General features: G+C 72.0%; 59 protein-coding genes (2 of these 59 cut by a window edge). 36 read left to right on the top strand and 23 right to left on the bottom strand.

The genetic code is table 11. The features are described from left to right. The 5 genes from FYC51_RS04210 to rpmJ all read left to right on the top strand — a co-directional run. Positions 1–1,108, top strand: the 3' portion of a protein-coding gene (locus FYC51_RS04210) for an ABC transporter substrate-binding protein (protein WP_238476205.1). It extends 245 nt beyond the left edge of the window; the window shows 1,108 of its 1,353 coding nt (coding positions 246–1,353); its start codon lies beyond the left edge, outside the window; its stop codon occupies positions 1,106–1,108. Between the two features lie 81 nt (positions 1,109–1,189). Further along, a complete protein-coding gene (locus FYC51_RS04205) occupies positions 1,190–2,149 on the top strand; it encodes a carbohydrate ABC transporter permease (protein ID WP_238476204.1) in 960 nt (319 codons plus the stop codon). Then, entirely contained in the window at positions 2,146–3,075 is a 930-nt protein-coding gene (locus tag FYC51_RS04200; protein ID WP_148732404.1) for a carbohydrate ABC transporter permease, read from the top strand. The genes FYC51_RS04205 and FYC51_RS04200 overlap by 4 nt, the downstream gene beginning before the upstream one ends. Further along, positions 3,072–5,096, top strand: a complete 2,025-nt coding sequence (locus FYC51_RS04195; RefSeq protein ID WP_148732403.1) for a beta-galactosidase — start codon at positions 3,072–3,074, stop codon at positions 5,094–5,096. Before FYC51_RS04200 ends, FYC51_RS04195 begins: the two co-directional genes overlap by 4 nt. A gap of 74 nt (positions 5,097–5,170) precedes the next feature. Further along, positions 5,171–5,293, top strand: coding sequence for a 50S ribosomal protein L36 (gene rpmJ, locus FYC51_RS04190; protein WP_148732402.1), 123 nt, complete (start codon positions 5,171–5,173; stop codon positions 5,291–5,293). 109 nt (positions 5,294–5,402) lie between these two features. Here rpmJ and FYC51_RS04185 read toward each other — a convergent pair whose 3' ends face one another. Beyond that, positions 5,403–6,203 carry an alpha/beta fold hydrolase gene (locus FYC51_RS04185; protein WP_148732401.1) on the bottom strand — a complete coding sequence of 267 codons (801 nt, stop codon included), beginning with the start codon at positions 6,201–6,203 and terminating at the stop codon, positions 5,403–5,405. Between the two features lie 106 nt (positions 6,204–6,309). On the opposite strand from FYC51_RS04185, the gene FYC51_RS04180 reads away from it, so the two are divergent. Continuing rightward, entirely contained in the window at positions 6,310–6,981 is a 672-nt protein-coding gene (locus FYC51_RS04180) for a TetR/AcrR family transcriptional regulator (protein WP_148732400.1), read from the top strand. A 106-nt stretch (positions 6,982–7,087) separates the two neighbouring features. After that, positions 7,088–7,456, top strand: a complete 369-nt coding sequence (locus FYC51_RS04175) for a nuclear transport factor 2 family protein (protein ID WP_148732399.1) — start codon at positions 7,088–7,090, stop codon at positions 7,454–7,456. 57 nt (positions 7,457–7,513) lie between these two features. Here the strand turns inward: FYC51_RS04175 and FYC51_RS04170 are convergent, their stop codons facing one another. Further along, entirely contained in the window at positions 7,514–8,392 is an 879-nt protein-coding gene (locus FYC51_RS04170; RefSeq protein ID WP_148732398.1) for a CPBP family intramembrane glutamic endopeptidase, read from the bottom strand. A 130-nt stretch (positions 8,393–8,522) separates the two neighbouring features. Between FYC51_RS04170 and FYC51_RS04165 the strand changes: the two genes are divergently transcribed. From FYC51_RS04165 to FYC51_RS04155, 3 genes are all read left to right on the top strand, one after another. Beyond that, positions 8,523–8,918 (top strand): nitroreductase family deazaflavin-dependent oxidoreductase, encoded by a 396-nt coding sequence (locus tag FYC51_RS04165; protein WP_148732397.1) that lies wholly within the window; start codon positions 8,523–8,525, stop codon positions 8,916–8,918. 134 nt (positions 8,919–9,052) lie between these two features. After that, positions 9,053–9,649 (top strand): carboxymuconolactone decarboxylase family protein, encoded by a 597-nt coding sequence (locus tag FYC51_RS04160; protein ID WP_148732396.1) that lies wholly within the window; start codon positions 9,053–9,055, stop codon positions 9,647–9,649. Continuing rightward, on the top strand, positions 9,646–10,521 hold the full coding sequence (locus FYC51_RS04155) for an RNA polymerase sigma-70 factor (protein ID WP_148732395.1): 876 nt from the start codon (positions 9,646–9,648) through the stop codon (positions 10,519–10,521). The genes FYC51_RS04160 and FYC51_RS04155 overlap by 4 nt, the downstream gene beginning before the upstream one ends. A 35-nt stretch (positions 10,522–10,556) precedes the next feature. Here the strand turns inward: FYC51_RS04155 and FYC51_RS04150 are convergent, their stop codons facing one another. The 3 genes from FYC51_RS04150 to FYC51_RS04140 form a co-directional block, all read right to left on the bottom strand. After that, on the bottom strand, positions 10,557–10,928 hold the full coding sequence (locus tag FYC51_RS04150; RefSeq protein WP_148732394.1) for a hypothetical protein: 372 nt from the start codon (positions 10,926–10,928) through the stop codon (positions 10,557–10,559). Next, entirely contained in the window at positions 10,918–11,796 is an 879-nt protein-coding gene (locus FYC51_RS04145) for an RNA polymerase sigma-70 factor (protein WP_148732393.1), read from the bottom strand. The genes FYC51_RS04150 and FYC51_RS04145 overlap by 11 nt, the downstream gene beginning before the upstream one ends. 126 nt (positions 11,797–11,922) lie before the next feature. Continuing rightward, entirely contained in the window at positions 11,923–13,284 is a 1,362-nt protein-coding gene (locus FYC51_RS04140; RefSeq protein WP_187432485.1) for an FAD-binding oxidoreductase, read from the bottom strand. Between the two features lie 113 nt (positions 13,285–13,397). Between FYC51_RS04140 and FYC51_RS04135 the strand changes: the two genes are divergently transcribed. Next, positions 13,398–14,012 (top strand): sigma-70 family RNA polymerase sigma factor, encoded by a 615-nt coding sequence (locus FYC51_RS04135; RefSeq protein WP_238476203.1) that lies wholly within the window; start codon positions 13,398–13,400, stop codon positions 14,010–14,012. A gap of 42 nt (positions 14,013–14,054) precedes the next feature. On the opposite strand, the gene ectB is transcribed toward FYC51_RS04135, so the two are convergent. Then, the gene (gene ectB, locus FYC51_RS04130; RefSeq protein WP_148732390.1) at positions 14,055–15,329 is read right to left on the bottom strand and encodes a diaminobutyrate--2-oxoglutarate transaminase; all 1,275 of its coding nucleotides are present in this window, start codon (positions 15,327–15,329) and stop codon (positions 14,055–14,057) included. Positions 15,330–15,460: 131 nt separating this feature from the next. Here ectB and FYC51_RS04125 point away from each other — a divergent pair, with 131 nt between their 5' ends. After that, positions 15,461–15,922 carry a nitroreductase/quinone reductase family protein gene (locus FYC51_RS04125; protein WP_148732389.1) on the top strand — a complete coding sequence of 154 codons (462 nt, stop codon included), beginning with the start codon at positions 15,461–15,463 and terminating at the stop codon, positions 15,920–15,922. Between the two features lie 24 nt (positions 15,923–15,946). Here the strand turns inward: FYC51_RS04125 and FYC51_RS04120 are convergent, their stop codons facing one another. Beyond that, a complete protein-coding gene (locus FYC51_RS04120) occupies positions 15,947–16,444 on the bottom strand; it encodes a MarR family winged helix-turn-helix transcriptional regulator (RefSeq protein ID WP_238476202.1) in 498 nt (165 codons plus the stop codon). A gap of 80 nt (positions 16,445–16,524) precedes the next feature. Here FYC51_RS04120 and FYC51_RS04115 point away from each other — a divergent pair, with 80 nt between their 5' ends. Beyond that, complete coding sequence (locus FYC51_RS04115) at positions 16,525–18,489, top strand: FAD-binding oxidoreductase (RefSeq protein ID WP_148732388.1); 1,965 nt, start codon at positions 16,525–16,527, stop codon at positions 18,487–18,489. Then, positions 18,486–19,433: an LLM class flavin-dependent oxidoreductase gene (locus FYC51_RS04110; protein ID WP_148732387.1), complete on the top strand. Its 948-nt coding sequence runs from the start codon at positions 18,486–18,488 to the stop codon at positions 19,431–19,433. Before FYC51_RS04115 ends, FYC51_RS04110 begins: the two co-directional genes overlap by 4 nt. 30 nt (positions 19,434–19,463) lie before the next feature. Here FYC51_RS04110 and FYC51_RS04105 read toward each other — a convergent pair whose 3' ends face one another. Continuing rightward, entirely contained in the window at positions 19,464–20,126 is a 663-nt protein-coding gene (locus tag FYC51_RS04105; protein ID WP_187432484.1) for a TetR/AcrR family transcriptional regulator, read from the bottom strand. Between the two features lie 80 nt (positions 20,127–20,206). Here FYC51_RS04105 and FYC51_RS04100 point away from each other — a divergent pair, with 80 nt between their 5' ends. Further along, positions 20,207–20,674 (top strand): SRPBCC family protein, encoded by a 468-nt coding sequence (locus tag FYC51_RS04100; RefSeq protein WP_148732385.1) that lies wholly within the window; start codon positions 20,207–20,209, stop codon positions 20,672–20,674. 25 nt (positions 20,675–20,699) lie between these two features. Beyond that, on the top strand, positions 20,700–21,350 hold the full coding sequence (locus FYC51_RS04095; RefSeq protein ID WP_148732384.1) for a GyrI-like domain-containing protein: 651 nt from the start codon (positions 20,700–20,702) through the stop codon (positions 21,348–21,350). A 212-nt stretch (positions 21,351–21,562) separates the two neighbouring features. Here the strand turns inward: FYC51_RS04095 and FYC51_RS04090 are convergent, their stop codons facing one another. Both FYC51_RS04090 and FYC51_RS04085 read right to left on the bottom strand, forming a co-directional pair. Next, the gene (locus FYC51_RS04090) at positions 21,563–23,119 is read right to left on the bottom strand and encodes a multicopper oxidase family protein (protein WP_148732383.1); all 1,557 of its coding nucleotides are present in this window, start codon (positions 23,117–23,119) and stop codon (positions 21,563–21,565) included. Further along, positions 23,103–23,588, bottom strand: coding sequence for a hypothetical protein (locus FYC51_RS04085; protein ID WP_148732382.1), 486 nt, complete (start codon positions 23,586–23,588; stop codon positions 23,103–23,105). The genes FYC51_RS04090 and FYC51_RS04085 overlap by 17 nt, the downstream gene beginning before the upstream one ends. Before the next feature lie 200 nt (positions 23,589–23,788). On the opposite strand from FYC51_RS04085, the gene FYC51_RS04080 reads away from it, so the two are divergent. From FYC51_RS04080 to FYC51_RS04065, 4 genes are all read left to right on the top strand, one after another. Beyond that, entirely contained in the window at positions 23,789–25,846 is a 2,058-nt protein-coding gene (locus FYC51_RS04080; RefSeq protein WP_187432483.1) for a sensor histidine kinase, read from the top strand. Between the two features lie 104 nt (positions 25,847–25,950). Next, positions 25,951–28,020, top strand: coding sequence for a GAF domain-containing sensor histidine kinase (locus FYC51_RS04075; RefSeq protein WP_148732380.1), 2,070 nt, complete (start codon positions 25,951–25,953; stop codon positions 28,018–28,020). After that, positions 28,013–28,693 carry a response regulator transcription factor gene (locus FYC51_RS04070; protein WP_238476201.1) on the top strand — a complete coding sequence of 227 codons (681 nt, stop codon included), beginning with the start codon at positions 28,013–28,015 and terminating at the stop codon, positions 28,691–28,693. The genes FYC51_RS04075 and FYC51_RS04070 overlap by 8 nt, the downstream gene beginning before the upstream one ends. Positions 28,694–28,811: 118 nt before the next feature. Continuing rightward, positions 28,812–29,291 carry a cupin domain-containing protein gene (locus tag FYC51_RS04065; protein ID WP_148732379.1) on the top strand — a complete coding sequence of 160 codons (480 nt, stop codon included), beginning with the start codon at positions 28,812–28,814 and terminating at the stop codon, positions 29,289–29,291. Positions 29,292–29,392: 101 nt separating this feature from the next. On the opposite strand, the gene FYC51_RS04060 is transcribed toward FYC51_RS04065, so the two are convergent. Beyond that, on the bottom strand, positions 29,393–30,766 hold the full coding sequence (locus FYC51_RS04060) for an NAD(P)/FAD-dependent oxidoreductase (protein WP_148732378.1): 1,374 nt from the start codon (positions 30,764–30,766) through the stop codon (positions 29,393–29,395). A 111-nt stretch (positions 30,767–30,877) separates the two neighbouring features. Beyond that, a complete protein-coding gene (locus FYC51_RS04055) occupies positions 30,878–31,330 on the bottom strand; it encodes an Lrp/AsnC family transcriptional regulator (RefSeq protein WP_148732377.1) in 453 nt (150 codons plus the stop codon). Between the two features lie 103 nt (positions 31,331–31,433). Between FYC51_RS04055 and FYC51_RS04050 the strand changes: the two genes are divergently transcribed. Beyond that, a complete protein-coding gene (locus FYC51_RS04050; RefSeq protein WP_148732376.1) occupies positions 31,434–32,093 on the top strand; it encodes a LysE family translocator in 660 nt (219 codons plus the stop codon). A gap of 39 nt (positions 32,094–32,132) precedes the next feature. Here the strand turns inward: FYC51_RS04050 and FYC51_RS04045 are convergent, their stop codons facing one another. After that, positions 32,133–32,516: a YciI family protein gene (locus FYC51_RS04045; protein ID WP_148732375.1), complete on the bottom strand. Its 384-nt coding sequence runs from the start codon at positions 32,514–32,516 to the stop codon at positions 32,133–32,135. A gap of 16 nt (positions 32,517–32,532) precedes the next feature. Beyond that, on the bottom strand, positions 32,533–33,189 hold the full coding sequence (locus FYC51_RS04040) for a TetR family transcriptional regulator (RefSeq protein ID WP_148732374.1): 657 nt from the start codon (positions 33,187–33,189) through the stop codon (positions 32,533–32,535). A 115-nt stretch (positions 33,190–33,304) separates the two neighbouring features. Here FYC51_RS04040 and FYC51_RS04035 point away from each other — a divergent pair, with 115 nt between their 5' ends. The 5 genes from FYC51_RS04035 (at position 33,305) to FYC51_RS04015 (ending at position 38,102) form a co-directional block, all read left to right on the top strand. Further along, the gene (locus FYC51_RS04035; RefSeq protein WP_148732373.1) at positions 33,305–34,828 is read left to right on the top strand and encodes a purine-cytosine permease family protein; all 1,524 of its coding nucleotides are present in this window, start codon (positions 33,305–33,307) and stop codon (positions 34,826–34,828) included. Continuing rightward, entirely contained in the window at positions 34,825–35,952 is a 1,128-nt protein-coding gene (locus FYC51_RS04030; protein ID WP_148732372.1) for a serine hydrolase domain-containing protein, read from the top strand. Before FYC51_RS04035 ends, FYC51_RS04030 begins: the two co-directional genes overlap by 4 nt. A 96-nt stretch (positions 35,953–36,048) precedes the next feature. After that, a complete protein-coding gene (locus FYC51_RS04025; RefSeq protein ID WP_148732371.1) occupies positions 36,049–37,284 on the top strand; it encodes an MFS transporter in 1,236 nt (411 codons plus the stop codon). Between the two features lie 27 nt (positions 37,285–37,311). Beyond that, entirely contained in the window at positions 37,312–37,791 is a 480-nt protein-coding gene (locus tag FYC51_RS04020) for an SRPBCC domain-containing protein (RefSeq protein WP_148732370.1), read from the top strand. Continuing rightward, positions 37,788–38,102, top strand: a complete 315-nt coding sequence (locus tag FYC51_RS04015; protein ID WP_148732369.1) for an ArsR/SmtB family transcription factor — start codon at positions 37,788–37,790, stop codon at positions 38,100–38,102. The genes FYC51_RS04020 and FYC51_RS04015 overlap by 4 nt, the downstream gene beginning before the upstream one ends. 19 nt (positions 38,103–38,121) lie before the next feature. Here FYC51_RS04015 and FYC51_RS04010 read toward each other — a convergent pair whose 3' ends face one another. Beyond that, positions 38,122–38,517, bottom strand: a complete 396-nt coding sequence (locus tag FYC51_RS04010; RefSeq protein ID WP_148732368.1) for an amino acid-binding protein — start codon at positions 38,515–38,517, stop codon at positions 38,122–38,124. Between the two features lie 189 nt (positions 38,518–38,706). On the opposite strand from FYC51_RS04010, the gene FYC51_RS04005 reads away from it, so the two are divergent. The 3 genes from FYC51_RS04005 (at position 38,707) to FYC51_RS03995 (ending at position 40,949) form a co-directional block, all read left to right on the top strand. After that, positions 38,707–39,159 (top strand): GNAT family N-acetyltransferase, encoded by a 453-nt coding sequence (locus FYC51_RS04005; protein WP_187432482.1) that lies wholly within the window; start codon positions 38,707–38,709, stop codon positions 39,157–39,159. A 103-nt stretch (positions 39,160–39,262) separates the two neighbouring features. Beyond that, on the top strand, positions 39,263–40,345 hold the full coding sequence (locus FYC51_RS04000) for a thioredoxin family protein (protein WP_148732366.1): 1,083 nt from the start codon (positions 39,263–39,265) through the stop codon (positions 40,343–40,345). 106 nt (positions 40,346–40,451) lie between these two features. After that, complete coding sequence (locus FYC51_RS03995) at positions 40,452–40,949, top strand: hypothetical protein (protein WP_148732365.1); 498 nt, start codon at positions 40,452–40,454, stop codon at positions 40,947–40,949. 84 nt (positions 40,950–41,033) lie between these two features. Here the strand turns inward: FYC51_RS03995 and FYC51_RS03990 are convergent, their stop codons facing one another. Next, the gene (locus FYC51_RS03990) at positions 41,034–41,978 is read right to left on the bottom strand and encodes a TIGR00341 family protein (RefSeq protein WP_148732364.1); all 945 of its coding nucleotides are present in this window, start codon (positions 41,976–41,978) and stop codon (positions 41,034–41,036) included. A 127-nt stretch (positions 41,979–42,105) separates the two neighbouring features. Here FYC51_RS03990 and FYC51_RS03985 point away from each other — a divergent pair, with 127 nt between their 5' ends. Next, on the top strand, positions 42,106–43,026 hold the full coding sequence (locus FYC51_RS03985) for an alpha/beta fold hydrolase (protein ID WP_222863199.1): 921 nt from the start codon (positions 42,106–42,108) through the stop codon (positions 43,024–43,026). A 12-nt stretch (positions 43,027–43,038) separates the two neighbouring features. On the opposite strand, the gene FYC51_RS03980 is transcribed toward FYC51_RS03985, so the two are convergent. Next, positions 43,039–44,085: an NADPH:quinone reductase gene (locus FYC51_RS03980; RefSeq protein WP_148732363.1), complete on the bottom strand. Its 1,047-nt coding sequence runs from the start codon at positions 44,083–44,085 to the stop codon at positions 43,039–43,041. A gap of 247 nt (positions 44,086–44,332) precedes the next feature. Between FYC51_RS03980 and FYC51_RS03975 the strand changes: the two genes are divergently transcribed. Next, positions 44,333–44,812 (top strand): recombinase family protein, encoded by a 480-nt coding sequence (locus FYC51_RS03975; protein WP_148732362.1) that lies wholly within the window; start codon positions 44,333–44,335, stop codon positions 44,810–44,812. Next, positions 44,809–45,897: a winged helix DNA-binding domain-containing protein gene (locus FYC51_RS03970; protein ID WP_148732361.1), complete on the top strand. Its 1,089-nt coding sequence runs from the start codon at positions 44,809–44,811 to the stop codon at positions 45,895–45,897. Before FYC51_RS03975 ends, FYC51_RS03970 begins: the two co-directional genes overlap by 4 nt. Here FYC51_RS03970 and FYC51_RS03965 read toward each other — a convergent pair. From FYC51_RS03965 to FYC51_RS03955, 3 genes are all read right to left on the bottom strand, one after another. After that, positions 45,875–47,929, bottom strand: a complete 2,055-nt coding sequence (locus tag FYC51_RS03965) for an acyl-CoA dehydrogenase family protein (protein WP_148732360.1) — start codon at positions 47,927–47,929, stop codon at positions 45,875–45,877. The genes FYC51_RS03970 and FYC51_RS03965 overlap by 23 nt on opposite strands. A gap of 96 nt (positions 47,930–48,025) precedes the next feature. Further along, the gene (gene solA, locus FYC51_RS03960) at positions 48,026–49,219 is read right to left on the bottom strand and encodes an N-methyl-L-tryptophan oxidase (RefSeq protein WP_148732359.1); all 1,194 of its coding nucleotides are present in this window, start codon (positions 49,217–49,219) and stop codon (positions 48,026–48,028) included. Positions 49,220–49,264: 45 nt separating this feature from the next. Continuing rightward, complete coding sequence (locus tag FYC51_RS03955; protein WP_148732358.1) at positions 49,265–49,744, bottom strand: hypothetical protein; 480 nt, start codon at positions 49,742–49,744, stop codon at positions 49,265–49,267. Between the two features lie 75 nt (positions 49,745–49,819). Between FYC51_RS03955 and FYC51_RS03950 the strand changes: the two genes are divergently transcribed. After that, complete coding sequence (locus tag FYC51_RS03950; RefSeq protein ID WP_148732357.1) at positions 49,820–50,077, top strand: zinc-ribbon domain-containing protein; 258 nt, start codon at positions 49,820–49,822, stop codon at positions 50,075–50,077. A gap of 69 nt (positions 50,078–50,146) precedes the next feature. Here FYC51_RS03950 and FYC51_RS03945 read toward each other — a convergent pair whose 3' ends face one another. After that, positions 50,147–50,614 carry a VOC family protein gene (locus tag FYC51_RS03945; protein WP_238476200.1) on the bottom strand — a complete coding sequence of 156 codons (468 nt, stop codon included), beginning with the start codon at positions 50,612–50,614 and terminating at the stop codon, positions 50,147–50,149. Positions 50,615–50,720: 106 nt separating this feature from the next. Here FYC51_RS03945 and FYC51_RS03940 point away from each other — a divergent pair, with 106 nt between their 5' ends. Further along, a complete protein-coding gene (locus FYC51_RS03940; protein ID WP_148732356.1) occupies positions 50,721–51,482 on the top strand; it encodes an acetolactate decarboxylase in 762 nt (253 codons plus the stop codon). A gap of 18 nt (positions 51,483–51,500) precedes the next feature. On the opposite strand, the gene FYC51_RS03935 is transcribed toward FYC51_RS03940, so the two are convergent. Beyond that, positions 51,501–52,229 (bottom strand): hypothetical protein, encoded by a 729-nt coding sequence (locus tag FYC51_RS03935; protein WP_148732355.1) that lies wholly within the window; start codon positions 52,227–52,229, stop codon positions 51,501–51,503. Between the two features lie 63 nt (positions 52,230–52,292). Here FYC51_RS03935 and FYC51_RS03930 point away from each other — a divergent pair, with 63 nt between their 5' ends. Together FYC51_RS03930 and FYC51_RS03925 are read left to right on the top strand one after the other, a co-directional pair. Beyond that, positions 52,293–52,721, top strand: coding sequence for a hypothetical protein (locus FYC51_RS03930; RefSeq protein ID WP_148732354.1), 429 nt, complete (start codon positions 52,293–52,295; stop codon positions 52,719–52,721). 66 nt (positions 52,722–52,787) lie between these two features. Continuing rightward, positions 52,788–53,327, top strand: coding sequence for a dihydrofolate reductase family protein (locus tag FYC51_RS03925; RefSeq protein WP_148732353.1), 540 nt, complete (start codon positions 52,788–52,790; stop codon positions 53,325–53,327). A gap of 68 nt (positions 53,328–53,395) precedes the next feature. Here FYC51_RS03925 and FYC51_RS03920 read toward each other — a convergent pair whose 3' ends face one another. Next, positions 53,396–53,705: the 3' portion of a VOC family protein gene (locus FYC51_RS03920; RefSeq protein ID WP_148732352.1), read on the bottom strand. Its footprint extends 131 nt past the window's final position; only the last 310 of its 441 coding nucleotides appear in the window; its start codon lies beyond the right edge, outside the window; the stop codon is at positions 53,396–53,398.

Here is a 53,705-nt window from a genome sequence, read left to right as displayed (position 1 = left end):
GAACGTCGGCCAGGGCCTGCCGCACTACCAGAAGCTCCGCAGCGCCATCGAGGCGGGCGAGGGCGCACCGGATGTCGCGCAGATCGAGTACCAGTACATCCCGTCGTTCGTGCTCCCCGAGTCCCTGCTCGACCTGACGCCCTACGGCGGCGACGATCTCTCGGGCGACTTCGTCGACTGGGCCTGGAACCAGGTCTCGCCCGACGAGGAGGTGTGGGCGGTGCCGCAGGACGTCGGCCCCATGGGCAACCTCTATCGCGAGGACCTGCTCGCGGCGGCCGGCATCACCGAGCCGCCCGCCACCTGGGACGACTACGCGACGGCCGCGAAGGCGGTGAAGGATGCCACGGGGTCCTACATCTCCAACGTCGGCGCCACCCAGGCCGGCCAGATGATCGGCTTCTTCTGGCAGCGCGGGGTCAAGCCGTTCGGGTACGACGGCCAGGAGACCGTGCGGATCGCCGTCAACAGCGACGAGGCCAAGGAGGTCGCGACCTACTGGACCGACCTGATCCAGCAGGACCTCATCTCGACCGACGTCGACTTCAACGACCAGTGGTACCAGGGCCTCGCGAACGGCAAGTACGCCGGGTGGCTCACCGCGGCCTGGGGGCCGATCTTCCTCCAGGGCACGGCCGAGACCACTTCGGGCCTGTGGCGCGCGGCGCCGCTGCCGCAGTGGGATGCCGGTGAGGAGGTCTCGGGCAACTGGGGCGGCTCGTCGGACGCGGTGCTCGCCTCGAGCGAGAACCCGATCGCGGCCTACGAGCTCGCGAAGTTCATCAACACCGACCAGGCGTCCGCGATGATGCTGGCGACGGAGCAGTTCCTGTTCCCGCCGCAGGTCTCGGTGCTCGAGGACCCGACCTTCGCCGACCAGGAGTCGGAGTTCTACGGCGGCCAGCAGGTGAACAAGCTGTTCGCCGAGATCTCGACGACCGTGGACACCGACTTCCAGTGGCTGCCGTTCATGGACTACGTGTACTCCAGCTACGAGGAGACGATGGGCACGGTGATCGCCGACAAGGGCGACATCGCGGCCGCCCTCGACACGTGGCAGGACCAGCTCGTGAAGTACGCGGAGGACCAGGGCTTCACCGTCGAGTGAGCCCGCGGGGCGTCCGCCGCACGGCAACGGCGGACGCCCCGTCACCTTCCCCCGTCCACCATCAAGAGTCAGGAGCCTGCCGTGTCGTCATCCTCGGCGCTCACCGTCGAGCGCCCCACCGCCACAGCACCGCCGAGACGCCATGGGTCTACGACCAAGCGCAAGCAGAACGTCGCGGCCTACCTGTTCATCCTCCCGTTCATGGTCGTGTTCATCGCGATGCTCATCGTGCCGCTGGCCTACGCGGGCTACCTCAGCCTCTTCGAGTCGAAGCTCATCGGCGGCGAGGTCTTCACCGGGCTCGGCAACTACGTCCGAGCGCTCACCGACCCGAACTTCCTCGGGAGCCTCGGCCGGGCCGTCCTGTTCTTCATCATCCAGGTGCCGATCATGCTCGCCCTGTCGCTGTTCTTCGCGCTCGCGCTCGACAGCCGGCGGGCGCGCGGCTCGAAGGCCATCCGCCTGCTGATCTTCATGCCCTACGCGGTGCCGGCCGTGGTCGCCACCCTCATGTGGGGCTACCTCTACGGCCCCGACTTCGGCCCGATCGCCCAGGTCTCGCGCGCGATCGGACTCGGGACGCCCGAGTTCCTGACCCCGGAGACGATCCTCTACTCGATGATGAACATCGTCACGTGGGAGTTCATCGGCTACAACATGATCATCATGTACGCCGCGCTGCGGTCGATCCCGTCGGAGCTCTACGAGGCGGCCGAGATCGACGGCGCGGGGCAGTTCCGGGTGGCGTGGAGCGTGAAGATCCCGTCGATCCGACCGGCGATCCTGCTGACCGTGATCTTCTCGGTGATCGGCACGTTCCAGCTCTTCAGCGAGCCCAGCCTGCTCAACGCGATCGCGGGCAATGCGATCACGAACGACATCCTGCCGAACTACTACGCGTACAACGTGGCGTTCATCAACCAGGAGATCAACTACGCCGCGGCACTCGCATTCCTCCTCGGGATCGTGATCGCCGTGGTCTCGTACATCGTCCAGCTCAGCGCCGAGCGTCGCGAGCGTCGTGAAAGGAACTGGACATGACCGACCTCGACACCCGAGCCGCCGTGACCATCGGCGACGCGACGGGCAATCGACGCCGTGCCGGCCGGCCCTACGTGCCGGAGAAGCGCCGGAGCATACTGCTCACGGTGGTGCTCTGGCTCTGCGTGCTGTACTTCGTGCTCCCGCTGTGGTGGCTGTTCGTCTCGTCGACGAAGTCGAACGCGGCGCTGTTCTCCACCTTCGGCCTCTGGTTCGGCGGCGACTTCTCGCTGCTCGAGAACCTGCAGACGCTGTTCACGGTGCGAGACGGCATCTACCTGCGGTGGGTGCTCAACACGATCGTGTACGCGCTCGTGTCGGCGACCGGCGCGACGCTCCTCGCGGCGATGGCGGGCTACGCATTCGCGAAGTTCGACTTCCCCGGGCGCAAGGCGCTGTTCAGCGTCACGCTGGGCGCGATCATGATCCCGCTCACCGCGCTGGCGATCCCGACCTACCTGCTGTTCGCATCGGCCGGCCTCACGGACACCCCCTGGGCGATCATCATCCCGTCGTTCGTGAGTCCGTTCGGCGTCTACCTGATGCGCGTGTACTCGGCCGACGCGATCGACGACAGCCTCATCGAGGCGGCGCGCGTCGACGGGGCGGGGGAGTTCCGCATCTTCTGGCAGGTCGGCCTGCGCCTGCTGGGACCGGGACTCGTCACCGTGTTCCTGTTCTCGCTCGTCGGCACCTGGAACAACTACTTCCTGCCCCTGATCATGCTGAACAGCTCGGAGCTCTACCCGCTCACGGTCGGCCTCGCGCAGATCCAGGCGGCCGCGTCGGCGGGCGGCGGTGCACAGGCGCTGTTCTCCACGGTGATCACCGGGTCGTTCGTGGCCGTGGTGCCGCTCATCATCGCCTTCCTGTTCCTGCAGCGCTACTGGCAGAGCGGCCTGGCCACGGGGAGCGTGAAGGGATGAGCCTCACGTACGGCGGCGACTACAACCCCGAGCAATGGCCGCGAGACGTGTGGGACGAGGACGTGCGCCTCATGCAGCGCGGCGGGATCAACCTCGCCACGGTGGCCGTGTTCTCGTGGGCCCGCCTCGAGCCGCGTCCCGGCGAGTACGACTTCGCCTGGCTCGACGACGTGCTCGACACGCTGCACGCGGGCGGCATCCGCGTCGACCTCGCCACGGCCACCGCGTCGCCGCCGCCGTGGCTGGCGAAGCGGCATCCCGAGACCCTGCCCGTGACCGAGGACGGCGTGCGCTTGGCCGTCGGCAGCCGGCAGCAGTACTGCCCGAGCTCGCCGGTCTACCGCGAGCACGCGCGGCGCCTGGTCGAGCGCATGGTCGAGCGGTACGCGGGGCATCCTGCGCTCGAGCTCTGGCACGTCAACAACGAGTACGGATGCCACGTCAGCCGCTGCTACTGCGACGTGTCGGCCGCGGCGTTCCGCACCTGGCTCGAGGCGCGGTACGGCACGATCGAGGAGCTCAACCGCGCGTGGGGCACCGCGTTCTGGTCGCAGCGCTACGACGCGTTCGACGAGGTCGAGCCGCCGCGGGCCGCGCCGTCGTTCCGCAACCCGACGCAGCTGCTCGACTTCGACCGGTTCTCGAGCGACGAGCTGCTCGCCCTGCACCGGGCCGAGGTCGAGGTCATCCGCGCGGCATCCGACGTGCCGATCACGACGAACTTCATGGGCTTCTTCAAGCCCGTCGACTACTGGTCGTGGGCTCCGCACGTCGACATCGTGTCCGACGACACGTATCCCGACCCCGCCGATCCCGACTCGCCGGCGTACGCGGCGATGGTGCGCGATCTCATGCGCTCCCTCGGCGGCGGCGCGCCGTGGCTCCTCATGGAGCAGTCGCCGAGCGCCGTGAACTGGCGGCAGCGCAACGCGCCGAAGGCACCCGGCATGATGCGCGCGTGGTCGTACCAGTCGGTCGCGCGCGGGGCCGACGGCATCCTGTTCTTCCAGTGGCGGCAGTCGGCGGCCGGCTCGGAGAAGTTCCACTCGGGCATGGTGCCGCACGGCGGCACCGACACCCGGGTCTGGCACGAGATCGAGCAGCTCGGCGGCGAGCTGCGGCGGCTGTCGGAGCCCGCAGTCGGCCTCGAGGGCAGTCGCGTGCCGTCGAGCGTGGCCATCGCGCTCGACTGGGACAGCTGGTGGGCGATCGAGCAGCCCGCCTCGCCCACCTCGGTCTCGTACGTGCAGGCGCTCTTCGCGTGGCATCGCGCGTTCACGTCGCTCGGCCTCGCGGTCGACTTCGTTCGCGCCGACGGCGACCTCTCGGCCTACCGCGTCGTCGTCGCGCCCGCGCACTTCGTCGCGACCGACGCCCAGGTCGCGTCGCTCGCGGCGTTCGCCGAGGCGGGCGGCACGCTCGTCGTCGGCTTCGGCACGGCGATCACCGACGAGCACCTGCACGTGCGGCTCGGCGGCTACCTCGGCGAGCCGCTGCGTCGTGCGCTCGGCGTCTGGATCGAGGAGTTCGCACCGCCCGCCGCACCCGACCTCGGGGCGGTCGGCGGGGGAGCGGCGCCGACGGTCGCACTCGAGGGCGACGTGGTCGGCGGCGCGGCATCCGGTTCGGTGTGGGCAGAGGTCGTGCGTGTCGACGACGCCGAGACGCTCGCGACCTTCACCGAGGGCGCGCTCGCCGGGTGGCCCGCGGTGACCCGGCGCGACGTCGGTGAGGGCGATGGCGCCGCCTGGTACGTGGCGACCCTGCCCGACCGCGACGGACTCGCCCGGCTCGTGCCCCGGGTGCTCGAGGACGCCGGCGTCGCGGTGCCGCCGTCGCCGACCGCGTCGCCGTCACGCGCGGGCGACGTCGAGGTCGTGCGCCGGGGCGAGCTCACGTTCGTCATCAACCACGGGCCGGATGCCGCGGAGCTGCGCCTCGACGGCACCGACGTGCTGAGCGGGGCCGCGGCATCCGGTCTCGAACTGCCGTCGCAGGGGGTGGCGATCGTCCGCTCCTGATGCTCGGCTGGGGAATACCCGCGACCTCCCTCACGTTGTTGAGAATGGTTTTCGATAACGTAGAGGAGGTCCCCATGAAGGTACGCGCATCGATCAAGTCGCTCGCCGCCCAGCGTGGTGCGAAGGTGGTGCGTCGGCGCGGTCGCACGTTCGTGATCAACCCGTCGAACCCGCGCATGAAGGCCCGTCAGGGCTGACGCGGCGCCTCGAACGGCTCATCCGGTGCCCCGGTTCGATCGAACCGGGGCACCGCCGTGTCGGGGGTCGCGACGGCTGCAGCGGTCGATTGCGGCGTTCGGCCGCGCGTCACGCCCGCGTTCGGGCGACCGACGTCACGAACTCCGTGAGCTCCCGGGCCATGGCTCCGGGCTCCCACGAATGGTCGGCTCCCGGCACCTGGCGCCACCGGGCTCCCGGAACGGCCGCGACGATCGCCTCGGCCGCGCCGAACAGCTCGGGGAAGGTCTCCTCGCCGAGCAGCACCTCCACCGGCATCCTGAGGTCTCCGAGGAGGTCTCCGAGCGGCGCCGACTCGACCCAGGCGAGGGACGCGCCGTCGGCCCGGTAGCTCACGACCTGCGAGACATACAGCGGATAGTCGGGCGACCGCCGTGCGCCCTCGAGCCACTCGGGCGGCATGTCCTTCATGTAGTGCTCGAGCGCGCCCTCGAGGTCGCCCGAGTCGATCCGGCGCTCGACCTCGTCGGCCCACTCGCGGGCACCGCCGTCGACGGCGCCGAACGGCGGCTCCCAGAGCACGAGACCCGTGACCGGCAGGCCGCGTACCGCCGCCATCAGCGAGATGGAGCAGCCCGACGAGTGCCCGCAGAGCACGGCGCTGCCGCCGACGACCTCGATGAGCGCTTCGAGAGCGGCGAGGTCGCGGTCGAGGTCGATGCGCCCCTCGGCCGGGCTCTCGCCGCGGCCGAGGCGGTCGTAGACGACGGTCTGCACGCCCGTCTCGGCCATGAGCTCCGCCGTCTCGGTCGTCCAGGGGTCGATGGCGCGATACGGGCCCGCGCCCGCGACGAAGACCAGGGCGGGACCGGAGCCCCGGCGGTCGTAGGCGACGCGGTCGCCGGAGGTGGTGGTGACGTACTCGCTCATGCGCGGCATCCGTTCGTGTCGTGGTCGAACTCGAATCAAACTAGACCGTATAGTTCCGTTGTCGACGAGACTAGACTGATCAGTACTGGACGTCAAGGGAGGCTCGATGGCGAACGATACGGCGGCGAACGACACCGCGGGTGCGAGGCCCATCGGCCGCACCGAGCGGAAGCACCGCGCGATCCTCGAGGCGGCCGAGGAGATGTTCCTGGCGAGCGGCTACCTCGGCACCAACATGGACGAGCTCGCCGCGCGCTCCCAGGTATCGAAGCAGACGGTCTACAAGCACTTCGGCAGCAAGGAGGCGCTGTTCGTCGAGCTCGTGACCTCGATGACGGATGCCGCGGGCGATCGCGTGCACCGCGACGCCCTCGATCCCGCCGGCGTCGTCGACGTGCGCGCCTACCTCGAGGCGTACGCCGACCGGCAGCTCGAGATCGTGATGACGCCGCGGCTGCTCCAGCTCCGTCGGCTCGTGATCGGCGAGGTCGGCCGCTTCCCCGAGCTCGCCGAGGCGCTCCACGACCGCGGCCCGAAGCGGGCGATCGAGTCGCTCGCGGCGGTCTTCGCGCAGCTCGATGCGAGCGGTCGGCTGACCGTCGACGACCCGCTCGTCGCGGCGACGCACTTCAACTGGCTCGTCATGGGGGAGCCGGTCAACCGGGCGATGCTGCTCGGCGAGGGCAGCATCCCCGAGCCGGCGCAGCGACGGCGTCACGTGGCGGACGCGGTGCGCGTCTTCCTCGCCGCCTACGGTCCGCGCGCCGGCACGCGCTGAGCCGGGACGCCTTGCATCCGTGCTCGCGCCCGCGGAAGCTGCGCGCGTAGGCTGAGCGCATCATCATCCGCCGTAGCGCGGGATGCCGCGCGGGGAGGCAACAGCAATGGAGCTCACGACCGACCTCACGACCGAGAAGATCGCACGCGCATTCTCGAGCCATCGGTTCGACGTCGCGCTGCCGCATCTCGCCGACGACGTCGTCTGGACGCAGGTTGGTGAAAAGCCGTTGCTCGGCCGCAAGAAGGTGGAGAAGGCGTGCAAGGCCACGGCCCACGACCTCGCGGAGGTCACCACCGAGTTCCAGCGCTTCCGCACCGTGGTCGGCGAGGACAGCGTCGTGGTCGACAGCCTCGCCCGCTACAGCGAGGCCGACGGGAGCGTCTCGATCGTCGCCTCCTGCGACGTCTACGACTTCGTCGACGGGCGCATCAGCGAGATCGTCTCGTACACGGTCGAACTCCCCGAGTGGTGAGTTCGAGGGGCCGGATGCCGCGACGGCTCCGCCCCTCGGCTCACGCCCCACGGGTGCTCAGGCGGTCGTCGGCTGCGAATCCCGCTCCGCCTCCTCCGCCGAGGCGTGCCCGTGCGCGTTCCCGCGGATGAAGATGAGCAGCACGAACCCGGCGGCGATGAGGAGGAACGTGGCCGGACCCGCGAGCGCGAGCAGCGGGTTCTGCGACGCCGCGTTCGTCTCGTCGATGCCGCCGCTCGCGAGGAACGTCGTGGGGTCGGTCAGCGCGTGCAGGATGATCGGCCAGATGAGGTTGCCGGTCACGCGCAGCGTGAGGTACATCAGGATGCCGAACGCGAAGGTGTAGAGCAGGGTGAAGCCGACCGTCGCGATCGACTGTCCGGTGAACAGGTTCACGCTGTGCAGCACGGCGAAGATGAGCGTCGACAGCGCGGCGACGACCCACTCGTTGTAGCCGCACCGGCGCAGGAGCGTCACGGCGAGGCCGCGCGTGAGGAGCTCCTCGGAGAGGCCGATGAACGCTCCGGCGACGAACGTCATCGCGATCACGCCGGCCGAGTAGGCGCCGTAATCGATCCCGAAGAGCCGCAGCAGGATCGGGATCGCCACGACGACCGGCGCGATCCACATCCACCATCGGCCCGTCACCGGCTGGCGGGCGAACAGCGGCTTCGGCAGCCAGCCGATCGACCACGCGAACGCGAGCAGCACCACCGAGCCGAGGACGACCGGGAGGGCGAGGGCGACGAAGACGCTGCCGGGCGTCGCGAACACGTCCCGGGGGTCGACGACACCCTGCGTGAACGGCAGCGCCGTGAAGGGCAGCAGCTGGTACACCGCGAGGTAGACGACCGCCAGCCCGAACGCCTTCCACCAGCCGCCTCGGTTCCAGAACGCCTTCCAGCCCGAGGTGCGTGCGGTGGTCGTGTCGGTCATCGTTCCCCCTGATGTCGCCGTCGGCGGCCGTCTCGTGACGGATGCCCCGCTCTCACGGTAGTGGTGCGAGCACGCACGGCGTGGACCCCGACGGGTGTCGTGCTCGCGCGGCCAGGCGCATGCTGGAGGCATGGCCGCACCTCGTCGACCACGGAAGCCGCCCCGCTGGCTCCTGCGGGCGAGCGACCCGATCGCGCTCGCGCTCGCCGGGCGCCGCTGGTTTCCGCTCTGGGCCGTCGTGCACCATCGAGGGCGGCGCAGCGGCACGGAGTACGACACGCCCATCGCGATCGTGCCCACCGTGGCATCCGAGGTCGTGCTCATCGGCCTGCCCTGGGGCGCGACGACCGAATGGGCCCGGAACGTGCAGGCCGCGGGCCGTGCGGTGCTCTCATGGCATGGCCGGATCGAGGTGGTCGACGAGCCGCGCATCGTGGGGCCGGAGGTCGCTTCCGCGATGTCGAAGCCGCCCTTCCGCCCGATGGTGCGGCGGTTCCCGGCCGCCCTCGTGCTCACGCGACGCTGAGGCATCCGAGGCATCCGAGGCATCCGAGGCATCCGAGGCATCCGCCGCACCTCGCGCCCGGCACGTGTCACACGCCGCTCGCGAGCGGTGTCTCCATGACGAAGGCACACGACGCACGAGTCACTGGAGGAGACATGACCACCGGAACGAGGGTTCCCGCGACCGAGCTCACCGGCCTGTACGGCATGGCGATCAAGGTGTTCGCCAAGCGGATGCTGGGCGAGGTCCCCGACTCCATCGGCGTGCTGTGGCACCAGCCCGCCGTGCTCAAGGACCTGACATCGCTCGGACGCAAGGCCGAGAAGTGGAACGCGCTCGACCCGAACCTCGCCACCTACGCGACCATGGCGTCGGCGGCCTACGTCGGCTGCAGCTTCTGCCTCGACCTGCACTACTTCCTGGCGCACGACCACGGCCTCGACGAGGCGAAGGCCCGCGAGGTGCCGCGGTGGCGCGAGTCCACGGTGTTCACGCCCCTCGAGCGCCGGGTCATGGAGTACGCCGAGGCGATGAGCACGACCCCGGTCACGGTGACCGACGAGCTGTCGGCCGAGCTGCTCGAGGCGCTCGGGCCGGGCGCGATCGTCGAGCTCGCGGCGCGCGTGGGGCTGATGAACGCGACCGCGCGCAGCAACATCGCCCTCGGCATCCGCTCGGCCGAGTTCTCGGCCAGCTGCGGGCTTCCGCCGCTCGCGGAGCGCTCGCCGGCCGACATAGGCTCGCACGCATGAGCACCGACCCGTTCGTCGTCCACCGCGGCCTGCTCTTCACGGTCGCATACGAGCTGCTCGGCTCGGCCGCCGACGCCGAGGACGTGCTGCAGGAGTCGTGGCTGCGCTGGTCGCAGGTCGACCAGTCGCAGGTGCGGGAGCCGCGTGCCTACCTCGTGCGCATCGTCACGCGGCAGGCGCTGAACCAGCTGCGCACGGCGTCGCGTCGGCGAGAGGAGTACGTGGGGGAGTGGCTGCCCGAGCCGCTCATCACGAGCCCCGATGTCGCCGAGGACGTCGAGCTCGCCGAGAGCCTCTCGATGGCCATGCTCACGGTGCTCGAGACGCTCGGACCCACCGAGCGGGCGGTGTTCGTGCTGCGCGAGGTGTTCGACGTGCCCTACGACGAGATCGCGGAGGCCGTCGGCAAGACGCCCGCCGCGGTGCGGCAGATCGCGCACCGCGCGAAGGAGCACGTCGCGGCGCGCCGGCCGCGGGTCGAGGTCGACCCGGCCGAGCAGGAGCAGGTGGTCGAGCGGTTCCTCGCCGCGTTCAACACCGGCGACCTGCAGGGCCTCATGGACGCGCTCGCACCCGACGTGGTCGCGGTCGCCGACGGTGGTGGGAAGGTGCGCGGTGCGGCCCGGCGGCCCATCGTGGGCGCCGCGAAGCTCGTGGCCTACGTGCGCGGCGGGCTCGCGAAGTTCGGCGTCACGCCGGTGGCGACGCCGGCGTGGGTCAACGGCGGACCGGGTGCGCGGGTCGAGGTCGACGGCACGCTCGTCGCCGCGCTGAGCTTCACGATCGAGCACGGCCGCATCACGCAGATCTTCTCGGTCGCGAACCCCGAGAAGCTCGAGCGGCTCGACGCGGAGTCGGCCATCACGCGGTGAGCGAGGCGGATGCCGCGCCGCCCGGTTGCGGGGGTTCAGCCCTCGGCCGGGCGGCGCGCGTTCCAGTGCACGAGCTTGCCCGGCGCCGCCGAGAGCCAGAGCTCGCGGATCGTCCCGTCCCGTCCGAGGTCGACGACGAGGACGCCGACGACCGTGCCGTCGTGCGAGCGCAACGCGAGCCCGGGCGCGCCGTTGACGTGCACGGTCGCGAACGCGGCATCCGGATGCCGCACCCGCAGGTCGTCGAGCGCGCTCGCCACGTGCACCCGGCCGCGCAGTTCGGCGCCGCTCGGGTCGCCCGTGTCGACCACGATGCGGCAGTCGGGGTCGAGCAGGCCCGCCTCGGCGAGGTCGTCGCGTCGTTCGAGCGCGGCGAGGAGGCCGGCGACGAGGGCATCAGGCTGCACGGGACGTCACGCCACTGAGCTTGTCGGGGTTCATCATCCAGAGCACCTGGTCGATGCCCTGATCGGATGCGACGACGGCGAGCACGGCGAACGTCGTCCCGTCCTTGGCGAGCAGCACCGAGGGCTGCCCGTTCGTCTCGGTCTCGGTCACCGTCACGCCCGCCCAGAAGTGCGTATGGAACGCCCGGACGAACTTCGCGACGGTGACCCGTCCGCGCACCGGGAACTTCGAGGCCCGCACCACGCCGCCGCCGTCGGAGTACGACACGACGTCCTCGGCGAAGAGGCGCTCGAGCTGCTCGAGGTCGCCGGTCTGCGCGGCGCTCACGAACGCGGTGAGCAGGCGTCGCTGCTCGGATTCCGAGACGTCGCGTCGGCGCTCCCCGGCGAGGTGCTTGCGCGCACGGCTCACGAGCTGGCGTGCGGCGGTCTCGGAGACCCCGATGATCTCGTGGAGCTGCGCGTACGAGTAGCCGAACGCCTCGCGCAGCACGTAGGCGGCGCGCTCGGTCGGTGTCAATCGCTCGAGCATGACCAGCACCGCGTAGCCCAGGGCCTCGGTGCGCTCGGCGCCGAGCGTCGGGTCCTGGCTCGTGTCGACGGGCTCGGGAAGCCACGGACCGATGTAGGTCTCGCGACGCGCACGCGCGGACTGCAGGGCGTTGATGGCGAGGCGGGTGGTGGTCGTGGCGAGGAACGCCGGCGGATCCTGCACGACCGAGCGGTCGGTGCCCTGCCAGCGCAGCCACGCCTCCTGCACGATGTCCTCCGCCTCCGAGGCGCTGCCGAGCATCCGGTACGCGATGCCGAAGAGCCGTCGGCGCACCGATTGGAAGACGGCGAGCGCGTCGTCGAGGTTCTCGTCCATCTGCCCATCCTGTCGGTCGGCCGGCGGCGGCGCATTCGCCTCCACGTGCTGAGACCGGATGGGACGCCGAACTGTGACGGGCTCGATCGAGGTGCGTGTCGGTGATCGCCGTCGAGCGCGCGGCGCCTACGCGAGCGGGCGGTTGCTGCGGATGATCCCGTCGGGGTCGACGCGGCGCTTCACGGCCGCCAGCCGATCGACCACCTCGGCGGAGTAGGCGTCGGCGAGCGTCGTGCCGAGTCCGAGGAAGGTGGGCACGGTGGTGTCGCCCCGATGCCGTGCGACGAGGTCGCGCATCGGCTGCAGCGCGGCGACCGGGTCGAGCGACGGGTCCATGAGCAGCACGCCCGCGTTGAGGAAACCGCCCGCGTGCACCGCGCCCACGACCGAGGACTCGGCGCCCAGGTCGTCGGCGATCGCGCCGCCGAGGGTGCGCACGCTGCAGCGCATGAGGCCGTGCCCGGCGCCCGCCAGGAACGCGTCCACGAACTCCCGGGCGAACGCGGCATCGAGTGTGTCGACCGCGCCGCCGAAGTCGGCGTTCGGCATCGGGTCGACCGGCTCGGCGGCGACGGCCGCGAGCGACCCGATCGTGAACACCGTGAGCGTGTCGGCGATCGGCTCGGCCACCGAGATGAGTCGGTCGGCGTAGGAGCGCCCGGTCGCCTCGTCGCCGACGTGCACGAGCGCGACGGTCGCGACGGTCTGGCCGCGCAGCGGAGGCGGCACGAGCGGCATGTCGGGGAACTGCATCATGCCGACGTCGAGCCCGAGCTCGGGGACGTCGCGCCCGAGCTCGAAGGCGGCCGAGATGACGTCGACCGCGTTCCGCGCCGGGAAGGCGAGGCTGCCGCCGAGGAGCGCGTCGCCCGGATACAGCGCGAGCTCGATGGCCGTGATCACGCCGAACAACCCGCCGCCGCCGCGGAGCGCCCAGGCGAGTTCGGCGTCGTCGGAGTCGGTGACCCGGCGCACGTCGCCCGCGGCGTCGACGAGTTCGACCGCGACGATCGAGCGCGCGGGGATGCCGTAGCGACGGCTGAACATCGACTGCCCGCCGTTGATCGTGAGCCCGACGACGTTCACCTCGGGGTTGGAGCCGGCCAGCCCGATGAGGCCCGTGCCGTCGAGGCGCTCGAGCGCGCGCCCCCAGTTCACGCCTGCGCCGACGCGGAGCAGGCGCGCCTCGGTGTCGACGACGATCTCGTCGAACCGCGACGGTCGGATCAGGATGACGCCGGCGAGGTCGCCGCCGGCGCCGTGGCCGTTGGGCTGCGTCGTCACGCCGTAGCCGCCCTCGCGGGCGGCGGCGATGATCGCCTGCACGTCCGCGACATCCGCCGGCGTGGCGACGGCCGCGGGCCGCTGGTCGACGGCGAGGTTCCACGGCTGGCGTGCCGTGTCGTAGTCGGGATCGCCCTCGAGCACGATCGTGCCGTGCAGGTCGGAGCGCAGTCGTTCGAGTGCAGCGCGGTCGGAAACGGACATCGTCATCCCCCATTCGGTCCGGGGCCCACCGTATCGTCCGCCGCCGACGGTGGGGAAGGGATGCGCCGTCCCACCCTGTCGGTCGGCGGCTGGGCGAGCGTATGGTGAGGGGCGTGCCATCCGCATCAGACCTGGATGAGGCGGCCGCCACGTTCTCGGAGCTCCGCCCGCGCCTGTTCGGCATCGCCTACCGCATGCTCGGAAGCGTCGCCGACGCGGACGACGTCGTGCAGGACGCGTGGATCCGGTGGCAGGAGTACGACCGATCGGCCGTGCGCGAGCCGGCCGCGTTCCTGGCCACGACGACCGCCCGGCTCGCCATCAACGAGCTGCAGTCCGCCCGAGTGCGCCGCGAGGCGTACGTCGGCCCGTGGCTGCCGGAGCCGATCGACACGGGCGCCGACCCCGAGCTCGCGGCGGAGCGCGACGAGGCGGTCGAGTACGCCGTGCTGCTGCTGCTCGAGCGGCTGTCGCCGACCGAGCGCGCGGCGTACGTGCTGCGCGAGGCGTTCGCGTACCCCTACGAGCGCATCGCCGAGGTCGTGCAGACGACCGACGCGAACGCGCGGCAACTCGTCAGCCGGGCCCGCCGGCACATCGCCCGCCGACGCCACGCGTCGGTGCCGTCGGCCGACCGGCACCGGCTGCACGACGCGTTCCTCGCCGCACAGGACGGCGACCTCGATGCGCTCGAGTCGGCCGTCAGGCCGCCACGACCGTCGAGCTGAGCGAGCGTCGTCCTCCCGCTGTGCGCTCCTGACCTGGCCGGATCAGCCGGCGAGCACGGCGTCGAGGCTCTCCCGCACGATCGCAAGGCCGCGGCGGAGCTCGTCCTCCTCGATCGTCAGCGCGGGCAGGAACTTCAGCACCTCGTCGAATGCGCCCGACGTCTCGATCACGAGCCCGCGTCCGAACGCCGCCTTCGAGATGCGACCGGCGAGCGTGCGGTCGCCATCGCAGGCGAGTCCGTACATGAGGCCGCGGCCGCGCACGACGAAGCCCTGCTCGGGGTGGTCGGCGGCGATGCGCTCGAGCTCCTCGCGCAGGAGCGCCGACTTCGCGGCGATCGCGTCGGTGAACGCCGAGTCCGCCCAGTAGGTCTCGAGCGCGACCCGGGCCGACACGAACGCGAGGTTGTTGCCGCGGAAGGTGCCGGTGTGGGCGCCCGGCTTCCACACGTCCACCTCGGGCCGCAGCAGCACGAGCGACATCGGCAGGCCCGAGCCCGAGATCGACTTCGAGACCGTCACGATGTCGGGGACGATGCCCGACTCCTCGAACGCGAAGAACGCCCCCGTGCGGCCGACGCCGGCCTGGATCTCGTCGAGGATCAGCAGGATGCCGCGCGCCGCCGTCAGCTCGCGCAGGCGCTGCAGCCAGGAGGCGCGCGCGACGTTGATGCCGCCCTCGCCCTGTACCGCCTCGACGATCACGGCCGCGGGGAGGTCGAGCCCCGAGCCCGGGTCGTCGAGCATCTTCTCGAGCAGGTCGAGCGTGTCGACGTCGGCGCCGAGGTAGCCGTCGTAGGGGAGGCGCGCGACGTCGTCGAGGCCGACCCCGGCGGCCGTGCGGTAGTGGCTGTTGCCCGTCGCGGCGAGGGAGCCGAGGCTCAGTCCGTGGAAGGCGTTCGTGAACGCCACGACCGTCGAGCGGCCGGTCGCCTGGCGCGCCACCTTGAGCGCGGCCTCGACCGCGTTCGCGCCCGTCGGACCGGTGAACTGCAGCTTGTGGTCGAGGCCGCGCGGCTGCAGCACGATGCGCTCGAACGCCTCGATGAACGCCTGCTTCGCGGAGGTGGCCATGTCGAGGCCGTGGATGATGCCGTCGCGCTCGAGATACGCGATGAGCGCCCGCGTGAACGCGGGGTTGTTGTGCCCGTAGTTGAGCACGCCCGCGCCGGCGAAGAAGTCCAGGTATTCGCGGCCCTCCGCGTCGACGAGGGTCGAGCCGGTGGCCCGGTCGAACACGGTCGGGAACGCGCGGATGTACCCGCGCACCTCGGACTCTCGGCGGTCGAAGACTTCCAGGGCTGCGACGCTGCTCATGGCAGGCGGACTCCTCTCGAGGCGGGGGACGGTGAATCGACCCTACGTCCTCAAGCCGGGCGTTCCGTGCACGGGGCGGGCGAACGGCGGGATGATGGAGGCAGAGATCGCCACCCCGAGGAGGCGACGCCATGGCATTCGACACACCGAACGGCACCCGAGGCGCGCGGCAGCCCGGCCGCAGCCGCATCGAGCAGCGGGGCAACCGCTGGATGGTCGAGCGCATCCGTCGCAAGGGCGCGAAGGACGACCGCCAGGTGGTGCTCGTGACGATGGGCAAGCGCACCGGCCGGGAGCGGATGAACCCGGTGCGGTCCTTCCCCGAACCCGACGGCTCGCGGCTCATCGTGGCGTCGGCGAACGGCGCCCCCCGCAACCCGTCGTGGTACTACAACATCGCGGCGAACCCCGAGCGGGTGCGGATCGAGTACGCCGGGCAGCGCATCGACGTGACCGCGTCGCAGCTGCACGGCGACGAGCGCGCCGCGGCGTGGCGGCGCATCACGACCGAGGCGCGGGGCTTCGCCCGCTACGAGCGCATCACCGATCGGGAGATCCCCGTCATCCGGCTCACGCCGCGCGGCGACGCCTGAGCGACGGGCACGAGCCGACCTGCCTCAGGCCTCGTCGGCGACCTCGCACGGGTCGTCGACGTCGTCTCCGGTGCCGGCGGCCGCCTTGTTCAGCAGCTGCCGCAGGGCGGAGCGCTCGGAGCCGTCGAGGGTGCCGAGCAGCTCGTCCTGCGCCTCGACCACGCGACGGCACGCGGTCTCGACGAGCTCGCGCCCCTTGTCGGTCGCGACGACCATGCGCTGGCGCCGATCCGTGGGGTTCGCCCGGCGCTCGACGAGCCCCTCCTGCTCGAGGTCGTCGACGAGGTAGGTCATGACCGTGCGATCGATGCCGAGGTGGTTCGCGAGCGCCAGTTGGCTGGGCTGCGTGCCGCGCAGCACCTCGGCCATGGTCTCGTAGCCGCGGGTGCCGTGCGGGAATTCGCCGAGGGCATGCTTCACCCGATCCCGATAGCCGCGCAGCAGCACGCCGAGGGCCCAGCCGAAGTCGTCGCCGAGGTCGAACGCGGGTGCCGGGGCATCCGTTCGCATCGCATCGCTCATGCCGTCGATTCTACCGCTCCTTCTGTGGAATAAATCATCTGCAGTACCGATTATCATCGATGCAGCACGTTTGGAGGAACATGACCATCGAGATCGGAATCCGGATCGAGCCGGCCGCCGACGCGGCCGACCTGGCCGCCGTCGCCGAGGCGAGAGGGCTCGACCTCGTCGTCGTCGGCGCGCGACGCGACGTCGACCATGCGCCGCTCGACCCATGGACGACCGCCGCCTGGCTGGCCGGCCGCACGGCGCGCATCGCGGTCGGCGTCGACGAGCCCGCGCGGGCTCCGCGCGGCGCGGCGTTCGGCCTGCGCGACGAGGCGCCCGACCCGCGCGACGCCGAACGCCCGATCGCGAGCGTCATCGGCCGCGCCCACGACAGCCTCGACGTCCTCGCACCCTCGCGGCTCCTCGGGGCCGGGGCGCCCAGCACGGCGGGCGCCGGCGGCGGTGGTCGTGCGGATGCCGCGAGCCCACCGCCGTGGCGCACCGCACCGGCCGGCGCGACCCTCGACGACCTGACCGCGCTCGCCGCCGACGGCGTCCCCGTCGTCGTGCCGGCGGACACGCCCGCCGACGTGGAGCGCATCGCCGCGCTCGCCGAGGAGCTCCGCGGGCTCGCGCCGTCCCGGCCCAGTCGCTCGGCGGCGGCACGCGCCCGCCGCGCGGCCGGCATCGACTACGACGGCGTCCCCGAATCGCTCATGGACGCCGCGGTGGAGCCGGGCGATGCGGCGTACCGCAGCGTCTCATCGACCTACCTGCGGGGCGGCGCGCCCGGCCTGGTGCTCCGCCCGCGCACGGTCGACGAGGTGGCCGACGCGCTCGCGTTCGCGCGTCGTCACCCCGACCTGGCGCTCGGCATCCGCAGCGGCGGCCACGGCATCAGCGGCCGTTCGACGAGCCGCGGCGGCCTCGTCATCGACGTCGGTCGTATGAATACGATCGAGGTGCTGGACCGCGAACGGCGGCTCGTGCGCATCGGACCGGGCGCGACGTGGAAGCAGGTGGCCGCGGCGCTGCATCCGTTCGGCTGGGCGCTCGGGTCGGGCGACTACGGCGGCGTGGGCGTCGGCGGGCTCGCGACGGCGGGCGGCATCGGCCTGCTCTCGCGGCAGCACGGGCTCACGATCGACCACCTGCGCGCGGTCGAGCTCGTGCTCGCCGACGGGAGGAGCGTGCGGGCCTCCGCCGACGAGCACCCCGATCTGTTCTGGGCCGTGCGGGGCGCCGGTGCGAACTTCGGCATCGCGACGGCCTTCGAGTTCGAGGTCGACGAGGTCGACGACGTCGGCTGGGCGAAGCTCGCGCTCGTCACGCCCGACCTCGAGGGCAGCCTGCTCGACTTCGGACGCATCGCGAGCACGGCGGCTCGCGACACCACGGCGTTCCTCGTGACCGGGCGCCCGCAGGAGGGGCAGTCGGTGATCCAGCTCTTCGCGATCGTCGACGACGCCGATCCCGAGGTCGTCGTCGAGCGGCTCACGCCGTTCACGGGCGTCGGCGTGCTGGCCCAGCAGGAGGCCGCCGTCGTGCCGTACCGCGACGTGATGGCGCAGGCCGCCGACGTCGGACCCGACGGGCACCGCGGCTTCGGCGAGCCGGTGTCGCGCTCGGCGTTCCTCCCGGTGCTCACGCCCGAGTTCGCAGCGGATGCCGCGGCGCTCCTCGAGACCGGCCTCGTGCACTTCTTCGAGCTCCGCACGATGGGCGGGGCGATCGCCGACGTCGCGTCCGACGCCATGGCGTTCCCGCACCGGTCGCCCGCCTTCCAGGTGACCGCGATGGGGGCCGACGCCGCCGCGCTCACCGCCGGGTGGGACGGCCTGCGGCACCACTTCGACGGGCTCTACCTGAGCTTCGAGACCGACCGCAGCCCCGAGCGGCTGCTCGACGCGTTCCCCGAGCCCGTGCTCGGCCGGCTGCGTGCCCTGAAGCGCCGGTACGACCCGGAGAACCGCTTCCGCGACAACTTCAACATCGACCCGACGGTCGCCGCGGCATCCGTCGGATCTCACGAGACCCGCTGGGAGGCGGCATCATGACCGACTACGGACACGACCTGCGGTTCGGCACCTTCATCACCCCCTCGGCGCAGGGCGCCCGGCGCGCCGTGGAGCTCGCCGAGGCATCCGATCGCGCCGGGCTCGACCTCGTGACGTTCCAGGACCACCCGTACCAGGCGTCGTTCCTCGACACGTCGACGCTGCTCGCGTACGTGGCGGCGCGCACCGAGCGGGTGCACCTGAGCGCGAACGTCGCGAGCCTGCCGCTGCGGCCGCCGGCGGTGCTCGCCCGCGCCGCGGCATCCCTCGACGTGCTGAGCGGCGGCCGGTTCGAGCTCGGCATCGGCGCCGGCGCGTTCTGGGACGGCATCGCCGCGATGGGCGGCCGTCGGCTCACGCCGGGCCAGGGCGTCGACGCGCTGCGCGAGGGCATCGCGATCATCCGCGACCTGTGGGACGTGGATGCCCCGGGCCGGGTGTCGCACCACGGGCGGTACTACGACGTGGCCGGGGCGAAGCGCGGGCCGCGACCCGCGCACGACATCGGGGTCAGGGTCGGCGCGTACAAGCCGCGGATGCTCGCGCTCACCGGCGAGGTCGGCGACGGCTGGCTGCCGTCGCTCGAGTACCTCGACCGCGGCGTGGCGTCGCTCGACCCGTCGAACACGCGCATCGACGACGCCGCGCTCGCCGCCGGCCGCTCGCCGCGCGACGTGCGTCGACTGCTCAACTTCATGCGCGTCGAGCTCTCGCCGGTGTCGCGCGGGCTCCTCTCGGGGCCGCCCGAGCAGTGGGTCGACGACCTCGCCGCGCTGGCGCTCGACCACGGCATGAGCGCGTTCCTCGTCGCGGGCGACGATCCCGTGGTGGCGGAGCGGCTCGGCGCCGAGATCGCGCCCGCGGTCCGCGAGCTCGTGGCGCGCGAGCGCGGGGCGCGCGAGTCGGGCGCGGGCGAGTCGGGCGCGAGCACGACGGCGGCCTGAGCGGTGGCCTGAGCGGTGGCCGATCGGCAGTCAGGTCGTGGGATGCATCGTCGGCGGGAGGAGCGCGGCGACGAGCGTCTCCGCGAGCCAGGCCTCGTACTCCGCTTCGCTCCAGCCGCAGTCGCCGACCAGTGCCTCGTAGTTGGCCCGACCGCACACCGCGTAGACGATATCGCCGGCGCGTTCGGCCGTCATGCCCTCGCGCAGCACGCCGCGCCCGGCGAGCATGCGCCCGAACCCGTCGCGCAGCCCGTGTCGCCGCTCCGCGGCGAGGCGATCGCGCAGGTCGACGAGCGAGGCGTCGCCGTTCGCCGCGGCGTCGAGGACGCGGAGGAGCGGGCCGACGCGGGACCAGATCCCGGGCTGCGTCGCCGCGTAGAGCTGCAACTGACGCGCCGGGTCGGGTTCCTCGTCGATCCGCCGGATCGCCGGTCGCTCGCGCACCGGAACCTCGGCGCGCTCGGTGCCGCCCGCGACGGCGGCATGCACCGCGTCGGCCAGCAGTCCGGCCTTGCCGCTCGCCGACCGGTAGACCGTCTCGACGGCCACGCCCGCCTCCGCGGCGATCGCGGGGATCGTGGTGCCCGCGTACCCGCGCTCCACGAACAGCCGCGCGGCGGCGTCGATGATCCGACGGCGCGTGCCGGCCGCCTGCTCGCGTCGACGCGTGGCGTCGTACTGGCGTCTTGACACCTCTGACATTAAAGAGAATGATACTGGCATGAATATGGGATCGGCGCATCGACGCGCCGGTCGATCGGGAGGTGGCCGCCATGAAGGTCATCGAGGCCAGCACGCAGATCGCACGCACGCCCCGTGAGGTCTTCGATTACGTCAGTGATGCCGCTCGGCTCCCCGAGTGGCAGCCGACGGTCGAGGAGGCGGGCGCCGAACCGCCCGGCATCCGGCAGGTCGGCATGATCGGCTACGAGGTCCGACGCGTGCCCGGCGGCCCGCGGCGCATCCGGTGGCGGGTCACGGAATGCGAACCCGGCGCGCGGTGGGCGGTCGAGGGCATCGACGGTCCGGTGCGCGCGCACGTGTCGATCTCGCTGGCCCCCAGCGGCGACGCCGCGACGCAGGTCGGCTACCGGATCCGGTTCGAGGGCCACGGCATCGGCCGGCTCATCCGGGTGATGGCCGCTCGGGGGGCCCGCACGGATGCCCCGGCGAGCCTCGAACGGCTCCGGCAGCGACTCGAGGGCGCAGCCGCGCCCGCGGGGCATCCGGCCGGGAACTGACCAAGGGTCGGCGTACGCTCGCGGCATGGCCGAGTCGACGACTGCGAAGTACGACGTCAAGCGCGAGCACCGCGACCTCTACGCGCCCTCGGCGAAGGACTTCGCGATCGTCGAGGTGCCGTCGATGCGGTACCTCGCCGTCGACGGGCACGGCGATCCGAACACCGCGCGGTCGTACCGGGAGGCGGTGCAGGCCCTCTACGGCGTGGCGTACACCGTGAAGTTCGCCAGCAAGCGGGCCCTCGGGCGCGACTTCGTCGTCGCCCCGCTCGAGGGACTCTGGTGGGCCGAGGACCCGCGCGCGTTCGCGGCACGCGACAAGGGCGCCTGGAGCTGGACGATGCTCATCGCCCAGCCCGACTGGATCGACGACGCCGCGGTCGCCGAGGCCGTGGCCGCGGTGCGCGCGAAGGCGGCGAAGGCCGGCGACCCGGCGAACCCGGCGCTCGACCTCGTGCGCCTCGCGCACCTGACCGAGGGCGCATCGGCGCAGATCCTGCACGTCGGCTCGTACGAGGACGAGTCGCCGACGCTCGCGCGGCTGCACGACGAGTGGATGCCGCAGCGCGGCCTCGCCTTCAACGGACCGCACCACGAGATCTACCTCAGCGACCCGGGTCGCACCGCGCCCGAGAAGTTGAAGACCGTGCTGCGCCAGCCGGTGCGGCCGGCCTGACGGGGGTTCGCCGCGCCCGATCGGGCCGTGGCGTCGCCGGCGCGGGGGAGAGTGACGATCCGGCGGCGGGTGGGACCAGCCGTGGTCTGCTTGGCGCAACCCCGTAGGGACAGGCCGCCTGAAACCCAGTGCTCCCGCTCTTACCTCACGACTCGACCGAATCTCTCTCACTATGTGGACCGACCAGCACGCTCATCTGTGACATCCCGACCTCACTCCGGCCGGTTCCCCGCGTCGCCGTTGATCGTGAACGGCGTCGTCACGCCCTCGTACATGACGTGCGCGACGAGCCCGTCGACCGCATGGGGGAGCGTGTGGCAGTGGTCGCTCCAGATGCCGGGGTTGTCGGCGACGAACGCGATGTCGTAGGACTCGCCCGGGTGCACGTCGAGCGAGTCGACGAGCCAGGGGCTGCCGGATGCCGCGACCCCGTCACGTGACAGCACCACAACGTGATGCCCGTGCAGGTGCATGGGGTGCACGTCGCCCGAGTCGTTGCGCAGGTGCATCACGACGACGTCGCCCTCGCGCACGTCGAACATCGGCACGTCGGGGAACATGCGCCCGTTGATCGTCCAGAAGTTGCCCGGGCGCCCGTCGATGATGCCGAAGCGCCGGGCGATGACGTAGTCGTACGAGCGGTCGGGCCGGGTCGGGTCGAAGTCGAGCGCCGCCCGTGCGCCGTAGGCGAGCAGGTCGAGCGTCGTCGAGGGCTGCGGCACGGGCGGGGCGGATGCCTCCGGCGCCCGCGGGTCCCCGATGAGCACGCTGCGCGCGCCGCCCGTGTGCAGTCGCACAAGCTCGCCGCGTGCCGGCGCCCGCACCGCGACATCCGCGCGGCCGCCCGCAGGGATGAGGACGCGCTGCCCCGCGACCTCGGCGGGCGCGTTCACGTCGTGCCCGTCGGTCGCGACGACGCGGAACGGGGCATCCGACCACACCGAGGCGGTGCCCTGGTCGGTGTTGATGACGCGGAGGCGCACGGTCGATCCGGGGGCGGCGTCGACGCGCTCGTCGCCGGCCGCGCCGTTGAGCGTGTGCTGCCCGCCGTAGACGTGCAGCAGGGCGGTGACGTCGGTCACGGCGACCGGCGCGTGCGCGGCATCCGTCGACGCGGTCGTCGAGGCGGGTGCGACGGCGGCCGGCTCGATCACGATCGCGCCGAGCAGCCCGCCGACGACCTGCTCGTGCGACACCTGGTGGGAGTGGTACCAGTACGTGCCGGCGTCCGTCGCCTCGAAGCGGTAGACGTAGCTGCCGCCGACGGGCACGGCGTCCTGCGTGATGCCGGCGACGCCGTCGGCCGAGTTGGGCACGTCGATGCCGTGCCAGTGCAGCGTCGCCCCGGCGTCGACCGACTCGTTCACGAACGTCACCTCGACGAGGTCGCCCTGGTGCGCGCGGAGCTCGGGCCCCGGCGAGGTGCCGTTCACGGTGTAGCCCTCGACCGGCCGGCCGCCGGGCACGTCGATGGTGCCCTGCCGGGCGGTGAGCTCGACGCGCACGTCGGGCGCGCGGTCGGGGTCGGCCGTGAGCGCCGTGACGTCGACGGCGCCGGTTCCGACGCCGGCGGATGCGGTGGACGCGCCCGATCCCGCCGGGCTGCCGTGCCCGTCGTGGCCGCCGTCGCTCCCGCCTCCAGCACCCATGTCCATGACCGAGTACTCGCCGAGCAGCGTGGAACTCCACGCGAGCGCGCCGGCGCCGAGCGCGGTCGTGACCGCGACGCCGACGACGGCGCACCGCAGGAGATCACGCCGAGACGGCATCGCTCGTCGCCTCCTTCGAGGACGCCTCGGTCGTGTCGGCGCTCGAGCGCGCCGCCCGTCCGCGGAACGCGGCGATCACGGCCGCGACGACGATCGCGAGCGCGTTGGCGCCGTGGATGAGGCCGAGGTAGGGGACGTCGGTGATCGAGAAGCCGAGTGTCACCTGCAGCACGATGAGCGCGAGCGTGATCGCCGCCCAGAGCTTCGCGCCGCGGGCGCGGACGAAGAACGACACGACGAGCAGGGCGACCGCGAGCAGCGGCAGCACGACGCCGCCGACGATCCCGTGGATCCAGAAGCCGAGCTCGCCCGAGCCGCCTGCGCCGCCGCTCTCGAGCAGCGCCTTGTCGACGACGTCGCCGTTCGACACCCGGTTGAGCACGCCGCCGAAGGCGAACGCGATGGCAGCGGCCTGCACGACCACACCGCCGGCGATGATCCAGGCCAGAGCCGTGTAGACCTTGCGCATGAGGTGACTCCCTGTTCGGTGCGGCGCGCCGTCGTGGCATCCGCTCGCCCTCGAGGCTCGCGCAGGCGCAGCGGCGCCGGAACCCAGCAGGCCCGGAACCTCTGTGGCGGTGCGCCGCACACCGCATGGGGGCTGGCCGCCAAGGGGTGGTACGGATTGCCCCTCTCCCGCCGGCGCGCCATGAGGAGGACGATGGGGGTGTGCTCCGCAGGTGGGGATGGTTCGCAGCACTGGCGCCGCTGGGAGCGGCGTCCCTGCTGTACGTCGTGGTGGCGCGCGGATTCCTCGCCGGAGCGGCGGCGGATCCCAGCCTCGGCTGGCCCCTGCTCGGCATCCTGCCCCTGTTCGCGTTCAGCATGTGGCTGCTCACGGTGTCGACGGCACGCTCGGCCCTGTTCCTCGCGTGGGCGGCGACGGCGATGGCGATCGGCTCGGCCTTCGAGACGTTCAGGTTGACCAACCCCGACGTGATCGGGGAGCCGTGGTACCCGTTCTTCAACCTCGTCGAGCTGACCGCCTCGACGGTCGCGTCCGCCGCCTTCGTGAGCACGTTCGCGACGTTCCCGACGGGGATCCCCGAGCGGCGCTGGCAGCGGATCTCGGTCGGCCTGTTCTGGGTCCCGGTCGTCGTCGTCCCGCTCTCGCTGCTCGTCGTGCCGCACGTCCTCACGGTGCAGGTGCACGCCGAGCAGGGCGAGGGCATCCCGAACCCGTTCGCCCTGCCGGCCCTCGCCTGGGCCAGCCCGATCGTGTCGTGGATCGTCTACTCGTGGCCGGCGGTGTTCCTCGCCCTCGCGGTGCTGATCTCGCGGGCGTTCTTCGGGGATCCCGAGGTGCAGGCCCGCACCCGCCTGATGGCCTGGCTGACCTTCGCGATCTTCGTGAGCTACTCGCTCACGCTGTTCCTGCCCGACAACGTGCTGCTCAACGCCGTGGTGCTCGTGATCCTCACGGCGGTCCCGCTCGTGGCGATCCACGGCATCCTCCGCTACGGCGCGTTCGACGTCGCCGCGGCGGACCGTGCGCGCTCGGTCACGCGGTCCTCGAACGTGCTCATCACCGTGCTCTACGGCATCGCCGCCGTCGCGCCCGCCGTGCTGCTCGTCGATCGGATGACCCCGCTCGGCATCGCCTTCCTCACGGCGATCGTCGCGGTCGCCCTGCTTCCCGTGCGGGGATGGCTCCAGCGGTGGATCCATCGGGTCGTGTTCGGCGACCGCGACCGCCAGCTCGCGATGCTCAGCGAGCTCGGCGCGGAGCTGGAGCGCTCCGCCGACCCCGGCGACCTCCTGACGCACCTCGCGACCGCGGTCGCCGACGGACTGGGCGCGACCTGGGTGCGCATCCGCCTTGCGACCTCGGATGCCGCGCTCGCCGACTCGCCCGCGGGGGTCGCCGGCGACGTGGTGGGCGATGCGGTCGAGGGAGCCGACCTCGTGCATGCGGAGGAGTTCCTCGGCCGTATCGACGTCGGCCCGCGCCACCGCGGGGAGTACAGCGAGGCCGAGCGGACGCTGCTGCGCACGGTCGCCGGCCAGGCCGCGGCATCCGTCGCCAACGTGCGCCTCACGGCACGGCTCGCCCAGCAGCTCGCCGAGCTCACCGCCTCGCGGGAGCGCCTCGTGGCCGCGCAGGACGACGAGCGCCGGCGCCTCGAACGCGACCTGCACGACGGCATCCAGCAGGACATCGTGGCGCAGATCGCCGGACTCCGACTGGCACGGAACCGGCTCGAGCGCGGCCAGCTCTCAGCGGCCGAACTGACGGAGCTGCAGGATCTGGCGCGCCAGACCCTGACCGACCTGCGCGAGCTCGCGCACGGCATCCACCCGCCGGTGCTCAGCGACAACGGGCTGGTGGCCGCGATCGAGTCGGGCGCCGCGCGGTACCCGATCCCGCTCATGGTGCATGCAGACGCGCGGGTGCGTGCCGAACGGTATCCGGTCGAGGTCGAGACGACCGCCTACTACGTGGTGCGGGAGGCGCTCGCGAACACGGCGAAGCATGCGCACGCGACCCGCGCGTCGGTCGCCCTCGCACGGTCGAACGGGCACCTGCGCGTCTCCATCAGCGATGACGGGTGCGGCGTCGGCCCGAACGCGTCGTCGACGGCGTCGGCGACGAGCGGCGGACTCGCGAACATCCGCGACCGCGTCGCCGCCCTCCGGGGCACGGTCCGCATCTCGGCCGCCGAGCCCTCTGGCACGGGCACGACGGTCGACGTCGACCTGCCCGTCGGCGCCGAGGGAGCACGATGACCCTCCCCGGTCGGCGGCGTGCTCGAACGGGTGGGGGTCAGCCTCCACGCGAGGACACGGAAGGCCCTCTCCCGCGGACGCCCGCGCAGGAGGACCATGGAACCGTGAACCGCAGGTGGGTGTGCCTGGCGTTGCTCGGCCCGATCGGGGTCGCCGCCCTCGTCTACATCGTCGTCGTGCGGGGATTCATCGAGGCCGACGCCGACCACGGGCTCGCGTGGCCGATCCTCGGCGCGCTGCCGCTGTTCGTCCTCGGGATGTGGCTCCTCACCGTGACGAGGTCGCTCATCGCCGTGCTCATCGCGCTCGCCGCGACGGCGATCCTCGTCGGTTCCGCCTACGAGACCTTCCTCTTCCGCAACATCGAGATCATGGCGGAGCCGTGGTTCCCGCTCTTCAACCTGATCGGCCTGACCTCGGACGCCGTCGCGACCTCGGCGTTCCTCATCGTGTTCGCGACGTTCCCCGACGGCACCGTCGAGCACCGGTGGCAGCGGATCGCCGTCGGCTTCCTGTGGACCCCGCTGCTCATGGGGCCGCTGACGCTCCTCACCACGCCGCATGTCGTGATGTCGCCGTGGATCGGCATCAGCGGTGAGGGCATCCCCAACCCCTACGTCGTGCCCTGGCTGGAGTGGGCGGAGCCCATCGTCACCGTCATGTTCTTCCAGGCGTGGCCCGCCGTGATCCTCGGGCTCGTCGTGCTCGGCACCCGCGCACTGTTCGGGACGCCGGCGGTGCGGGCGCGGACGCGGGTCATGGCGATCACGATCGCCGCGGCCGCGGCGGCGTTCGCGATCTGGCCGATCCTCCCGTGGCCCGAGGTCGGGCAGTTCATCGTCTACGGGGCGCTCGTCGCCCTGCCGATCGCCGCCGTGCACGGCATCTTCAAGTACGGCGCGTTCGACGTCGCGCTCGGCGACGGCGGGCGCAATGCCGCGCGCTCCGCGAACCTGCTCATCACGGTCTTCTACGCCATCGCGGTCGCGACGCCGGCGATCCTCCTGTCGGGGCGGATCCGGGTCGTGCCCGCGGTCATCATCACGACCCTGGTCGCGGTCGCCCTGCTGCCCGTGCGCAGCTGGGTGCAGCGGTGGATCCACCGCCGGCTCTTCGGCGACCGCGAGCGGCAGCTCGAGCTCCTCGGCGAACTCGGCGCGAGCCTCGAGGAGGCCGGCGAGCCGCGCGACCTGCTCACCCGGCTCGCCGAGGCCGTGCGCGACGGCCTGGGAGCCGCATGGGTGCGGATCCGGTTGGCGACGCCCGAGGGCGCGCTCGCCGCGTCGCCCGTCGGGGTGGCGGGCGAGGCCGACCCGTCGACCGAGCCGGCGCTCACCGCCGACCTGGTTCGCGGCGACGAGACGCTCGGCCGCATCGAGGTGGGTCCGCGTCATCACGGCGAGTACAACGACGCCGAGCGGATGCTGCTGCGCACCGTCGCGGGCCAGGCCGCGGCATCCGTGGCCAACGTGCGCCTCACCGCGCAGCTCGCCGAGCAGCTCGTGGAGCTGACCGCGTCGCGCGAGCGGCTCGTGGCCGCGCAGGACGACGAGCGCCGTCGCCTCGAGCGCGACCTGCACGACGGGATCCAGCAGAACGTGGTCGCCCAGATCGCGGGACTGCGCCTCGCCCGCAACCGCTTGCAGCGCGGGGAGCTCACGCCCGCCGAGCTCAACGAGCTGCAGGACCAGGCCCGCGAGACGCTCACCGACCTGCGCGAGCTGGCGCAGGGCATCCACCCGCCGGTGCTGAGCGACAACGGGCTCGTCGCCGCCGTGGAGTCGGGCGTCGCCCGGTTCCCGATCCCGCTCTCGGTCGAGGCGGATGCCGCGGTGCGCGCCGAGCGCTATCCCGACGACGTCGAGACCACGGCGTACTACGTCGTGCGCGAGGCGCTCGCGAACACCGCCAAGCACGCGAACGCGACGCACGCGTCGGTCGAGCTCGCCCGGTCGAACGGGCACCTGCGCATCGCGATCACCGACGACGGCTGCGGCATCGGCGCGTCGGCGACGGAGGCCGCGACGGCCGCAGCGGCGTCGCACGGCGGGCTCGCGAACATCCGCGACCGCGTCGCCGCGCTGCGCGGGACCGTGCGGGTCGCGCCGGCCGACGGATCGGCGAGCGGAACGACCGTGCTCGTGGACCTGCCGGTGGGTGATCGCGTTGGATGACACGGGCGTGCTGCGCGTCGTGATCGCCGAGGACAACTACCTCGTGCGCGAGGGGCTGCGGCGACTGCTCGAGGACTCGGGCGAGATCGACGTGATCGCCTCGGTCGGGAACGGCGTCGAACTGCTCGACGCGGTGCGCCGGCTCGGCCCCGACGCCGTGCTCACCGACATCCGGATGCCGCCGGGCCACCACATGGAGGGCATCGAGGCCGCCCATGCGATCCGCGCGGCGTCGCCCGACACGGGCGTGGTCGTGCTGTCGCAGCACGCCGACGAGAGCTACGCCCTCGCGCTCTTCGACGACGGGTCGGCGGGGCTCGGCTACCTGCTCAAGGACCGGATCGGCGAGCTCGAGGACCTCGTGCACGCCCTGCGCGAGGTGCGCGCCGGCGGGTCGGTCATCGACCCGCAGATCGTGGACACGCTCGTGCGGCGCCGCAGCGCGGCGGGGGCCGCGAGCCCGCTCGCGGCGCTCTCCCCGCGCGAGCTCGAGGTGCTGCGCGAGATGGCGGCCGGCAAGACCAACGCCGGCATCGAGCAGGCGCTCTTCCTCTCGTCGTCGACCGTGGAGAAGCACGTCAACGCGATCTTCACGAAGCTGCGCCTGCCCGAGACGGGCGTCCACCGGCGGGTGGCCGCCGTGCTCGCGTTCCTGCAGAGCTCGAGCGCGTGAGCCACGTCGACGGGCTCCGTGTCCACCCCCTCCTTCACGGATGCGTCGCCGGTCTAGCCTGAGAGCGGGCCGGTCGGCGTCATCCGATCGCCGGGCCAGACGAGGGGGTCGCGACCACATGGACATCACCGACAACGGGCCGGAGCCGAACGCGTTCGACATCGAGCGGGCGACGAAGGAGAACGACACCTACCGGACGGTCGCCTGGAGTGGGAAGTACCTCCAGGTGACCCTCATGTCGATCCCGGTCGGCGAGTCGATCGGCCTCGAGGCGCACCCCGAGACCGACCAGTTCCTGCGCCTCGACGCCGGCCGCGGCCGGGCCAAGATGGGGCCGTCGAAGGACGAGCTCACGTTCCAGCAGGACGTCTCGGACGGGTGGAGCATCCAGGTGCCGGCCGGCACGTGGCACGACGTCGAGAACACCGGCGACGAGCCGCTGCGCCTCTACGTCGTGTACGCGCCCGTGCATCACGCGGCCGGGATCGTGCAGGCCACCGCCGACGATGCGGAGCGCGACGAGCAGTCGGGCCGCGACGAGCCGCCGTCGTGGGCCGCCGAGCCCGAGGGCGGCCAGCCCGAGGACGAGCACGCCTGACGGCGGGCCGGGCTGACAGCCCGACGAGCACCCATGACGGCGGGCAGCGCCGACGGCCCGACGAGCACGCCTGGCGGCGGGCCGGCGGCATCCGCTCGCACCTAGGCCGCGCGGGCCGACGGCTCGTGCGAATCCCGCGGAGCCTGCGCTCGCGTCACCGGGGCGACACTCGGCACGCCCGCGGCGACGAACGCCTCGCGCGGGGTCTGCACCGACAGCAGCGACACGATGTCGCGGCCGGCGAACAGGGCGCTGATCCAGACGAGGAGCACGCGGAACTTGCGCTCCCAGGTCGGGATGGCGAGCACGTGGTAGCCGCGGTGCATGACCCAGGCGAGGAGCCCGGTGATGACGAGGCCCTTGTACTGGAAGATCCCGCGGCCCAGGCCGAGCGTCGCGACGGCGCCCAGGCTCGCGTGGCGGTAGGGGCGCGGCCGCCGTCCGTCGAGCACGGCGACGATGTTCGCCGCCAGGCGCTTGCCCTGGCGCACGGCGTGCTGCGCGTTCGGCACGGTGGTCGCGCCCGCCACCGCGAGGTCGGGCACGGCGGCGTTGTCGCCGGCGGCCCAGGCGTCCTCGACCGGGGCGTCCTCGGTGCCGACCCGCAGGTCGGGGCGCACGACGATGCGTCCGCGCTCGTCGATGGGCAGGTCGGTGTGCTTCGCGATCACCGGGTGCGCGCCGTTGCCGGCGGTCCAGACGATGAGGTTCGCGTCGAACTCCTCGCCGTTCGACAGCACGACGTGGCCCCCCTCGAGCGAGACCGCCCGCGCACCGAGGTGGATGCGCCCGCCGCGCTGCTCGAGGTGGCGCACCACCCACGCGCCCGGTCGGTCGGTGACCTCGGGCAGGATCCGCTGGTTCGCCTCGACGAGGTGGAACGACAGGTCGGAGAACGAGAGCTCGGGGTACTGCCGCAGCAGGTCGGTCGCAAGCGAGAGCAGCTCCGAGAAGCCCTCGACGCCCGAGAACCCGCCGCCCACGAAGACGACGGTCAGCAGTCGGCGCCGCTCGGGCCCGTCGGGCAGCGCGGCCGCCCGGTCGAACGCCGTGAGCAGCCGGTCCCGGATCGCGACCGCCTCCTCGACGTGCTTCATGCCGATGGCCACGTCGTCGGCGCCCGGCACCGGGAGCTTGCGCGTGACGGCGCCGGCCGTGACGACGATCACGTCGTACGGGAGCGCGTAGTCCGGGGCATCCGCGGGGCGCACCGTGACGGTCTTCGTCGCGTGCTCGATGCTCGTCACGGTGCCCGCGACCACCTTCGTGCGCTCGAGGTGCTTGCGCAGCGAGACCGCCGCGTGCCGCGCCTCGATGGAGCCGGCGCTCACCTCGGGGAGGAACGGCTGGTAGGTCATGTAGGGGCGGGGGTCGATGATCACCAGCTCCGCCTCGTGCGGCGACAGCTGCTTCTCGAGCTTCCACGCCGTGTAGAAGCCGGCGTAGCCGCCTCCGACGATCACGATCCTTCGCATGAGCTGGTGCTCCTTTCGGTCCTTCTACCCGTTAAGACCGAATAGGAGCGTGAAATGTGACAGCGCTTGCAGTCCCGGGGTCGCGGGCGGTCGGATGCCGCGGATCCCGCGTCAGATCGGCAGCGGGCGATCGTCGACGATCGTCTTCATGACGAGCGTGGACTCGACGCGCTGCACGCCGGGCAGGGCCGCGAGCTTCTCGTCCCACAGCCGCTGGTAGGCGGCGAGGTCGCGCACCGCGACCCGCAGCAGGTAGTCGGGGTTGCCGAAGAGGCGCAGCGCCTGGATCACCTCGGGGATCTCGGCGACCGCCGCGTCGAACGCCGGGATGGTCGCCTTGTTCGCCTGCTCCATGGTGACGAACACGAGGGCGCCGAACCCGAGTCCGACGACCTCGGGGTCGATGACGGCGCGATAGCCCGAGATGGCACCGGATGCCTCGAGCGCGTGCAGTCGGCGATGGGTGGGCGACATGCTCAGCTGCACGCGCGCCGCGAGGTCGGTGAGGCTCAGGCGGCCGTCCTGCTGCAGCTCGGTGAGGATTCTCCGATCGATGGCGTCCATGAGTGGATTCTTCCACTGGAGGCCCCATTCTGGGACGAAGTTGGAAGCCTATTCCGGCCGTCCTTCCGTAGGTTCATCGTGAACGAACGGGAAGGACCCTCCCATGAACCTCGAGCTGCTGCTCGCGTGCTGGGGCATGATGACGCTCATGGTGGTCGTCCCCGGTCCCGACTGGGCCTACATCATCTCGGCGGGCATGCAGGAGCGCACCCTCGTCCCATCGCTCGCCGGCATCCTCGTCGGGTACCTCGCGGCGGTGGCCGCCGTCGCCGTGGGCGTCGGCGCGGCGGTGGCGGCGCTGCCGTGGGTGCTGGTCGCGCTCACGTTCTCGGCCGCGACGTACCTGGCCTACCTGGGCGTCAAGGTCCTGCGGCATCCGCCGGTGGTCTCGGGCGAGGCGTCCACCGCGTCGGTCGAGGGCGCAGGTGCTGCTGCGGCATCCGATCGGCCGTGGCTGCGGCTCGTGCAGGGTGCCGGCGTGAGCGGCCTGAACCCCAAGGGGCTGCTCGTGCTCGTCGTGCTGCTGCCGCAGTTCACCGACGCGGCGAGCGCCTGGCCGATCCCGGTGCAGCTCGCCGTGCTGGGACTGATCTTCGTCGCGAGCTGCGCGCTCGTGTACTCGGTCGTGGGCGTGAGCGCCCGGGCCGTGCTGCGCGCGCGGCCGTCGGCGATGCGCATCCTGTCGCGGGTCTCGGGCGCGGCGATGGTCGTGCTCGCCGTCTGGCTCGTCGCCGAGCAGGTCTCGCACTTCGTGACCGCGTGACGGTCGCGCACGCGGCGGCGCTGCGGGGCGCCTCGCGCGTCAGTCGTCGGGCATCGCGCGGCGGTCGCCCACGGGGCTCCCGGCCTTCGGGAACGCGAGCGAGTCGGCGGCGACCCACCACTCCATGACGTCGTACGCCAGCCGCCCGGCGATCACCGACGGGTCGGCGTCCGAGAGGCGCGCGGCCTCGTCGGGGTCGCACGCGAAGATCGACATTCCGCGATACGACTCGTCGCTCTGCCGGTCGAAGGGCCCGTTCACGACGAGGATGCCGCGGCGCCGCAGGTCGGCGCGGTAGGCGAGGTGCTCCGACTGCAGCGCGTCGAGCTCCGCCTCGGGCAGGTCGGGCGCATCGACCGGCCGCCGCAGCACCACGAGCGTGTAGACGTCGAACGCGTCGGGGATGTTCGGATCGCGTGCCATTGCACGATCCTAGGACTCACCCCTCGTCGGTCGCGCTCCCTCGCAGCGGGGCCGCGACGGCGTGCAGCTCGCGCGCGTGCAGGCCGAGCGATTGCTCGGCGACATCCGTCACGAACCGGGTGAACGACTCGTCGGTGAAGGTGCCGACGTTGTTCGCGTAGGCGCCGACGCCGTCGACCGCCACGAGGATCCGCACGCACGCGCCGAACGGGTCGTCGGTGCGGAACTCGCCCGCGGCGACACCCGCCTCGATGAGCGCCGTGAGGCGATTCCGGTCGAGCTCCTCCTGCTCGAGCAGGGCGTCGCCGAGGGCCGGGGTGAACCGGCACAGGTGGCGCGCGTTCAGCCAGAGGCGCGCGGCATCCCGGCCGGCGTCGCCCTCGGCATAGGCGACCAGGTGCGCCATGCGGGTCATCGGATCGCCGTCCTCAGGCACGAGCAGCTCGCGCTCATCGGTGACCGCGCGAACGAACGCCTCGATCACGAGGCCCTCGGTGATGGGGAAGTAGTGGGAGATCAACCCGGGGCGCACGCCGAGCCCCTCGGCGACGGCGCGCACCGTGATGCCCTCGAGCCCGTCGGCCAGTGCGATGCGCGCGGCCTCGCCCACGATCTCGGCGCGGCGCTCCTCGGGCTGCTTCCGGACGCGTGACGTCGCAGGGCTTGACACCATGTCCGGAATCTTATTGGATGAGCGACCAATAGCCAATTGGTCACTCGACCAATAGCAACGTCGCTCCGGCTGCCGGCGACCGCGCGCCCGGCCCCGTGCAGCCGAGAGGAGCATCGTGTCCGCCACCCTTCCCCCGCCGTCGGCCGAGCCGCGCACGACCGCCGACCCGACGACGACGGCCGACCCGACGACCACCGACGCGCCCGAGTTCGTCGACGTCGCCACCCGCCCCGAGACCCGCGGCATCGAGGTCGTACGCCCCTCGGAGCGTCACGGCCGCGCCCGCGACCTCTTCGCCGTCTGGGCGGCGCCGAACGTCAGCGTGCTGAACTTCACGATCGGCGCGACGATGATCCTGCTCGGCCTCGAGCTCTGGCAGGCGCTCGCCGTGATCGTCGTCGGCAGCCTCCCGTGGATCCTCACGGGGATCGTCGCGATCAGCGGCCCGGCGGCCGGTACCTCAGGGTCGGTCGTCAGCCGGGCGATGTACGGCATCGTCGGCAACAAGGTCGTCATCGCGCTGACCGGCTGGCTGCTCTCGGCGGTGTTCCTCGCGCTCAACTGGCTCGCGTCGTCGTTCCTCGGCGCCGAGCTGCTCGCCGGCGCCGGGCTCACCGACCCGGTGCTCGTGCCGGTACTCGTCACCGTCGTCGTGTCGGCGATCACCGTGCTCGTCGCCGTGTACGGGCACGCGCTCATCCTTCGCACGTACCCCGCGGTGACGATCGCGCTCGTCGTCGTGTTCCTCGCCGCGACCGCGTTCTTCCTGCCGCACGTGGACTGGGGCTACCGGGCGCCCGCGCCGCTCGAGGGCGTCGCACTCTGGTCGGCCGTGACCGTCGGCTTCACGATCCTCGCCGCGACCCCGCTGTCGTACATCAACAGCCCGGACATGGCCCGCTACCTGCCGCGATCCACGAAGCCCTCGCACATCGTCGCCGCCACGGCGCTCGGCGGCGCCCTGCCGAGCATCCTCTTCACGGGCGTCGGCGCGCTGCTCGCGACCGGGCTGGATGCCGCGGCGATGGACGCCGGCATCGAATCGGGCATGCTCGGGCTCTTCCCGGCCTGGTTCGTGCCGATCTTCGTGATCGCGGTCATCGTGAACACCGTCGCGCTCAACGGCATGACGACCTACACGTCGAGCATGGCGCTGCAGTCGATCGGCATCCCGTTGAAGCGCATCCCCGCCGCCATCGTGGTCGGCGTCATCGGCACGGCGCTCACGATCTACCTCGTGATGTCGACGAGCCTCCTCGGTGCGGTCAACCTCATGCTGCAGGTGCTCGTGGTGGTCATCGCGCCCGCCATGGCGATCTACGTCACCGACATCGCGATGCGCCGCAACCGCTACGACGGCGTCGAACTGCTCGACCAGGAGCGCGGCGGCCCCTTCTGGTACCGCGGCGGCTGGAACGTGGCGGGCATCACCGCGGCCGTCGTCGGCGGCCTCGCCTCGTCGCTGTTCCTCACGACGGATGCCTGGGCCGGCCCGATCGCCGAGGCGATGGGCTACCTCGACCTCTCGGTGCCGGTCGGCGTGGTGGTGGCCGCCGGGCTCTACCTCGGGCTGTCGCGCTCGCGTGTGAACCGTCCCGCCCTGGATGTCCCGGCGCCGGATCGGGGGCCGCGCGCATGAGCCGTCCCACGCTCGACACGTGGCAGGAGGCGCCGCACAACCGGTGGGCGTTCGCGCACCTCGGCGAGGTCGTGCCGTCGGCGACGATCGCGCGGCGGCGGCCCGCGTCATCCGCGGCCACCGTGCACCTCGGTGCGCTGGAGCCGCACGTGCCCGACCTTCGCGACCGGCTCGAGTCGACGTTCACCGACGCGTTCCTCGTGCTGCGCGGCGACGAGGTGGTCGCCGAGTACTTCCGTGCGGGCTTCGCGCCCGACGACCGGCACCTGCTCATGAGCGTCTCGAAGTCGCTCTGCGGGCTGGTCGTCGGTGCGCTGGCGGATGCCGCGGCGCTCGACCCGGCGCGACCGGTGACCGACTACGTGCGCGAGCTCGCGGGCTCCGCCTATGACGGGCCGACGGTCCAGCATGTGCTCGACATGGCGATCGGCATCGACTACCGCGAGGACTACCTCGACCCGGCCGCGGAGGTGCAGCGGCACGACCGCTCGGCCGGGTGGCGCACCCGGCTCGAGGACGACCCGGTCGACACCGCCGAGTTCCTGACGACGCTGCGCGGCAACGGCTCGACGGGCACGTTCCAGTACTGCTCGGCGAACACCGACGTGCTCGCGTGGATCGTCGAGCGCGTCACGGGCCTCCGCTACGGCGAGGCGTTGTCGGAGCTGCTCTGGTCGAAGCTCGACGCCGATCGGGATGCCACCATCACGGTCGATCGCGCCGGCTTCGGGTTCGCGAACGGCGGGGTGTCGTGCACGGCTCGCGACCTGGCCCGCGTCGGCCGGGTCGTACTCGACGGGGGCGTGGCCTCCGGCGGTCGCGTGGTCTCCGAGGACTGGGTGCGGGCGATCCTCGCGGGGGGATCACCCGACGCGATGCCGCCGTCGGGCTTCACCGAGGTGTTCCCGCGGGGCTCGTACACCCGGCAATGGTGGTGCACGGGCAACGAGCGCGGCAACGTGAGCGGCATCGGCATCCACGGGCAGAGCCTCTGGCTCGATCCGCGCACCGATGCGGTGATCGTGAAGCTGTCGTCGTGGCCCGAGCCCGACGGGCCCGACCTGAATCGGGCGCAGTCGGAGCTGCTGCTCGACGTGAGCGAGGCGCTCGACCGGCTGCGCTGAACCGTACGGCTTCCAATATGCAACTCAGGGGTTGCATGGGTCTGATCGATATGCAACTCTAGGGTTGCAGAACTTCGAGGCAGACGAGGAGCCGACATGACGATCACCGCAGCGCCGCAGCCGACCACCCGGGCCACCACCGTGCTCGCCGTCCTGTTCGCGGGCGCGTTCACCATGGGCTGCGCCGAGATGCTCGTCGTCGGCATGATCGACCTGATCGCCGCCGACCTCGCCGTCTCGGTGCCCATGGCGGGCGTGCTCGTCACGGCGAACGCACTGGGGCTCGCGATCGGCGGACCGCTGCTCACGTTCCTCGTGACGCGCTTCGACCGTCGGCACGTGCTGATCGCAGCGACCGCCGTGTTCGTGCTGGCGAACCTGCTGCCCGCGCTCATGGCCGACTACCCGGTCTTCGTCGGCGCCCGCGTCGTGATCGGCGCCGTGCAGGGACTGTTCATCGCCGCGGCGATGGTCACCGCGACCTCGATCGTGCCGCCCGAGCGCACCGGCCGGGCGATGGCGGTCATCATCTCGGGCTTCGCGATGTCGAGCGCGCTCGGGCTGCCGATCGGCACGCTGCTGGGGCAGGCGGTCGGCTGGCGCGGCTCCTTCGTCGCCGTCGTCGTGGCGGGCGCCGTCGTGCTCGTGCTCGCCGTCATCGTGCTGCCGTCGGTGCCCACGCCCCGCGGCAGCGGTGCGATGGGCCAGGCGCGGCACGCGTTCGCGCCGCGCGTCCTCGCGGTGCTCGCGGTGAGCTTCCTGACGTTCGCGGCCATGCTCGCCGCGATCACCTACCTCGTGCCGTTCCTCGACCAGGTCACGGATGTCTCGGGGCCGGCGGTCTCGATCTACCTCCTCGTCTACGGCGTCGCGACGGCCGTCGGCTCGTTCGGCGGCGGCCGGTTCGCGGATGCGAACGCATCGCGCATGCTCATCGTCGGCGCCATCGGCGTGTCGGCGTCGCTCGTCGCCCTGCTCGCCTTCGGATCGAACGCGATCGGCACGGCGCTCGCCGTGCTCGGCATCGGCCTGTTCGGCATGGCCACGGGGCCGTCGATCCAGCATCGCGTCGTGAGCCTCGCCGGACCCGGCGCGCCGCTCGCGTCGTCGCTGCCCGCCTCCGCGGTGAACGCCGGCATCGCGTTCGGCGCGTTCGCGGGCGGCCTGGCGATCGACGGCGGGGGCGTCCGGCTCGCCGTCGTCGCCGGCATCGCCATCGCCGTCGTCGCGATCGCCGCCGCGTGGGCGACGAGCGCGCTGAGGCCCACGGCCGCGGCATCCGTCACCGTACCCGCTCACGCGGCATCCGTCACCGAACCTCCGACCCGGTGACGGCACATCCCAATGAAAGGAACCATCATGGAGCACATGACCGACAACCCGGCATCCGTCATCGACGAGGGCCAGTTCACCGTGCGGCGCACGATCCACATCTCCGCCCCCGTCGAGAAGGTCTGGTCGGCGGTGACCGAGCCCGAGCACATCTCGAAGTGGTTCGGCCGAGCCGAATTCGGCGGCGCCGGCGTCGGCGCGACGGGCACGCTGACCTTCGATGGCAACGGCGCCGTGCCGGTGCGCATCGAGGCGATCGACGCGCCGCGCATGGTCTCGTACCGCTGGGGCAACGACGACGCGAGCGGCGTGGTGCCCGAGCAGCTCGACGACCATGCGACCGTGTTCACCTTCACCCTCGAGTCCGTGTCGAACGGCACCCAGCTCACCGTCGTGGAGACCGGGTTCGACATGACGTCCGACCCGGCCGCGAACATGGAAGCGCACCGCGCGGGCTGGGACGGCGAGCTCGACAAGCTGGTCGCCCTGCTCGAGGGCAGCGCATGACCCAGGCGCTGGTCCCCGTGTTCGCCGCACTCGGCGACGAGACCCGGTGGAGCATCCTGGCGGCACTCGGCGAGGGCGACGCGTCGGCGTCCGCCCTCGCCGGGCGCCTGCCCGTCACCCGCCAGGCCATCGCCAAGCACCTCGCCGTGCTGCAGGAGGTCGGCCTCGTCGAGCCCGTGCGGGTCGGTCGCGAGGTGCGCTACCGCGTGATCGGCTCGCAGCTCAGCGACACCGCGCGCCGCCTCGACGCCATCGGCGCCGAGTGGGACCGCCGGCTCGCCGCGATCAAGGAGCTCGCCGAGGGGCTCTGAGTTCGGTGCGGGCCGCGGCCTACATCATCGCCTGCAGCAGCTCCGCGGTCTTGGCGTCGTCGCTCGTCGAGAGCACGAGGCGACTGTCGCCGGCCACATAGACGAACGAGATGTTCACGTCGGCCTCGGCCAGCGCTCGCGCCATCCTGCCGAATCCACCTGGCGTGGCGACCCACTCCTCGCCGAGCGGCGGACTGATGAGCACCTCGGTCTCGCGATCGACCGTGATGCCCGCTCCCTCGAGTGCGGTCCGAGCACGTGCGGCGTCGTCGACGAGGATGTGCACCGTGCTCCGCCCTCCGTCGGCCATTGCGCACAGCCCCTCGATGTTGACGCCCGCGTTGCCGAGCGCCTCGCCGAGTCGTGCCGCTTCACCGGGCTTGTCCTCGAGGGTCAGGTAGAGATCCTTCGCCATTTCGGCACCTCCTTCCCAGTGACCTCAGGTCTACGCCCACGCCGGTGGGGCGTCAATGGACATGAGGAAACCTCAGTCTCGGAAACCAGGCCGTGGTGGCACCGGCGTGGCGCTGTCACAATGGCGGGACCTGACTGGTCCTCGTTCATGAGCGGCTCGACCGAGCCGAGAACGGAGCGGAGGGGCGCGATGAACACCGGCGATGATTCCGAGCGGTTCGAGTATCCGGATGCCGCGGGGTATCCCGACGGGAGCGGCACCCTCGACGAGGGCACCGCGGCACTCGTCGACGAGGTGACCGCCGACGCGCTGCGCGCGGTCGACACGCCGTCGGAGGACGCCGACGCCGAGATCGAGGTGCGCCGCGACGACGAACGGGGCGTCTTCGCCGCGACGCTCGAGGGCAGGGAGATCGCGACCATCCGCTACGACCTCGACGGCGACCGGATCACCCTCATCACCACGACGGTCCAACCCGAGTTCCGAGGCCGCGGCATCGCGACCGACCTCATCGCCGACGCGCTCGACGACCTCCGCGAGCAGGGCACGCGCTTCACCGTGCTCTGCCCGGTCGTGGCCGCGTTCATCGCCGGGAACCCCGAGTACGCGGGCCTGGCGGACGCGGGGGACTCCGGCGCCTGATCCCCACCGCCCCGGGCCGCGCGGGCGCACCTTGCGGAAGCCGCGTGGCGGGACGACGATCGACCATGACCCGGGCGACCGACCATCAGCACGGGAGGCTCACATGTCCGATGACGACCGCGGCGACGCATCCGCCGCCGACGCCGTGATCGCGCGGGAGGGCCGCGGCGGCCTGTTCCGCTCGCTCGCCCACCGGCTGGCGGGCGACCACGACGTGCTGCCCGACGAGGGGCGCCTGCCCTCGTTCGGCCGCGCGACGAGCTGGCTCAACTCCGAGCCGCTGACGCCAGAGGCCCTTCGCGGCCGGGTCGTGCTCGTCGACTTCTGGACCTACACCTGCGTCAACTGGCTGCGGACCCTGCCCTACCTGCGGGCCTGGGCCGAGAAGTACCAGGACGCCGGGTTGACCATCGTCGGCGTGCACACCCCCGAGTTCGGGTTCGAGGCCGACCTGCGGAACGTGATGGCGCAGACCCGGAACCTCGGGATCCGCTACCCGGTCGCGGTCGACAGCGACTACGGCGTCTGGAACGAGTTCGCGAACCGCTACTGGCCGGCGATCTACCTCGCCGACGCGAGCGGCCGGCTGCGGTTCCACCACTTCGGCGAGGGCGAGTACGCCATGACCGAGATGGCGATCCAGCAGCTCCTCGTCGAGGCGGGGGCGCGAGACCTCGACACCGACCTCGTCCTGGTGGAGCCGCAGGGTCTCGAGGTGGCGGCCGACTGGCGTTCGCTGCGGAGCCCCGAGACCTACCTCGGCTACCGGCAGAGCAGCGGGTTCCTCTCGGAGCACGGGGAGTACTACGACCGCCGGCACGTGTACTCGGGCGGGCGCCGGCTGCTCACCAACACGTGGGACCTCACGGGCGACTGGACGGTCGCGAGCCACGCCGCGGTCCTCAACGAGCCGGGCGGCCGGATCTCGTTCGCCTTCCACGCCCGAGACGTCAACCTCGTCATGGGACCGGTGGATCCCGGAGCCTCCGTGCCGTTCCGGGTCACGCTCGACGGTCAGGCCGCGGGACGGTCGGGTGGGACCGACGTCGACGACGACGGCCGGGGCGTGGTCACCGAGCAGAACACGTACCAGCTCGTCCGCCAGGCGGGCCGGGTCGCCGATCGCGTGATCGAGATCGACTTCCTCGAGGCCGACGTCGAGGCGTACTGCTTCACGTTCGGGTGAGCGCTCCGGCGGTCTCCCTGTGGGCGGGTCGGGGCAGGCCGATGGGCCGGTGTTCCGCATGGCGGGTCGCTTGACGCTCCGCTGGTCGCGGACGAGGATCGGTTCCGTGCGGCGATGGTCGATCCTGATCGCCGCGGCGGCGGCGATCGCCGGCATCACCGGGTGCGCCGGCACATCCGAGCCTCTCGAGTCCGACTCGGACAGCACCAGCGCGGCGTCGAACCCGTCGAGCGGCGATGACTACGTCCTGAGGGTGAATGAGCTGTGCCGTGCGCTCGTCGCGGATTCCATCGCCGTTCGCGGCGGCGCCGAGCTGTCGCTCGAGAGCTATCTCGACCTGAAGTCCGAGCGCGTCAGGCTGCGCACGGCCTTCGACGACGCGGTCGAGTCGATTCCGGTCGCCGAAACCGAGCAGGATGCGGCCGACCTCTTCGATGCGTACCGCGCGTGGTCCGATGATGCCGAGGCGAAAATCGCCGCCGCGGCGGAGACGGGCGATACGGCGACGTTCGAGGCCGCTGTGGACGAGTACGGCGAGGCGGTCGCGGCCACGACCTGGAAGCAGGACCTCGCCGCCGTCGGCATCAGCTGCCCGGCGCGGTGAGGAACGAGACAGGGCGTACGAACCGGCGGCGGCCCCGCGGCATCCGTTGCGGCGTCGGTGAGGACTTGCCGATCGTTGTCCGGGTCAGGACTGCATTCGAGTTCGCTGGCGCGTCCGCGACATCCGCTGCGCGGCGAGCTGCACCGTCAGGGTGAGCGAGCCGGCGACGACGATCGAGGTCAGGTTGATCAGCAGCTGCAGGGTCGCAGGCCCGGCCTCCTCCCACGCGCCGACGGACACGGCGACCGCGATCGCCGCGGCCGCGGGGATCGTGGTCACCGAGATGAGCACGCCGATCAGGGCGCCCGACTTCGCGGACGTGAGCGAGAGGATGCCGGCGATGCCCGCCAGGAAGGCCACGATCCAGCTGAGCGCGTCGGGCGACCAGATGAACTCGGTCGACGGATGCGCCTCCACGAACGGGTTCCCCCGGAACACGCCGACCGACCGCAGGATCGCCCCGAAGGCGATCGTCACCACGATGGCGAACGCGAATCCGGTGAGGAGCGTCATGACCGAGCGCCATGCGATGCGCGGCCGACGCCGCACGATGCCGACCGCGATCGCTGCGAGCGGTCCGAACTCGGGTCCGACCACCATCGCCCCGACGATGAGGATCGGCTGGTCGATCACGACGCCCACCGCGGCGATCATCGTCGCGATCGACATGAACGTGAGGAACGTCGCCGAGAGGCGCACCTCGTCGCTCGTGCGGGCCTCGACCTCCTCCCAGACGACGGCGTCGTCCTCGCCGCCGAAGTCCTCCTCCCGGCTGCTGCGGCCATCGATCCTGAGGTCGAGGTGCTCGGCCGAGATGGAGCCCGACTCGCCGAGCCCGACGGCCTCCAGCCGCTCGAGCAGGTCGCTCGCCTCGGTGCGATCGACATCGAACAGCACCACGTCGCCGGCCGGCGACACCCCGGCACCCGGATGCACGACGAGGTTCGTGACCTCATGGGCGGTGTCGGCGATCACGGCGTCGACCGCGCCGCGGAGTTCGGGCGGGACGATCAGCCGGACGTGAAGCACGTCGCAAGTCTCGTCGATCGCGGGTGGCGCGCCGGCCTGCCACGCCCGGGATGCGCGGTCGGTGAGCGAGCGGCTCGCCGGGTCCGTTCGATGCACGGGTGTGGGCGGGTCGGGGCAGACTGAGCGGATGACGCGGAGCGACGTGCAGCGCATGCGAGTCTCGCGGTCCGACGGGGCCGAGCTGGCGGCCGAGGTGATCGGCGAGGCTGGCCATCCGCTGCTGCTCCTCGTGGCCGGCGCGGACTGCTCGATGGATTGGTGGCGGCCCGAGTTCTGCGCCGAGCTCGTCGCGCTCGGGCTCCGCGTGATCCGCTACGACCAGCGCGGCACGGGGGAGACGACGCTCGGCCCTCGCGGCACGCGGCGCGAGGGGCTGCCGACGGCGCTCGGCGACGCGCTCGCCGTGCTCGACGCGGCACAGGCGATCGACGCGGCTGCCGCGGGCTCCGGGCCCGCCGCCGGCACGGCCGCCGACGCGCGCGCCGACGCGCACTGGGTCGCGTTCTCGGCCGGCGGGTGGGTCGCGCAGCTCGCGGCGCTCGACCATCCCGATCGCGTCCGGTCGCTGACGCTCATCTCGACGCGGCCGACGGGCCCGGGGTCGGCCGACCCCGACCTGCCCGCGGTCGCCGATCGACTGGCGGCGACGTGGGCGCATCCGCGGCCCGAGCCCGACTGGACCGACGAGGCGGCCGTCGTCGACCACCTCGTCGACGTCGATCGCGACTACGCGGGCGACGAGTTCGACGAGGAGCACGAGCGGGCGATCTGGACCGCGACCGTGCGTCGATCACCCGGGATGCACCGCGACGAGGGCGGTGCCGACGTGTTCGACGCGACGGTGCGCTGGCGGGAACGACTGGGCTCGCTGCGCGTGCCGACGACGGTGCTGCACGGCACCGCGGATCCGTTGTTCCCGCTCGGGAACGGCGAGGCGCTCGCTCGCGAGATCCCCGGCGCGCGATTCGCGTGGATGCCGGGCGTCGGGCACGAGCTGCCGCCGCGGGCGTGGCGTGCGGTCGTCGACGCCGTCGCGTCGCCGCGTTGAGCTTCGGCCGGCCTACGAGGCCGCCTTCGCGGCATCCGCTGCGACGTCGATGAGGACCTTGCCGACCGTGCCCGCCTCGACCGCGTCGTGGGCCTCGGCGGTGCGCTCGAGCGGGAAGCGCGTGAGCGGCAGGCCCGCGTCGTCGCCGACGGGCAGCGCGCCGTCCGCGACGGCCCGCGTGATGTCCTCGGCCGCCGCTGCGAGCGCGGCATCGCCGACGGTGTAGAGCAGCAGGAACTGGTACCGCACGTTGAGGGAGAAGTGCCGGCGGACGTCGAGCGTCATCTCGGTGCCGCCATCGGTCGCGTAGACCGAGACGGATCCGTGGTTCGCGAGGATCCGGCCGTTGAGTTCGCCGTTGCGCGCGGGGGAGACCTCGACGACCTGGTCGACCCCGTGGGGCGCGATCGCGCGGATGGCCTTCGCCGCGTCATCCGTGCGGTAGTCCACGACGTGGTGCGCGCCGGCCGCGGTGGCGAGCGCGGCCTTCTCGGGCGAGCTCACCGTGGTGATGACCTGCGCGCCCGACCAGCGCGCGAGCTGGATCGCCGCGTGCCCGACCGCGCCGGCGCCGCCCGCGACGAGCACGATGCGTCCGTCGAGGGCGCCGGGTCCGAGTCGAGTCGGGCCGTCCTCGTGCACGCTGAGTGCTCGATGCGCGGTCATCGCCGGCACGCCGAGGGATGCCCCGAGCTCGAAGCCCGCGGCATCCGGCAGGTGCACGACCCGCGCGGCCGGCAGCACCGCGAACTCCTGCGCCGTGCCGGTCGGACGCTCGTGCGCCGCGAGGAACACCCACACCCGGTCGCCGACCGCGAACCCCGTGACGCCCTCGCCGACCGCGTCGACGACGCCCGCGCCGTCCTGGTTCGGCACGACCTCGGGGAACGGCGCCGCCCGCCCTGCGCCGGCCCCGGCGCGGGCCTTCCAGTCCGTCGGGTTCACCCCCGACACGACGACGCGGACGCGCACGTCGCCGGGTCCCGGCTCGGTGAGGTCGCGCTCGACGAGCTGCAGGACGGACGACGGGCCGGTGTGCGAGTACGCGATCGCTCTCATGCTGGTGGCAACGCCTCGGCGGCGGTCCTTCTTCCGCGCTCGTGTCGATCCGGCCTCCCGACGGACGCGAGGCCGCCGCGTGGCCGGATGCAGGAAGAATCGTCGGCCGCTCGGCGTGTCGGGATCAGAATCGCCGTCGGCGCACCCGAACTTCCTGCATCCGGCGACAGGGGCGGCGGACGTCGGCCACGTGGCTGCAGGCTGGACGACTGCGCGAGAATGGAACCCGAGGACGAGGGGTGTGGACATGGCTGAGCACGTGACCGATTCGACGACGGATGCCGCGGCGCCGGCGCCGACCGAGACCGAGGCGGCCGCACACGACCACGCGCACTACGCGATCGGATGCCCCGAGTGCTTCGAGGAGCTGCAGCAGAACCACGACTGGTGGAAGGCGCGCCCCGAGGGCTCCCGACTCGTCGGCCTCGTGGTGCCTCGCCCCGACATGCCCTCGGTGGTCGAGCAGCGGAACGACCTGACCCGCTTCGGCGTCGCGATCCTCGACTTCAAGCACCCGGCGCCCGAGATGCCCGAGACCTGGGAGCAGCGGCTCGGCCGCCTGTTCGAGACGCTCCAGGCCGGTGACGTGCTCGTCGTCTCGAACGAGCGCGCGCTCGGTCGCACCCCCGACGAGGTCGCGCGCACGATCCGCACGCTGCGCCGGCACGACCTCGTCGTGAAGGTGCTCGGCCGCGGCGCGCCGCACCTGGAGGATGCGCGGGCGTGACGACCGACCGCGACCTCGCGCGCTGGCGGCTGCACTCGCAGCACCTCGCCGCGCCGGTCGCCGCCGCCGAGCAGGCGGTGTCCTCGCTCCTCGCCGTGCAGGCCGAGAACCCGTCGCAGTCGGCGTGGGCGGTCGCGACGCGCACCACCGCGCCCAGCCGGCACGACCTGGCCGGGGCGCTCGCCGACGGGCGTGTGCTGCGCACCCACGTGCTGCGTCCGACGTGGCACTACGTCCACGCGGACGACGCGCGGTGGCTCCTCGAGCTCACGGCGCCGCGGGTGCTGCCCGTCATCGACCAGCAGCTTCGGCCGCTGGGCGAGCGGATGCCGCAGCTCACCGATGCCGTGACGCAGATCCTCGCGAGCACCCCCGGCCGCACGCGCAGCGACCTCGCGAGCGAATTGGCCGACCGCGGCCACGAGCTCACGGGCCAGCAGCTGATGCTGCTCCTCGCCCACCTCGAGCTGCACGTCGTGGTGTGCAGCGGCGCGCCCCACGACGGCGAGCACACGTACGCGCTGTTCGACGATCGCGTGCCCGCCGGTCGGCCGTTCGACCGCGACGCGGCCCTGGCCGAGCTCGCCCTCCGCTACTTCACCTCGCACGGCCCCGCCACGGAGCGCGACCTCGCCTACTGGGCCACGCTCACGCTGACCGACGTGCGCCGCGGCATCGCCGGCGTCGGCGACCGGCTCGAGTCGTTCGAGCACGACGGCCGCACGTACTGGAACGCGCCCGGCGACGTCCCCGACTCCGCCGAGCCGGCCGGCCACCTGCTCCAGGTGCTCGACGAGATGTACCGGGGCTACCAGGATTCGCGATGGCTGATCGACACCGAGGGCCTCGCCTCGCGCGGGCGCGAGACCGCGATCGGCATGGCGCTGGTCGATGCGCAGCTCGTCGCCGGCATGCGACGAACCGTCGGGCCGACCGCGGTCACGTTCTCGCTGTACCCGCACCGACCCCTGCGCCCACGCGAACTCGAGTCGATCCACGACGCGGCCGACCGGTACGCCGACTTCCTCGGCCTCGAACCGCAGGTCGAGCTCGAGGAACGCCCTACGCCGTCGTCGGCCGGATGACCCGCCGCGCCACGTTCTCGGCCGCGTCGGCCGGGATCTCCTCGGTGATCCAGGGTCCGGTGCCCTCGCTCACGTCGACGATGCCCTGCTCGAGCCAGGTGTAGCGGCCGTCGAGCACGCGCTCGGCGAGGCGTTCGTCCGTGGCATCCGTGTTGTGCCAGAGCTCGTCGAGCAGGCGCTCGGTGCGGTGGCGCGACTGCTCGGCGAAGGTGGCGGCGAGCTGGTACGCCGCCTTGCCGTCCTCGGGGGAGTCGGCGGCGATCATCATCGCGCGCACGCACGACGCGGAGACGGCGAACAGCTCGGCGCCGATGTCGACGACTCGGGCGAGGAAGCCCTGCTTGTGCTCGAGGCCGCCCTGCCAGCGAGCCATGCCGTAGAAGGTCTCGCGGGCGAGCTTGCGACTCGTTCGCTCGACGTAGCGCAGGTGGGTCGCGAGCGCGCCGAACTCGTCGAACGCCGTGGGGATGTCGCCCTTGCCGGCGACGAGCTGCGGCAACCAGCGGGCGTAGAACCCGCTCGCCGAGACGGCGGCCTTGAGCTTGCCGGCCAGGTCCTGGTGCGGGTCGATCAGGTCGCCGGCCGCCTTGAGGTGGGCGTCGACGGCCTCGCGTGCGATCAGGAGGCGCATGATCTCGCTCGAGCCCTCGAAGATGCGGTTGATGCGGAGGTCGCGGAGCATCTGCTCGGCGGGCACCGCGCGCTCGCCGCGCGCGGCGAGCGACGGGGCCGTCTCGAACCCGCGGCCGCCACGGATCTGCACGAGGTCGTCGGCGATCTTCCACGCCATCTCCGACGCCCAGAGCTTGGCGAGCGCCGCCTCGATGCGGATGTCCTTGCGTCCCTCGTCGGCGAGTACGCCCGACAGGTCGACGACGGCCTCGAGCGCGAACGTCGTCGCGGCGATGAACGCGATCTTGTGCGCCACGGCGGCGTGCTCGCCGATCGGCTTCCCCCACTGCACGCGTGCCTTCGACCACTCGCGCGCGATCTTGAGGCTCCACTTGCCGGCGCCTGCGCAGATCGCGGGGATCGCGAGCCGTCCGGCGTTGAGGGTGGTCAGCGCGATCTTGAGTCCCTCGCCCTCGCGGCCGATGAGGTTCTCCTTCGGCACGCGCACCTCGCGCAGCGACGTCAGCCCGTTCTCGAGGCCGCGCAACCCCATGAAGGAGTTCCGTCGGTGCACGGTGATGCCCGGGGCATCCGCTTCGACGATGAAGGCGCTGATGCCGCCGCGGTGCTCATCGGACCTCGGGACGCGGGCCATCACCACGAGCAGCTCGGCGACGACGCCGTTGGTGGTCCAGAGCTTGGTGCCGTCGATCACGTACTCGGAGCCGTCCTCGCTCGGCACCGCGGTCGCGCGCAACCGGGCCGGGTCGGAGCCGACCTCGGGCTCGGTGAGCAGGAACGCGCTGATCGCACCCGTCGCGCAACGCGGCAGGTACTGCCGCTTCTGCTCCTCGGTGCCCGCGAGCACGAGCGGTTCGGGGAGTCCGACCGACTGGTGCGCCGAGAGCAGTGCGACGACGGCCGGGCTCACGGTGCCGATCATCGTCAGGGCGTGGTTGTAGTAGTACTGCCCGAGCCCGAGGCCGCCGTACTCGACGGGGATCTTCATGCCGAAGCATCCGAGCTCGGCCAGCCCCTGGTAGACCTCGTCGGGGATGCGCGCATCGCGCTCGATCTGCGCCCCGTCGACCGTGCGCAGGTACGCCTCGAGGTCCGCCATGAAGTGCTCGCCGCGGTCGCGGCGATCGGGAGCCGGCCTGGGGTGCGGATGGATGAGGTCGAGGTCGAACTGGCCGAGGTACAGGCCCTTCGCGAAGCTCGGCTTCCGCCATTCCTGCTCGCGCGCCGCCTCGGCGACGGCGCGCGACTGCTGCTCGTCGACGTGCGGCGGCTGCGCGTCGCCGTGCTGTCCGTTGGCATGCGGCTGCGGCACGTCGACGCCCTCGCCCGGGGGAACGGTGGACTCTCGGATGGTGGTCACGCGAACCTCCTCGTTCGTGGCCAATCTACGCTCGGGCATGGGGCGGGGCCAGAGGTTGACTGGCGCGGCGGCGTCGGGTGCGGCGGGGCGGTGTTCCCACGGATGCAGGCGCGGTGAGCTCGGGCGTCCTGCCCGTCAGCCGCTGAACCGCCGCGGGTCGAGGAACGCGGCATCCGTGAAGTGCTCCTCGCCGACGACCGACTGCGCGACGAGCTCGCCGAGCGCCGACGCGTGCTTGAACGAGTGACCCGAGCAGCCGCCGCCGACGACGACCCGCGGATGGTCCGTGACCCCGACGACGAACAGCTGGTCGGGCGTGTGCGTCATGATGCAGGTCGTCACGCCCGACGGCTCGGGCTCGAGGTCGGGGAACGTCGCGGCGACGAGGTCGCGGATGCCGTCGGTCTCGCCGGGATGCACGACGCGGTCGATCGCATCGGGGTCGTCGGCCACGAACGGGCCGTCGAACTCGGGTCCGACCTTCGCGTCGAAGCCGCCGAACCCCTCCTTCGAGCCGGGGCCCGACGCCGGCACGACGCCGTGGCCCCAGATCCACGTGTCGTGCCCGGGCACGCTGCGGATGAACACCGGCAGCACGTCGAGGTCGGCGTCGTGTCCCTCGCGGGGGCGGAACCACGTCATGATCACGCGGTGCGGCGTGAGCGGCAGTTCGGGCACGAAGCGGGTGATCCAGGGGCCCGAGGTCACGGCGACCCGCCGCACGCGGTACTTCGCGACCTCCGTCAGCACCGTGACGCCGTTCGCGTCGGGCTCGATCGCGACCACGCGCGTGCCGGTGAGGATGCGCGCACCGGCTGCGCGGGCGGCGTCGGCCGCCGCGATGATCGCCGCCTCGGGGCGCAAGATGCCGGCCTCGGGATCCCAGACGCCGACGTCGCCTGGATTCGTGCGGGCGTGCGCGGGGAAGCGGCTCGCGATCTCGTCGGCGTCGAGCCGCTCGACGGGCAGGTCGTGCGCCTCGGCGGCCGCGAGCGTGCCCTCGATGATGTGCGAGTCGGACGGTCCGATCATGAGGCCGCCGGTCTCGAAGAACAGTGCCTGACCAGCGGATGCCTCGAGCTCGCGCCACAGGTCGCGGGCGCGCCGCGCGATGGGCGTGAGCCCCGGGTGCTCCAGGCACGCTACCCGGAAGAGGCGCGTCCTGCCCGTGGACCCGCCCCACGCGTTCCCGGGCTCGAACTGCTCGAACCCGATCACGTCGACCCCGCGCGCGGCGAGCCGCCAGGCGGCGCTGGACCCGACCGCGCCGAGTCCGATGACCGCGACCTCCGCATCGAAGCTGCTCTGGTCGTCGCTGGTGGTGCTCATCCTTCGATTGTCGCGCGCGACCACGCTCGGGTCACGGCGACGTCGTCACGAGCCGACGCGCGTGTGCACCATGCGCCAGTTCACCGGCTGCCAGGTGGCACCGTCGTCGAACGAGAAGTCCTGCTCCCAGATCGGGTGCGGCCCTGCCGTGTCGAGCCAGTGGAATCGGGCGAGGAAGCTCCGTCCGTCGGATTCGGCCGGCCCCACGAACGTGCCGCGACCGTCGACGAAGCGTCCACGAACGGGGTCGTCGAGCACGCCCGGCCGCGCCTTCGACGCCCACCAGATCGCCCACGCATCGGAGGCCGGGTCGTAGAGCCGGAGCGAGAACCCGACGAACCCGGTTCCATCGGGCAGCCTGCCACGAGTCTCGTCGGCCGTGCCGAGGCCATCGAGGATCGGCTGCACGGCGGCGGTCGACCGGAATCTCATGCGGGGACCGTCGGGCGGGCCGAGGGGGTCGACGAGCCGGTCGTGCTCGACCTCCCACGTGCCGAGCAGGAAGTCGAAGTCGGAAGCGGGCATGACCGCAGTCTGGCGGGATCGTCCGACATCAATTGCACGGTGCCGTCCGCGCAGTGAGGTCCGTAGCCTTGAGGCATGTTCCTGTTCATCGGCGTGTTCCCGCGTGAGCGGGAGCTGGCCGTGGCGCGCTTCCGCTGCGACCGTTGCCACGAGGACGCCGAGCAGCACGTCATCGAGAGCGGCAGCCGGCTCTGGCTGTTCTTCCTCCCGCTCTTCACGTTCTCGCGGCAGTACGTCGTCGTCTGCGAGCACTGCGGCGCGGTCACGGAAGTGACGCGCGAGTTCGCCAAGCGCGCGGCCGACCTCGCCGCGCACGGCGGCCGGCTGCGCTGAGGCCGGAGCTCGCGGCATCCGGAGCTCGCGGCATCGGGAGCCTGCGGCATCCCCTGCGCGGGACCGCGGTCAGGCGTTCTCGAGCTCCGCGATCACGATCTTCTTCTGCTGCATGAAGGCCTGGACCTGCGCCGGGGTGCTCGTGAGGTCGCCCATGATGCGGGGGATGACCTGCCAGCTCACGCCGAAGCGGTCCTTGCACCAGCCGCACTGCTCCGACTCGGGCACGTGCGAGAGCTTCGACCAGTAGAAGTCGATCTCGTCCTGGTCGGCGCACCAGACGATGAACGAGATCGACTCGTTGAACCGGAAGAGCGGCCCACCGTCGAGGCACGTGAACCGCACGCCGTTCAGCGTGAACTCGCCGTTCAGCACCTTGCCCGACATCCCCGTGAAGTGCTCGTCGAGCGACTCGTCGGGATACTCGTCGATCCGCTCGATCCGCGAGTTCGGAAACACGCTGACGTAGTACTCCATCGCCTCGCGGGCGTTGTCGTCGAACCACAGGCACGGCTGGATCGGTGTCATCTCGGCCATCGCTCGACCCCCTCGTCGGATGCGTCGTGTCCCCGGCCACGCTACGCCGATGCCTCGCCGTGATCGAGTGATCCCGCCACCCGAGGGCGAGAGTACGCTCCGAACCGTGACGACTCCACTGCACGAGACGGATGCCGCGGTGACGCAGTTCGCGGTGCTCGATGCGCTGCTCGCCGGCGCCTACGAGTCGGGCATGCGCGTCGACGAGGCGACCGCGATCGGCGACTTCGGGCTCGGCTGCGTCGACCACCTCGGCGGCGAGGTCGTCATCCTCGACGGCACCGCGATCGAGTGCACGCTCGACGGTCCGCCGGTGGCGATGGGCGGTGACGAGATCCTCCCGTTCGCGATCGTGTGCCGATTCCCCGACGTGCCGGCGGTCCGCGTCGGCGTCGGCATGGGCGGCGGCGAGGGCGCGCGGGACGTCGCGAGCTTCGCGGCATCCGTCGAGGGGACGCTCGCGAGCCGGAACCTCTTCCATGCGGTGCGGTTCGACGGCGTCCTCTCGGAGGTGCGCGTGCGCGTGACGCCGCGGCAGCACCATCCCCTCCCGCGGCTCGCGGAGGTGACGAGCCACCAGGTCGAGACGGTGGCGCGCGGCATCCGCGGCACCCTCGTGGGGTTCTGGACGCCCGCGATCTACCAGGGGATCGCGGTCGCAGGGCTGCACGTGCACTTCCTCAGCGAGGACCGGAGCCTCGGCGGGCACGTGCTCGAGCTCGCGGTCGATGCGGGCGACCTGCGCGTGGCCGCGTTCGCCCGCCTCGACCTGCGCCTGCCGACCGACGAGCTGTTCCTGCGCACCGAGCTGACGCACGCCGAGGACCACCGCATCGTCGCGGTCGAGGGCGGCGGCGCGGCATCCTGACCGCAGGATCGGAACGTGTCAGACGTGCCCGATCCCGAAATTCCACGGTGCGAGGATCGTGTTCGACGCGCCCTTCCACTCCCAGGTGTTCACCGCGACCGAGTACGCGTTCTCGTACTCGTTGTAGGGCTGCTGCTCGCCGATCGGCTCGCCGGTCTCGACACGCACCTGGTCGTAGCCGTTGCCAGTCCAGGGCTCCCCGAGCTCGGCGGCGAGCGCCTGCGCATCGCCCCCGGGCTGATAGCCGTTCACCGTCCGAACGATCACCCCGCTGCCCACGGTCGGGGCCGTGGCGTACACGCTCACGTTCATCTCGATCTGGCCGTAGCCTCCGAGCCCGTTCTCGGACACGACCTCTTCATGATCGTCCGCCACCATCAGCCCGTCCCACTGGTACTCGGTTCGCGCCGGCGTCTCCATGCTGGCCATGTACTCGGTGGGAACGGGCGTCGCGCCGAGGACGGTCTCGAGAGCGCCGAGGAACGCCGCAGCGTCGGCGTCATAGGAGAGAGTCGTCACCACGGCGCCCTGTGCGTCGAGGAGATCCAGATGCTCGGGACGCACGACGATCTCGGTGACCGTGGTGAGCGGATCGATGGGTGCGGGCTCGACCGTCGGAGTCGGGCTCGCCGTCGACGGCCCGGCCGTCGGTGAAGGCGTGGGCGTGGCTCCGAGGGTGCAGCCGGTCAACGCGAGAAGGGTCGCTGCGACGATCGCCGCAGCGGCCGGTCGGACGGTGGGCTTCATCGGTCTCCGGTTCGCAGGGTCGGGAATGGGCTGCGCTCACTGTATCGGCCATACAGTGACGTGATGGATGCCTGCGCTGCGCTCGCCGAGTCGATCGATCGACTCGCCGCCCGTGGGTACTCGAGCCGGCGGTTCCTGAAGGAGTTGGGACGTGCGGCCGGGGTGCGTCGGGGGCCGCTCTGGCCGTTCGACGCGGCATCCGGTGGCCGCGATCGCCTGCGCGGCCGTGGCTTCCGTCCCGCCGTGGACGACGACACCGACGGGCAGGCGCGGCACTTCGCCGGGACCGTCGCCGTCGCGGCGCGGCTCGGTGGAGCGATGACGCGATGGCTCACCACCCACGTGCTGCGCGATGGGCCTGACACCGCGGACGGGCGACTCAGCGACGAGGCCATCGAGTTCGTCCGTCTCGTGCGTTCCGGCGAGCTGCCCCAATCGGATGCCGCGGAGTGGGTGCGCGAACAGCTGTGCCACGCTCCGACGGGCGAGTGACGGCGGAAAGCCACCGCGCCGCGCAAGCCGGTGACATCCGGCGGCGAAGCGGGCAGGCTGGAGCGCATGGGAAAGGTGACGATCTCATTCGAGATGACGCTCGACGGGGCATTCGACCAGATGGACCAGTGGTTCGACGAGAACGATCCGGGGGTGCAGCGGGCCTCGGACGAACTCGTCTTCGGCGCCGACGCAGTGCTGCTCGGGCGCGAGAGCTACGAGTTCTTCCGCGAGTACTGGCCCAAGCAGACCGATGACCGCGGCTTCGCGGACCACTACAACGCGCTGCCGAAGTACGTCGCGTCGAAGACCCTGAACGGCCCGCTCGACTGGAACGCGACCCTCATCGAGGGCGACGTGGCCGAGGCGGTGCGGCAGCTGCGCGATCGGTACGACTCGATCATCTCGCACGGCTACGGCGGGCTCGCCGCGACGCTCGTCGACGCCGGCCTGGTCGACGAGGTGCACGCCGGCATCCACCCGTTCATGGTGGGCAACGCCAAGGACCGGCTGCGCACGCCGCATCCGGTGGGCCTGCGGCTCCTCAGCCTCGAGACCTACGAGTCGGGCATCATCGCCGCGAAGTACGCGCCGGTCCGGCGCTGAGCTGCGTCGGGCGCTGAGCTGCGTCGGGCGCTGAGCTCGGTCGCGTCGAGCTCCGTTGAGCGCTGCGCTCACCCGATCCGCTGGGCCAGCGCGACGATGATGCCCGCGGGGCCGCGCAGGTAGCAGAGCAGGTAGACGTCCTCGTAGTTCGCCACCCCGCCCAGCGGCTCGCTGCCGAACCGTCGCAGGCGAGCGACGGTGTCCTCGAGGTCGTCGACGGCGAACATGACGCGGTGCAGGCCCAGCGTGTTCGGCGCCGGGCTGGCGGGCGAGGGCCAGGATGCCGCGGGCGCGAGGTACTTGGTCAGCTCGACTCCACCGTGGCCGTCGGGGGGCCGCATCATGGCGATCTCGGTGCGGACGCCGTCGAGCCCCACG

It is taken from the genome of Agromyces mariniharenae (genome assembly GCF_008122505.1).
GTDB lineage: Bacteria > Actinomycetota > Actinomycetes > Actinomycetales > Microbacteriaceae > Agromyces > Agromyces mariniharenae.
The sequence above is the reverse complement of the archived record's forward strand: the minus strand, read 5'-3'. Positions and strand labels throughout refer to the sequence as shown.

Excerpts from the sequence above, each read along its gene's own strand:
- FYC51_RS04200 (WP_148732404.1), top strand. The coding sequence starts at position 2,146 with ATGACCGACCTCGACACCCGAGCCGCCGTGACCATCGGCGACGCGACG.
- FYC51_RS04195 (WP_148732403.1), top strand. The coding sequence starts at position 3,072 with ATGAGCCTCACGTACGGCGGCGACTACAACCCCGAGCAATGGCCGCGA.
- rpmJ (WP_148732402.1), top strand. The coding sequence starts at position 5,171 with ATGAAGGTACGCGCATCGATCAAGTCGCTCGCCGCCCAGCGTGGTGCG.
- FYC51_RS04185 (WP_148732401.1), bottom strand. The coding sequence starts at position 6,203 with ATGAGCGAGTACGTCACCACCACCTCCGGCGACCGCGTCGCCTACGAC.
- FYC51_RS04180 (WP_148732400.1), top strand. The coding sequence starts at position 6,310 with ATGGCGAACGATACGGCGGCGAACGACACCGCGGGTGCGAGGCCCATC.
- FYC51_RS04175 (WP_148732399.1), top strand. The coding sequence starts at position 7,088 with ATGGAGCTCACGACCGACCTCACGACCGAGAAGATCGCACGCGCATTC.
- FYC51_RS04170 (WP_148732398.1), bottom strand. The coding sequence starts at position 8,392 with ATGACCGACACGACCACCGCACGCACCTCGGGCTGGAAGGCGTTCTGG.
- FYC51_RS04165 (WP_148732397.1), top strand. The coding sequence starts at position 8,523 with ATGGCCGCACCTCGTCGACCACGGAAGCCGCCCCGCTGGCTCCTGCGG.
- FYC51_RS04160 (WP_148732396.1), top strand. The coding sequence starts at position 9,053 with ATGACCACCGGAACGAGGGTTCCCGCGACCGAGCTCACCGGCCTGTAC.
- FYC51_RS04155 (WP_148732395.1), top strand. The coding sequence starts at position 9,646 with ATGAGCACCGACCCGTTCGTCGTCCACCGCGGCCTGCTCTTCACGGTC.
- FYC51_RS04145 (WP_148732393.1), bottom strand. The coding sequence starts at position 11,796 with ATGGACGAGAACCTCGACGACGCGCTCGCCGTCTTCCAATCGGTGCGC.
- FYC51_RS04140 (WP_187432485.1), bottom strand. The coding sequence starts at position 13,284 with ATGTCCGTTTCCGACCGCGCTGCACTCGAACGACTGCGCTCCGACCTG.
- ectB (WP_148732390.1), bottom strand. The coding sequence starts at position 15,329 with ATGAGCAGCGTCGCAGCCCTGGAAGTCTTCGACCGCCGAGAGTCCGAG.
- FYC51_RS04125 (WP_148732389.1), top strand. The coding sequence starts at position 15,461 with ATGGCATTCGACACACCGAACGGCACCCGAGGCGCGCGGCAGCCCGGC.
- FYC51_RS04120 (WP_238476202.1), bottom strand. The coding sequence starts at position 16,444 with ATGAGCGATGCGATGCGAACGGATGCCCCGGCACCCGCGTTCGACCTC.
- FYC51_RS04115 (WP_148732388.1), top strand. The coding sequence starts at position 16,525 with ATGACCATCGAGATCGGAATCCGGATCGAGCCGGCCGCCGACGCGGCC.
- FYC51_RS04110 (WP_148732387.1), top strand. The coding sequence starts at position 18,486 with ATGACCGACTACGGACACGACCTGCGGTTCGGCACCTTCATCACCCCC.
- FYC51_RS04100 (WP_148732385.1), top strand. The coding sequence starts at position 20,207 with ATGAAGGTCATCGAGGCCAGCACGCAGATCGCACGCACGCCCCGTGAG.
- FYC51_RS04095 (WP_148732384.1), top strand. The coding sequence starts at position 20,700 with ATGGCCGAGTCGACGACTGCGAAGTACGACGTCAAGCGCGAGCACCGC.
- FYC51_RS04090 (WP_148732383.1), bottom strand. The coding sequence starts at position 23,119 with ATGCCGTCTCGGCGTGATCTCCTGCGGTGCGCCGTCGTCGGCGTCGCG.
- FYC51_RS04085 (WP_148732382.1), bottom strand. The coding sequence starts at position 23,588 with ATGCGCAAGGTCTACACGGCTCTGGCCTGGATCATCGCCGGCGGTGTG.
- FYC51_RS04065 (WP_148732379.1), top strand. The coding sequence starts at position 28,812 with ATGGACATCACCGACAACGGGCCGGAGCCGAACGCGTTCGACATCGAG.
- FYC51_RS04060 (WP_148732378.1), bottom strand. The coding sequence starts at position 30,766 with ATGCGAAGGATCGTGATCGTCGGAGGCGGCTACGCCGGCTTCTACACG.
- FYC51_RS04055 (WP_148732377.1), bottom strand. The coding sequence starts at position 31,330 with ATGGACGCCATCGATCGGAGAATCCTCACCGAGCTGCAGCAGGACGGC.
- FYC51_RS04050 (WP_148732376.1), top strand. The coding sequence starts at position 31,434 with ATGAACCTCGAGCTGCTGCTCGCGTGCTGGGGCATGATGACGCTCATG.
- FYC51_RS04045 (WP_148732375.1), bottom strand. The coding sequence starts at position 32,516 with ATGGCACGCGATCCGAACATCCCCGACGCGTTCGACGTCTACACGCTC.
- FYC51_RS04040 (WP_148732374.1), bottom strand. The coding sequence starts at position 33,189 with ATGGTGTCAAGCCCTGCGACGTCACGCGTCCGGAAGCAGCCCGAGGAG.
- FYC51_RS04030 (WP_148732372.1), top strand. The coding sequence starts at position 34,825 with ATGAGCCGTCCCACGCTCGACACGTGGCAGGAGGCGCCGCACAACCGG.
- FYC51_RS04025 (WP_148732371.1), top strand. The coding sequence starts at position 36,049 with ATGACGATCACCGCAGCGCCGCAGCCGACCACCCGGGCCACCACCGTG.
- FYC51_RS04020 (WP_148732370.1), top strand. The coding sequence starts at position 37,312 with ATGGAGCACATGACCGACAACCCGGCATCCGTCATCGACGAGGGCCAG.
- FYC51_RS04015 (WP_148732369.1), top strand. The coding sequence starts at position 37,788 with ATGACCCAGGCGCTGGTCCCCGTGTTCGCCGCACTCGGCGACGAGACC.
- FYC51_RS04010 (WP_148732368.1), bottom strand. The coding sequence starts at position 38,517 with ATGGCGAAGGATCTCTACCTGACCCTCGAGGACAAGCCCGGTGAAGCG.
- FYC51_RS04005 (WP_187432482.1), top strand. The coding sequence starts at position 38,707 with ATGAACACCGGCGATGATTCCGAGCGGTTCGAGTATCCGGATGCCGCG.
- FYC51_RS04000 (WP_148732366.1), top strand. The coding sequence starts at position 39,263 with ATGTCCGATGACGACCGCGGCGACGCATCCGCCGCCGACGCCGTGATC.
- FYC51_RS03985 (WP_222863199.1), top strand. The coding sequence starts at position 42,106 with ATGACGCGGAGCGACGTGCAGCGCATGCGAGTCTCGCGGTCCGACGGG.
- FYC51_RS03980 (WP_148732363.1), bottom strand. The coding sequence starts at position 44,085 with ATGAGAGCGATCGCGTACTCGCACACCGGCCCGTCGTCCGTCCTGCAG.
- FYC51_RS03975 (WP_148732362.1), top strand. The coding sequence starts at position 44,333 with ATGGCTGAGCACGTGACCGATTCGACGACGGATGCCGCGGCGCCGGCG.
- FYC51_RS03965 (WP_148732360.1), bottom strand. The coding sequence starts at position 47,929 with ATGCCCGAGCGTAGATTGGCCACGAACGAGGAGGTTCGCGTGACCACC.
- solA (WP_148732359.1), bottom strand. The coding sequence starts at position 49,219 with ATGAGCACCACCAGCGACGACCAGAGCAGCTTCGATGCGGAGGTCGCG.
- FYC51_RS03955 (WP_148732358.1), bottom strand. The coding sequence starts at position 49,744 with ATGCCCGCTTCCGACTTCGACTTCCTGCTCGGCACGTGGGAGGTCGAG.
- FYC51_RS03950 (WP_148732357.1), top strand. The coding sequence starts at position 49,820 with ATGTTCCTGTTCATCGGCGTGTTCCCGCGTGAGCGGGAGCTGGCCGTG.
- FYC51_RS03945 (WP_238476200.1), bottom strand. The coding sequence starts at position 50,614 with ATGGCCGAGATGACACCGATCCAGCCGTGCCTGTGGTTCGACGACAAC.
- FYC51_RS03935 (WP_148732355.1), bottom strand. The coding sequence starts at position 52,229 with ATGAAGCCCACCGTCCGACCGGCCGCTGCGGCGATCGTCGCAGCGACC.
- FYC51_RS03930 (WP_148732354.1), top strand. The coding sequence starts at position 52,293 with ATGGATGCCTGCGCTGCGCTCGCCGAGTCGATCGATCGACTCGCCGCC.
- FYC51_RS03925 (WP_148732353.1), top strand. The coding sequence starts at position 52,788 with ATGGGAAAGGTGACGATCTCATTCGAGATGACGCTCGACGGGGCATTC.